This is a genomic window from Ferrimicrobium sp., from assembly GCF_027319265.1.
GTDB lineage: Bacteria > Actinomycetota > Acidimicrobiia > Acidimicrobiales > Acidimicrobiaceae > Ferrimicrobium.
Genome location: NZ_DAHVNP010000050.1, coordinates 1 through 57,671, shown reverse-complemented (window position 1 = coordinate 57,671; position 57,671 = coordinate 1). Strand labels below are relative to the sequence as shown.

Below are 57,671 nucleotides of genomic sequence, written 5' to 3'. Positions count from 1 at the left end.
ATCCCTGTGCGATGAGCGTAGGTCCCGCACAGGCTCCTGGTAAGTGGTAGGTTTGGATGACCGATCCATCGCTTGGATCGATCCGTTGCAGGACAGCAATGATCTGCCTCGAAGCGTTCAATGTGTTGCCAACCAGCCAGAGATTGTCCCCGACGATGGCGCGGGACTGTGGTGTCCCGAGATGGTCGGGAAGCGTCGTTGTCACGTGGCCGGCGGCCAAGTCAACGCGATAGAGCCCGAGCGTCGAAGCGATATAGGCGGTATTCCCACTGATGATCGGCTGAGCGATCTGGTTTGTTGAGCCAACGGCCTTCCGTGGAGCGATGGTGATATGGCCGGTGATGTGAGCAGGTGATCCAGAGACCTTGACGAGCTCGATCGCTGAAGGGGTGGAGACCAGTGTCCAGGTCGCCCCATCTCCTGTCACGGGCGTCCCGTCAACATTCGAAAGTGCTATAGAGGAACCCTGGAGTGATCGGAAGGAGACGAGTTGAGGGACGTCTGCGGTTGATGGCGACTTTGATGGCGACTTTGCTGGTGCGGGTTTTGTCCGTTCGACAGGCACCGGGGGAGTCGTTGGGTGGGAACGAAGCGCATGGTGGGTGATGATCGTGGCGGTAGTTGCCGCGACGAGAGCGACGACGACGATGACGGAGAGCCGCGAGAGGAGGCGTTGGCGCTTGAGCCTGCGCCCACGTCGAACGGTGATGGCGTAGAGGTTTTGACGGTCACTGGGTGCCCAATTTGTCATGATTCTCCTCCTCGGTTTTGGACGCCGAACTCCGTTCGTAAGACCTTCATTCCGCGAGCCAAGTGAGTCTTTGCGGTCTCGGTTCCAATGCCCATGACCTCGGCGATCTCGGCGACGGCAAAGCCGCCAAGGTAATGCATGGCTACCGCCTCGCGTTGGCGCTCGGGTAGCCGTCGCAGTGCCACAACGAGCTCCGCACGATTCGTAGCCAAGTCGCCGGTGGTGTCGAGGATCGCTGCCGCCGATCCCAGCGGGATCTCGGCAAAGGCCGCGTCGATTCCAGGCATGGTCTTGGATCTTTTCTGTCTTCGAAGATGGTCGATGCCCAGGTTGAGGGTTGTCCGAAACACCCATGCCCTGCGATGATCGGTTCCGTTGAGGCGCCTCCAGGCAGCATACGCGCGCGCCAGCGACTCGACGGCGATGTCCTCGGCCTCCTGGGTATTCTGGACAATCGAGAACGCGTACCCGATGATGCGATCCAGGTTCTCATCAAAGAAGGACCGAAACTCCTCCTCGCTTGTCCGGCTCACAGGATCGACGTTCCGATCGTGCACAACACGGACGATCCTGTCGACCATCCTTGTTCATCCACGGTTGTGCAGTCTCGTTGGTAGCTCGAACTCATACCTACTATCACGCTCCGACCACCTTAGTTGGGGGACAGTGGGTGGGTTTTATGAGCCGCTAAGCCTCCAGCGCGAGGGCATGTAGTTGGCATACGGGTTGAGTGGGTTCCATCCGGTGACGCGCTTGTTCACGACGGCGACCTCGTAGTCGCCGACGCTCCACCACAGACCTGCGACCTGTTGGCTTTGATAGTTCTCGACTGCGTACAGGCGGGAGAGTCCCGGAAGGTCATACGCCTCATTGAGCAGGCGTTGCTCGGTCGGGTTGTAGTACCCTCCGCCCCAATAGTTCCCCTTTGCAAACTCGACTCCTGCCGTTGGCACAAGCACGTACTGTCCGAAGTCCTCCTGGGCGCCGTAGAGGGCAATGCCCCAGTTGCATGGTCCAGGAGGGCATACTCCCGCTGTGGAATACATAGTATCCTCGGGCTGCGGGTTGAGTTCAATGGTGATGCCCGCGGCGCGAGCAGCGCTGTCAAAGGCCTGGGCCTGGGCCGTCAGGCTCGCGCTCGGTGTCGCATACATCATCGAGATCACAAGCGGCGCCCCTTTCTTGATGCCAGCACCGCATTGGTTGCTACCAGTCCCCGGGTTGACGCAGGTCGATGGGCCAGAGGTCGAGAGTTGCCATCCATGTGTCGTTAGCAGTAGCCGCGCAGCCGCGATTGAGTAGGGATAGGGATCATGGTGCAGCTGGGGACTCACGTAGTTCGAGCCCGGATAGATCGGCGCTGATCCATAGTCGAGCATGCCGTTCCCATGGAGAGTAGCCTTCAGATAGAGGGGCTCGTCGACCAGGTGTTGAAGCGCCTGTCGGAGGTAGAGCTGGGCGACAAGGTGGCGATAGGGGCCGGTATAGCCTAGTTCCGCAATGTTATCGTAAAAGACTCTCCATGGTTGTACTACATAGCCATGAGACTGGAAGTAGTGGGTCAGCCCGAGATCCGATGTCGGTAGATAGCCAAAATCGATGACACCTCCGCGGAGCGCGTCGAGTTCGGCCGTCGCCGAAGTAAATGAGTAAATTTGATAGCCAGCCAGCTTGGGTTTCCCAGCCCCGGTGTAGCGCGGATTGGCGCGAAACACTGCATGGTAGTTCGTGGGGTTGTAGCTGGTTATCTCCCAGGGACCGTCGATCGTCTTCCAGAGCGGATTAGTGGCATAGGTGCTGAGCTGAGCCGATTCCTTGTAAAGGAAGTCGATGACCTTCGTTGCACCCGCCGGGGTTGAGGCAACGTTGGTGACGTGGCAGGTAGGACAAGTCTTGTCCCAGGTCTGAACCGGGAGTGGGTAGATCCAGGTCAGCTGGTTGCCGGTAAACCAAACTGGGTTGTAGGCGTGGTTGAGATGGAGTGTAAATTGGTAGGGACCCTGATAGGAGATGCTCTTGATGTCAGATGGCATGCGACCAGGTAGGTACGGGGCATAATCGCCATTCTTGGCTCCCGCAGCCTCGAGTTCGAAGAAGAACCTGATGTCCTTTGTTGTGACCGGTTGTCCATCCGACCAGGTGTAGTTGTGGTGGAGATCGATGGTCACCATCGTGTCGCCGTGGGAGTAGACGGGAGCGGTGCCGATCGAGAGTGGATAGTTGATCCCGGTCGTGCCAGCTCCTCCGACATAGTACAACGGACGATAGAGCCCGTTGGAGACGTTGGAGTCATAGTTCTCGTAGTTGGCTTCGTTCTCGAGTGGGAGGATCCAACTGAACTGGTCCCCCGCACCCAGTGCATAGGAGGCAACGCCACCAGACGCACTGGTAGCAGATACTTGGGACTGTTGTGAATTTGTACAGCTCGCGAGCAAAAGTGCCGTCAATGCGATACCGACGGGTGCTGCGATCCCCTTTGGCTTGGGGTGTGAGACCCGATCGTGAGCTGCATGCTTGCCCCAGTGCAAGGCTACACTTCGGCAAAATAGTCGCCGCATAGGCGACACCGACAAAACTGGTTCTTTGGTCATAGCTGACGTCCCTCCGCTAGTACTAACTAGATCAGGTTCAACAGGTCTTTCTCAGCCCGACTTCGTCGAGCACCCTGCGTCACTGGTTCCACTCTACTCGATCATGGTTTCGCTGCTGCAGTGCCAGACCGCAGGCGATCGTGATGAGCACACTGAGCGTCGATCAGCGGTGTGGCGCGTCGGGACGGCAGGCTACCGCGAGATTGATCGTCCGTGAGCCCGGAGATACTGCTCGCGTACGACCTGTGGGATCCGACCCTTGGTGGCGATGTCGATGTGGTGCTCGCTTGCCCATTGGCGGATGCTTGCTGAGGTTGGATTGGGAGGAGGGGGTGTCTCTTGCCTGACAACGGGTGCATTGAGTGCCTGGTGATAGGCAGACGTGAGGTATCGATAGGTCCATTCCTCTGCGAGCTTCCTATTTTCGCAGAAGACGACCGGCACCTCGGGCCAACGCAGAGCGTAATCGGCGACTGCATCGAAGATCAGTGCAGGCCGCATATAAGTGGACTGGAGAATCGCAGAGTAGCGTGCTTCGACGACGATGGCCGCATGCGGGAGAGCGGCGAGTTGACCGATGGCGTAGCGGAGTCGGTTGTCGGAGAGGCTTGAGATGAGGTCCTCGAGTGTCTTGCGCTCGACCGCTGCGTAGAGGTCATCGCCCAGGTAAATGCCATAATCGCCACAGGGCAGCGCACCTCGTTCGGTGCTGACTGATCGATTGCGAAATTGATAGGGGTAGCGCTCCCTGGTGTCCACCGTGATAGGCACATCGACCTCACCATGAGCCCGAGCCCGTGGTACCGTGCCTTTAGGTCTGGCTTGGCGTTGCGTCCGCTGTGATTGCCAGAAGATCATGTCGCGCCCCCGTGCGTGGGTAAAGACCAATTGAGATCGATTTTCTCTTGCTCGGTCCGCGACGATATCGATAGCTGCACCCCGGCGTGCACAGGAGAGGAGGGTGATCTCCTCGACCACCTCAGGCTCCAGCGGCCAGTCGGTGATCGGTATTGGGTGACAGTACAGCGCCTTCTCGCGTGGCCATGTACCGGAGGTCTTGACGACCATGCCGCCATCGATTGGAATCATGATCAAATAGCCAAGCGCGGAGGTGAGATCTGGGTTGCGAGCAATCGTGAGGTAGGAACGATCAGCCATCATTGAGCCAGTCGTGTGATGCGCTATGGCGTTTGCCCACCTGTTCGTGCTGGTTGGGGACCCACAGGGGTCGGAGGCAGGACTGCTGAAGGGATGCTACGAACGCTAGCACGGGAGACCATCGTCAATTGTCAGGATTTGAGTCGTTGGACGTATGCTCCAGCCGCTGAACGCAAAAAGACGACACCAATACCACAGGCAAAGATCGCAGGGATGTAGTGCCAGCTTCCATGCACGTAGAGTCCGATGGCGACTCCACCGACGATCCAAATCGCGGCGATGATACCGAGCACAATTGGGTTTGCGGGCGGACCGGGCTGACGAAAACTCGGGCGTTGTACTCTTCGACTCGGACGATCACCTGCCATACGTCTACTTTAGCATCTGCCTGCTCGCCTCGCACGGTTGGTGGTGGGCGATAGCCGATCGCGACATAGGTCGGTTCCTCACGGCCTAGTTGCGCCAGTTGTTAGCTCGCGCAATGCAGGCTCGTCAACGGGATACTCGTAAAGGTTGTTGAGCTAGCGTACGTCACGAAGTAAAGACTGTGCTCACCAGTGGTCGCTGCACCAACATTCTTTGGGATGATCGTGGTGGGTATGCGGCACCATTGGCGAGAATGAGGAACGAGCAAAGAACTGCCGATTCCGCTCCCGATACTGAGTAGGTCGCCCGACCCTGGGAGGACGAGGGTAGCCTGGCCCCAGCTGGTCTGTCCAAGCGAGGACGTCCCTGGCGGATTTACCCCTGGTGGGGTTGGTATGTCGCTCACTACTCGCCAGTTGACACCGCCATCGGTACTGCGGCGAAGTGGGTAACTGGATTGAGGATCGATGAGATACTCGGTCCCATGGACGGAGAAGAGCTCGTTTGGTCCACAGGCGTTGACTGAACTTGGCCAGCTTGACTGAGTGAAGCTTCTTCCCTCGTTCTTTGACACGAGAACCGGCTCTTGGGCACCGTTCATTGCGCAGTTAGCGAGGTCTGCGATGGGGGAGAACCGAATACATGGTCCGAGACGCGGACAGCGCAGCGATCCCTGCGTCCAGCTACTCCCGTTGTTGGTGGTCTCGGCGATCACGGTGTGATGAGGGACAGCGAAGTAAGCGTGGATACCCGACGCTGAAGCATGAAGGCCAGCAAAGCTCGCGTCAGTGACCCCACTAGGAGAGGGGACCTTGGCCCACGTGGCGCCATCATTGGTAGAGATGACGGGCAAGTAGGCAAAATCTGGAGCCTGATTCGGGATTGCGATAGCATAGGATGCGGCAATCAAGGTCTTGCCTGTCGATGTGTGGAGGGCGGCGAGATCACTACAGGGCTCATTGTCGGCGAGATAGGACGGCGGCACTTCTTTTTGTTCCAAGAGAGTAGCGACGTCTGTGGTGTTGATGACGGTGATATGTCCATTAGATAGCAACCTCATCGCATTGGCTTGATCTCCCGAGCTGCCGCTACAGGTGAGTGCGACTCCGTTGGTTCCACGCTCGGTAACGATCGACGGATCAGCACTCGGTTGGATGTTGGTGGCACCTTTGAGGCTGATGGACTGGTAGGTGAGAGGGGTAGTAACCCGGAACTTCACGGGACCTAGGAGGACAGTGTCAGTGCCAGGCTTCGTCTGGGGAAGCTGATATGCCCCCTTGGCAATTGCCTTGGTGGGGGGCTGGTCGATGACATCGAATTCAAAGACGAAGGGATGGTTGTCACCGATGATGTTGGTGAGGGGGATCGTGCCCTTCACTGGGGTCATCTCACCCGGGAGTACCTTGCTTGCGGCGAGGGTGAGCCGGGGCATGGCAGCCTTCACGGAGTGTGCGAAGGTGAGCGTGGTCGAGCCCTCCGCGTGACCAAGCCCACACGCTTGATGTACTTCGAGACACTGGATAGCAACGGGATAGCTACCTGCCTTCGGCAGCAGGAGCCGAACAGGATAGCGCTCAAGCCAGGGTCCGCTTGGCGTGACGAAGGAGGTTTGAAACGTCGTCGAAGAGATCCAATGGACGGAGGTGCCGTCGTAGTGAAGTCCGTCAACGCAGCCATCAAAGCAGACGTTGGTATGGGCTGGTCGCGGGGAGAGTGGGGTGCTGACCCGGCCGGTAATGGTTACCGTAGCGCCTGGCACAACCGAGGATGGCGACACGGTGAGGCTGACCGTCGGGCCACTGTGGCCAGAGGGCACCGCGATCCCCTCTTTGGCCGCTGCCGCTCCTCGGGGTGAGAGGATGGCCTCTATGCCGAGGTAGTAGGTTCCTGAGGTGAGATTGGGGATGCGGTAACACGACTTTGCGAGGTGGCCACTCATTGTCGCGCCAAGTGCACCGGTCGTGCACCCTGCTTGAGTGGCGCTGGTGGGGATGGTAGCGGGATTGGTTGTGGATCGAGACGGAGTAGACCCTCGACCGGTCGACTTCGTCGCCACGTGTTGTGAAGTTGTGGAGCCGCAGGCTGCAAGGAATAACGCGAGAATTGCCAGTACGATCCACCAGGGTCGCCGTTGATTCGACAAGGTTGTGCCTCCTACAAATACTCCAATAGGACATCTCATTGCCTACTCGGTCAATGCTATATTGCCTACTCGGTCAATGCTAACGCATTTGATTATCAATTTGTCGTGATTGGTAAGCTTGCTCAGCGAACATTCACGCCATCTGTCCTATGCAAATGGCGTGCCTGCCTCGCTGGATATTGGGGCCGTTGGCAAACCGGAGACCGCAGGGGCTGTTGCCTGAAGATGAGAAGACGGATCCGGTCGAAACCGCAGTTGCGAGTGGATGGGTGTTGCTCGGCTAGGGAGTTCGTAGGATCGATACTGCAAAGGTGGCCGCCGGTGACCAAGGACGCAGGTCCCAAGTGGCGAAGCGGTGTTCGAGGATCAGGCCGGCTTCTTGGATGTCGTGATCGAAGGTGGCGAGGTCGTAGCCTCGGTCGAGGCCAAAGCCGACAGCGATCGGGGCATCCCCTTTCAGGTGAATGTTGAGGTTATGTAAAACTCGTGCACCCGTATTGACGGCGAGATAGGTCATGACGTTGCCAGCGACGATCGCGGCGTCGAAGAGTTCCCCCTCTCCAAGTGAGGCGAGATCCATGGTGGCGAGATCGGCGTTGACCCAGACTGGGCCAGGATGGTCCTCGGTTGCTGCGGTGAGCAGAAGAGGGTCGACGTCGACTCCGACCACGCGATGGCCACGCGCGAATAGGGCCGCCGCGACTCTCCCTGGACCACAGCCTGCATCCAGGATACGCGAGTGTCGAGGGATAATGGTGTCGAGGAGGCGCGCTTCACCCTCCAGGTCGGCACCTCGGGCGGCGAGGGTTCGAAAACGTTCGATGTACCAAGCTGAGTGAGCGGCATCGTGGTCGGTTATCCATCGAGGTGGTGAGGGTATCCCCTCGTTCGTGGTCATGCGTGTAGGCTAACCTAACTTTCGAAGCGCCAGGCTATCCGAGACAGCACTATGCGAGTTACTAGTGGACGCGGAGGAGCAGTTGGGGCTCGTGATCTGCTTGGGTGCGGGTTCCTACGCTGGCTCGCCGGGAAAACGAGCAGCAGGGGAGCAATCGCGGCTCAACTACGGTAACCCTAAACCCTCTGGTTGCCTCGCCTACTGCTCACAGTTCCACTAGCGCAGGCTCCTAGGTGGGGATCGGTAAGTGCTTGATTGTGTATGGGTTCGTGCCCAAAGGAGCGCAAAGGTTACGAGGTAGTGGCTCCAAGGCAGTGGTTCTGTTCAAGCTTTCCTCCACGAGCACGATCGGAGATGCAGGGATGCAGATATGTAAGTATTTGCTCTCGCGCTTGTGTATCGATTACCTCCATGTCGATGACTGCTGGAGGGAATACATTCGCACCTAGCCCAGTCGAGCGGGTATCGGAGCTTCGATGATCGGAGGGATACTTGTTCCAACTCCAGCGCGACTCAAAGATTAAGCAACAGGGATCAACCTTTGGCTCAGTGTCGTGGGTAAGGAAGTCCGACGATGTCCGGTTGTCATGCTGGCGAGTCGCGGATGCGGCATGGCGTAGGTGATGTCGTGAGGCGGACCTCTCGGCGAGCGCTCTATCGGTGAACCATAGGTGAGGAGACATCCAATCCGCCCCCACAGCCCCTTTCGGGATGGGATCAAGATGAACGGGCTCGTCAATCTCGGCGGCGATTGTTCACGTCACACCTACCGATCTCCTGCGCGCAGCTCATCAAAATTCGCTCGGCCCACGACTCGGATGGCAGTGACGGTGGCGACGATGAGAGTGCCAAGGAGTACCAAGACGATGGCGATAAGCTCGTTGGCGATTGGAAGCGTGTAAGCAAAGTGGAGATAGTCGAAACCGGAGTCGATCTCAGGGAGTACGGGAAGTGCGAGTCGGGCACTCACCAGTCCGGCAGCGATCCCAGCAATTGCGGCGGCAATGACGAGAATCGTGGCCTCGAACACGTAGGACAGAATGAGTAGGGGCCGACGAAGACCAAGTACCCGCATGGCAGCAAACTCAGGGATCCTCCCTCGACCCTCTACCAAGAGCTCAAAGGCTAGACCCAGGAGTACGACACTAATCCCAGCGACAGCGGCGACTGGGAAGAGTCGAGCAGCAAGTCCCAGGGGTTCGTTGGCATAGGCTAGCGACAGGGTGCGCGCCGAGGTTACGGAGTCGACGGTAACTCCCTCATGACGAAGATATGTCAAGATAGTCGGGGAGGCGCCTTGAGCGAGCCAGATCTCGTTGGCGGCCAAGGAGGTCGATGACTGGGAAAGCTCTGCCTGGGTCAGATCGACAAGGTTGGCGTCGGATCCAACAGAGGGAAGCGCGTGGAGGAAGAGGATGGGACGGATGTTGATTGGGTTGCCATCAAGGCCATCGATCATCTTGGTCCCAATAGCCGTAACGCTAGGGGAGGAAGGGGTGGTGGTAGCAGTTTTGCTCACAATCGCCGGGAGGTACGTGGGGTAGGACGCCGGGATGAGGGCTATGGTGGCCCCACCAGTTGCGGGAAGTGCGCGAAACGAGAGGCGTCCGGGTTGTGATGAAAGCACCGTGGTGGGAGCCTTCAAGGCTTGCTTCCAGGAACTGGTGAGCACACCTGCGCCATCCGGGTTCCTGATGCCCCCGATGTGCTCGATCGCGATCGTGAAGGATGCCGAGGGGTTCACGACGCCGCCATTGGAGATGGCCAGATAACCAAGACCAGACAAGAGACACCCACCCTGTGCGCACGGTATCGATCTCCGCTGAGTGGTCGTAGTGCCGTCGATGGGAATGACGAGAATATCAGGCGTCTCCTGAGCTTGCGCGAACAGCGAGATGGTGAGCTCCACTTGGACACCCTTGGGGACGGTTCCTTGGGTTCTAGCGGTGATAGTCAAGGACGAGGCGTTCGTAGTGAAGGCCTTGTTCCCTAATGGATCAAGACGATGTGCGATCGTGGTAGCTGAGACTGTATCGAGGGCACGTGGCCAGGATGCCGCATGAAAACGGCTTGCTTGTACTGCCAAGGTGGTGTCGTTTTTGGAACGATAGAGTTCAGCCGCCATCGCTGCGTGACCCCCTGGATCCGCACGGTCAACAGCAGCGACCAACCCGAGGTTCTTTGGTAGTGAGACGGTGAGCACTCTGCTATCCCCCACCTCATATTGGGCTACCACACTGCGGTGCCTACTTATGACCGACTGGGCGCCAAAACCAAAGATGACCAAGGCGAGAGCCATCCCAAAGGGGATGATCTGGCGGAGCATGCCTGGGTGATGGAGGAGTTGACGGACACTGAGATACCAGGAGATCGTGCGCCCGCGACGGGTGATGCGACGGGCCACACGAAGACCAAGACGGGTCAGCGACACCACGATGATCGCTAAGCCAGCACCGAGAAGGGCTGGAGCCGCACCCGCCAATGGGTCTACCCCGCTCGATGTTGTTGGGGCAATGACGAGCTGGGCAGTAAACACAGCGGCTACGGCCACAATGAGCACATCGGTGAGGGTTCGAAAACGCCCCTGATCTCTTATCGCTGAACGTGAAGACTCGAAAATACTTCGTTGAAGTGCCCTGATAGCTGCTGCCAAGGTGACGATGAGGGCAGCGACGATGACGATGAGACCAGCGAGGTAGGTCTGTGGTGGGACATAGAGCTGGCTTCCTGGAGTAAAGTAGGCATGACTAAGGACCGAAACCGTGAGGTAGGCACCGAGGTAGCCGAAGGGACTTGCGACCACGAGGATGAACAGTGGTTCTCCAATAACACGCCAGATGATGCTTTTGGCCCGTACCCCTCGCAATTGGGCCAAACGGAACTCCATCATCCGGGATTGCACCATCCGCCAGATGAGGGTTCCAAAGACAACAAGCGCAAGGAGCACTAACTCCACGATGATGATGCCGACCAACGTCGCCATTGAGCTTTGTGTGGCAATGATCGTACGAATCTCCGACGACAGGCCGGACGAAGCCGTGAGGCCATCTTGAGAGGCAACCAGGTCTCGATATCGCCCAATGACTGATGCAGGTTGCCGAAAGTTGTCGATATTGATGACTGTTGGCCGAAGCGACATCTGCAGCTCTCGGTCGACCCCCTCGTAGCTACTCGTACTGACGTTCGTTGTCGCGTCAAAAGTTGCTTTCCCACCAAAGAACCCGGGCATCACAATCATGGGGTCCAGGGATACAGGGTAAAACGACGAGCCAAAGGTGAAGTACTCCTCGTGCCACCAGTAGCGGCTTGCGATATCTGGAATCGCGTAGATACCCACGATGCGGTAGCGTGCACTTGCGGCTGCTCCTGGAGAACCTGGCGCCCTGAGACCGGGGGCGGCAGTGAGGACTGATCCGACCTTGACTCCAAGATATTCCGCCGTTCGTTGTGAGAGGAGCACTTCGGATCTCGTGGTTGGACAGTGTCCAGCGTCAAGCTTGAGGTGAGCGCAGCTATCACTGCGCTCAAGGAAGGCGCTCGCTAGCAAGGTCCCTCGCAGGCTTTCTGGCGGTGTTACCATCGCGGGGACTTCGGCCGAGTAGATCGGATTGTTGAAGAGTGCCCGTCCATCCAAGATGGGGGCTCTTTGTTCGGCTGCGACAAGCTGTGCCTTTGCGAATGCTTGGACGGATAGCACTTTGAGGCCCGTCTTGATCACAGAAGCAGAGCGCAGCTCGCCAATCAAGACCGAATCTTGGGCAGACCCCAAATACATCGGCCCCACGGTCGCACCAAAGATTGTCACTACCGCAGCGATCAAGAGGAAGGTGAGCGCTCCAAGACGAAAGCGCAGTCCCCGTAGAAACAGTCGTATTCTCGTAAAAATCATTCGATCCTGATGCAATGGGGCTACCAGATGTGAATTTCTTCAGTCCGACAAGGCAAGGCGGCCCCGTCACGTTTTCCGAAGGCTCTAATCATCCCTTGTTTCCAAAAGTTCCGGAGCGCATGGAATGGCTGCCTGCAGGCCTCGCATAGCCCAAGACCGGCTTGCGACCACGACATTGCATCGATGGGATCGTCGTACCGCCTTGAACTGCAGAGTCAGCGCAATGAGTCGTTTTGGGGTGTCGTGCAGTGCCCACATCGTTGCTTTGACATCTGAATCTTCGCCCGTACCAGTCGCCATTCTTGCGTGGAAACCAAGCCCCACAGCGCAGAGCGCATCGATGCAGATTGGGAAGTAGGAGGTGGTCTTCGGGCACGCAAAGACTCGTGGACGCGACAGCGTCTTTCGAAGTAAACGACGATAGCTTCGCGCCCTCCCCTCCGCTACTTGTCGCCGCCAGTCCTGGAGGTGTCTTTGCCAAACGGGATTCGCAGGTCACTAAACCGTTTTCAGTCTCCAAGCCAGTACGTCACCGACTGATGGCCACCTCACCTCAGCCGGAGGATGTTGGTTGTCTCTACCATTAGCCCCGCTATGGCCACCACGTTCGCCATGACGATCGTCAAACATAACTACGAACCTAACACATTGTGGCGACGATTACACGATATTGTGCTGAAGTTCCCAAAGTTTATGAGCGCGCAAGTTGTTTGGCAGGCGCTGCCTGGGGGCGCTAGTGCGAGACAAGATGTGCCTTGGGCGGTACTCCTTGTGGTGTGAGTTCCTGACTGAGGACGTGAGCACACTGGTAACACTGTCGCCGTGCTCCTTGGAATGGTTGATCTGATGGAAGTCGGTGTCGCGCGAGAGGAGTGGTGGGCGCATCTCAAGCCGTCCTTGGACCTGGAGCGTTACCCTCGCTCAGCAGGGGATCCAGACGAGCCAACACCAGACGAGCCAACACCAGACGAGCCAACACCAGACGAGCCAACACCAGACGAGCCAACACCAGACGAGCCAACACCAGACGAGCCAACACCAGACGAGCCAACATCGATGAGCATTGGCAACGGGAGCCGAGCTGGTCGGCGCTAGGTGGTGCGACGGCAGCACAGGCTGGCACAGAGCGGTTGTCCAAAGCCACACCACTTTCTGGCACGTACAGCTGCACGCTGTAGCAAGATGCCTGGGGCTGTCCCTGGTCCCGCCACGCGCAAAGACTCGTCGATTCCGGGTTGAAGGGACCAGGCTTATCGTTGGGCTGTGAGCTCGCTGTCCCAAGGCAGGTCTCGTCTTGTGAGTGAGGGCCGGTGGATCCAGATGTGTTCGCTGTGTCGTGAACTCCTGCAGGCACATATTTGAGAAATAGCTGTAGGGTTTCTGTGGTATGGCTGAATTTGTGTCGATCGTCACATTGCGCTACACTACAGATATACGGAGTCGGCAGGGGTGTTTGGGGGACACCTCCGTCGGCTCTTTTGTTTTGACGCGGTGAAGCTAGCGCCGAGCAGGTTCGATGAACGCTCCGCTCGTATGCGGTTAACCGCGAAGTGATGAGGGATCAGTGAGGGTTCGCTTGGAGTTTCGCGATGAGAGCCCGAGCGACGAAGAGTTCCGTGCCCGCTAGGCCCGTTGAGAGGTACAGTTGGAGACCAGGGGGGTCGGCGCTTGCACTCGGAGCTGGCTCGTAGGCAGTCCAGCGTGGTGGGTTAGCTTTGTCGGTGAGTGGTCTGAGATAGCCCAGCGGGACGACCCGACTCGCCGCAATGATTGCCTCCTGGCCCTCTGCTTGCATCTGTGCGACTGAGTCCGAGGTGATGCGTCGGGCTCGAGCGAAGAGAGACTCTGGAAGCTCGCAGGCGTCACGCCGCTTTGGCCCCAAGGTGAAGATGGTGCAGGAGTCACTGATCCATGAATCCTCGATGACCGGTTCCGATGCCCCCGTGGCGATTATCAGAAGGTCGACTTCGTGACACGTGGCTTGGGCGCTCACCAGCGCACGAGTCGTGATTCCGAGTTCACGCTCGACTCTTTGGGCAAAGGCGAGATTGGCTTCCTGGTTGCGACGGTGTGAACGCACTTCCCTGATGGAATGGACCGCGAGAATGGCCCATAGCTGGGCAAAGGCCTGCGCTCCCGCGCCGATGACCCCGACGGTGAGTCCGTCGCCAGCTGGAAGAAGGCGAACGGCGGCTGCCGCCCCAAGCGCTCCGGTGCGTCGTCGTCCGAGTTCGGGGCCCACGACGACCCCGGATAGCCGGCCGGTCTTGTCCCAGACAGCGGTGAGTTGGTCATCGTACTGGTTGGGAAAGGTGTCATAGGCTCGAAAACCGTAACCCTGACGAAAGGCACCGCTGGTGAAGACGAACGAACCCTCCCCGAGCGAGCTCTGCTGTCGGGCAGGAGCGAACAGCGTTCCACTCTGATACTCGCTGAGTGCCTCCTCAATCGCTTGGTAAGCTAATCCCGCATCGAGGTGGGCGGCGACCATGGCATCATCGACGAGGGTAACGGTCAACGGGGCTCGAGTTCTGCTACGTCGATCACAAGCTTCCCGCGCACATGACCCTCCATCGAGGCCGCGAAGGCGGCTTTTGTCTCCGCGAGAGCAAAGCGTTCTTGAATCTCAACGTGGAGTTGACCGGAGTTGACCAGATTACTGAGGGCATCAAGGTCATTTGATGAGGGTTGAACAAATACGTAATGGCCACCGTGGGCAACAATGGATGGGTCGGCGATCGTAGCTATGCGTTCTGCTCCCTTGAGTAGGTTGATACTCTCCTGCAGTGGCTCGCCGCCGTAGAGGTCGAGAACTGCCGTCGGCTTAATGGTCTCGAGTGTCTGGCGGGCGTCGGTGGGATGTGCGACGGGATGTGCGCCAAGCGACGCAAGGTAAGCATGATTGCCAGGGGATCCGGTGGCGTAGACTTCAGTTCCAAGGGACCGGGCGATCTGGATGGCAAAGCCTCCAACGCCCCCAGCTCCTCCGATGACAAGCAAGCGGTCCTCCGCATCGAGATGAAGGCGATGGACGAGTGCTTGGTAGGCGGTCAGGCCAGCTAGGGGGAGTGCGGCCGCCTCTCCGTAGGAGAGCGAGGTGGGACGCTGTGCCAATACCCGCTCTGGGACCGCAGTAAATTCCGCAAACGTCCCATGGTGGACAAAGTCCATGCGGGCGTAGCCAAAAACCTCATCGCCGACGCGTACCTGGGTGACCGATGGGCCGACTTCCTGCACGATGCCAGCGAGATCCCACCCGGGAACGACGGGAAAGACCGAGGTCATCCGCGATCGCAGGCCTCCCGACATCAGCTTCCAGTCCACGGGATTGACTGAGGCAGCAGCGACCTGGACTAAAACACTGTCGGGTCCGAGATCAGGACGGTCAAGTTCACCGTATTCAAGGACATCGAGAGCACCAAACGTGTTGTAGAAGACGGCTTTCATGCTTGAGCACCCCTCTCTGAAGTGACGTACGATCGTATGACCTTTATCGAGTTTATGCGAATTGATCAGAGTCCAGTTGGCGGATGGGTCTGGAGGTGACACCCTAGAGCGATCGAGCGAGTATTCCGCGCTGGCGAGCCAACGGATACCCTCCGATGGCCCTAAGGAAGACGACTATTCTGTCACTTCCAATGGCACTCGGTGTTGCGGTAGGTTCCAAAGCGCCTACACATACGGTCTCCGCGATCGCTACATCCGCCAACCTCTGCGCCGAGCGCGAGCGGATCGAGATCCGTGAGTTGGAGTCTCCCTGGACGTTCGGGCGTTTCAGCCGCCTGAGCGTGCCCTCGGTCAAATCTTCTCCTGCAATGGTGGTTGAGGCGGACTCCGAGGAAGATCTGGTCGAGTCGCGGCTTGGTGGCCGGTGCGAACGACAGATTGAAGTCGCTGTCAAGGTAACTTGACACAACCCTCATGCTTCGATAGGCTGGACGTGCATCTGCGCAATTGCGCGTGAGAGAGGAGGTTGGTGATGGCTGAGGTGTTGGTCGAGGATGGAAAGCTCCACTTTCATTTCACGACGATGGAGCACGTTCTCGGGGTCCATCGCGATCAATCGGTTGCTCTTGCCAGCGTGCAAGAGATCCGCCTGGTGGATGAGCCGATTCAGTCTGTCCATGGCCTTCGTGTTGGGGAGAGAATCCCTGGCCGCGTGGCCGTGGGGAGCTTTACGAGCGACGAACGGATACTCGCCGCGGTCCATTCTCATCAGCACAAGGGTCTGTTTGTCCGGCTTGTCGAGGGCCCGTTCGATGTGTGGGTGGTGGGGCTCGACGACCCACAAGCAACGGTGCGCGCACTCTCTGACGCAGGGCTCTCCGTCAAGCAATGACGGAAGCGCTGGAACCCTCCGAAGATGAGGTGTGCTGATCGCCATCGAACGTAGGTCGTGACGGGAAAACGTGTGGGTCATGCAAAGGTGTGTCGAGGGAGTTGACGAGGTGGCGATCATGATGTTTGGAATAATGGACGCAATCGTTGTACCGTCGGGCCGATGAACAGTTCCGAGGCCAATCCGAACGATCGTGATGTGATGATGAATGATGTGCTGTTTGTTGGGGGGTTGGCAATGGCGGCGGAGGTGACGCTGGCTGGGCTTCGTGGGGAGGCCGAGGTGGACACACTCGACGTGATTGCATCGGCACGAAGTCTTCGTCTACTCACTGACGACGCGATCGCGAAGCTAGTTCGACGAGCTCGTATAGAACACCAGTCATGGGCGGCGATCGGCACGGCGCTCGGAACCTCACGCCAGGCGGCCTTTGAGCGCTATGCTACCGATGCGGAGCGTGAGCCCAGCACCGAAGAGCATGCGGTCCGTCTCCCCGTTGCATCAGCTCGCGGGGTTGCCCGAACGTTTCTCGATGCTTTCTTCACCCGAGAGTTCAAAACATGTCATATGCTGAGCGATCCACAGCTTGCGAGGGGGCTACCCGAGCCCGTTTTGGCAACGCTGCTCGAGTCTATTCGTCAGGATTTAGGGGAGATCTTAGAGGTTCGAGAGTCTCGTATCACCCCCTACGGATCAATGCAGATTGTTGACACTCCCGTCGTGTTGTCGCGAGGAACGCGAATAGTCAGGGTAGTGGTTAACCAGTTAGGTCTCGCCGGTGGCTTCTTCCTGCTTGCCAGCAAGGTCGACCTGCCCGTCGATGAGGGTGATGAGTGACCACGCCGTGCACGACCTTCGACCGGCCTCCTCGAGAATTCCTTGGTCGCAATCGCTCCTCTAGAAGCCGTGCTGGCCTGATTGCCTGAAAGGTTGCTTCGTGCGTTGTTAGGAGGGTGGGGTCGGCAAGCGGAGTGAGGGTCTCACTACGATTGGCGGCCCGGCTACGTGTGATCTCACCGGCGACCAAAGGATAGCCCAAGAGCTGATTCCTTGCGAGGAGATTCTCCACCCAAGGGTCCCTGTTACGAAGGTGATCCACCTCGATATCGACGTGTCGAAGAGAATCACCCGAGACGTCGTCGTCGATGCACTCGATCGCAGCCAAGTGCACTCTCCCCGAGGCTTACCAGACCACGGGCGCTCTCTCGCTCGATCAGTGCACGCAGAGCCTCGCGCACAAGAGCGCTCTTCCCTGGGATACCGTTGAGACGTTGTGCATCAACGATCAAGCTGTCATCGAGTGCAAGCGTGGTTCTCATGATGACGCCATCGCACTGATGCGATCGCGACAGGATGGTTATGCTCGCGCCTTGAGGTCGCCGACGGTTCCGTGTCCATCACGCCGGGACCAGCCGGTCGTGGTATCGTCGCCTGTCGATCGATGGGGAGCGGCTTGTAATCCCTAGCGCTGCGTGTGGCGGTGAATGCGTTGAACCGGTAACAGCTGGTTGGCCGGTGGGCGGACAACGAATGTGGCTATGCTCAGCATATGAGCACACTTGTCGTTATTCTGATCGTCATAGTCCTCGTGATCGTGCTTGCCTTAGCGCTCTCTGTGCGCATCGTCAAACAATACGAGATGGGTGTGGTCTTCCGTCTTGGTCGATTGCTGGGCACTCGTGAACCAGGTCTCCATCTGATCATACCGATCGTGGACAACCTCCGTCATGTGTCGCTGCGTATAGTGACGATGCCAATTCAGTCGCAAGGAATCATTACGCGCGACAATGTCAGCGTTGATGTCTCGGCAGTCGCCTACTTCCGCGTTGGTGATGCAGTGAAGTCGGTTGTTGCTATCGAAAATGTCGCGGTGGCGATTGATCAGATTGCCCAGACGACTCTGCGTAAGGTCGTTGGACAGCACTCGTTGGACGAGACGCTTTCAGAGACAGATCGTATCAACTTGGATATTCGCCAGATTCTCGATGTGGCGACATTGGATTGGGGTGTCGAGGTAACTCTCGTTGAACTCAAGGATATTCAACTCCCGGACAGCATGAAGCGGGCTATGGCGCGTCAGGCAGAGGCAGAACGCGAGAAGCGAGCCAAGATCATCAACGCTGAGGGAGAATCGATGGCGGCAGCGGCACTCGGCGATGCCTCGGACATCATGATGGCGCACCCGCTCGCCCTCCAGCTGCGTAACCTGCAGAGCTTGGTGGATATCGCCGCTGATAAGAACTCAACCGTGATCTTCCCGGCTCCATTGATGACCACCATCGCCGAACTCGGTTCCTTCTTGAGTGGGGAGAAGGCAGCTTCGCTCTTGCCGCTGGCGAGTCTCACCCCAATCGTTGCCACCGGCGATGAAACCAAGACAAAAGAGCCGCTCACTCCTGATGTACCGCTGGTTCCATAGACGTATGGATGATCAGGCGACGATGGGTTCGACTGTAGAGGGTGTGGGGGTTCGCTCCTTTTGGGCCGTGCTGTGGCATGATCGGCTGACCGGTGCGCTGTAGCGAACTGGTCAGACAAGAGTTGATAGGAGAGGTAGGCACAAACTTTGCCGAGGGCACAGCCAGGATGCGATACGAACGGGTCGCGTGGCGTCTTGTCTGTGTGGCCGAAGCGGACCTAGGGCCCCCAAGAGAGCGGTGATGTTAGCGAAGTTCCGCCTCAAGTTTTGCCAGCACCTCGGGGTCCTCGAGCCCGGTGACATCGCCGCTGGTGTGACCGTCTACGACCAATTCTTTGAGTAGACGGCGAACGATTTTTCCAGATCGTGTGCGGGGCATGGTGGAGAGAAGGTAGACGCTTTGTGGTCGTGCGATCGCCCCGATCTCGTCGGTGATCTTTTGTTTGAGCACGTCCTCAGTGATGTCGGTCGCGGAGGCGGATAGGGAGACGAAGGCGACCGGCACCTGTCCCTTTGTCTCGTCATCGACACCGACGACGGCAGCTTCGGCGACACCGGGCACGCTGAGAAGAGCGCTTTCCATCTCCATAGTCGACAGGCGGTGACCAGCGACATTGATCACTCCATCAACCCGCCCGACGACCCAGATGTGCCCATCGCCATCGACGAGAGCCGCGTCAGCAGTGTCGTAGCGGTGAGCGCCAAAGCGGGTGAAGTACTGGGCGCGATAGCGTTCCGGGTCGTTCCAAATGGTACGAAACATCGTTGGAAAGGGCTGGGTCAACAGGAGATATCCGACCTTACCGGGACCGACCGGTTCACCGGATTCATCGACAATCTCAAAGGCATGACCAGGGAGGGCCAGACCGCAGGAGCCTGGCTTGGAGTGAGTGACGCCCACGGCGGAGGAGGTCCAAGCGCTCCCAGTCTCCGATTGGCCATAGGTATTGTTGATCTCGATCTCAGGGGCGCCAACGTTGTCATGAACCCAGTTCCACGTCTTTGCGTCGAGGGGCTCTCCGACCAGGCCAATGAGCTTCAAGCTCGATAGATCATGTGCTTTGGCGAGAGATTCGCCGTTGCGAGCGAGCATCCGGAGGAACGTCGGTGCGGTGAAGATTTTGGTAATATGAAGTTTCTCAATCAGCTCATAGGCCCGGTCTGGCGTTGGGTAGTCGAGGGCTCCCTCAAAGGCCACCATCGTCGCTCCATGGGCGAGGCCACCAACGAGTTCGAAGATCGGGAAGGTGAGCCAGCCTGTGTCTGCCGTGCACCAATAGATATCCTCAGGTCCAAGATCGAGGGACCAGAGCACGTCATGGTACGTTCCCACCAGGAAGCCGGTCCCTGTGTGGACGAGGCCCTTTGGTTTGGCGGTTGTGCCACTCGTGTAGATGATAAAGGCGGGTTCGTTCGCCTCGATTGCGACGGGATCTGCACGGTTGGGAGTCGCGGCGAGGAGTTCGTCGAAGTAGTGGTCCTTGCCGGCTCGCATCGTCACCTTGGCACCTGTTCGGCGTACGACGACGACATGTTCGATGCTTTCGAGGCGATCGAGCACACTGTCAAGGGTGGCTTTCAGCGGTACGGGGCGGCCGCGCCGCATTGACTCATCAGCGGTGATGACGACCTTTGCTGAGGTATCGACGATACGATCGGCGAGTGCGCTTGCCGAGAAGCCGGAGAAGATGATGTTGTAGATGGCGCCGATTCGAAAGCACGCATGGACGGCGGCGAAGGTTTCGAGCAGATTCGGTAGGTATATTGCGACCCGATCACCCTTGGTGACACCGAGATCGGTGAGTGCTTGGGCAAAGCGGGCGGTGGTATCGAGCAGTTCCTCGTAGGTCCATGATCGTTCGGTCCCATCCTCACCAACCCAGTACAGCGCGACTTTAATCGGATTGGCACGAGCGTGACGGTCGATACAGTTCACGCTCACATTCATCGTGGCACCATCGAAGAAACGATATCCGGTTGCAAAGTCACCACCGAGTGCGACACTAGATGGCCAACCGTCCATCCACTCGAAGCTGTTGGCGACCTCCTGCCAGTAGGCACCGAGATCTCGAAGGGATCGCTGATAGAGATCCCAAAACTCAGCCTCGGTCTTGACCGGTAACCGCGATGAAGGGGCGAGGGACGGCGGAACAAGTTGGCTATCACGCACCATTGGCGGTAGATCAGGCAGATTTTCGTTTGAAGTCATCATTCCCCCCTTGATTATGCGACTGATCGCTAACAGACCCAATCTATCGCTTATCGGTGTCACGAGCAACTTTTCTTTGTTGCCCCAACCAGGCGGGGAATGATGACAGAAGCCCGCGGCTTGCGGCCTAAGCTGACTGCTCCTCGTCGTCATCGACGACCACCTCATTGCCGCGATTGATCCAAGCGATGGTGCCTCCTGCTACCGAAACTGACTCGTAGCCAGCACTCCGGAGGGCCTCTGCAGCCCGTAGACTTCTACCGCCTGAGGCACAGATGACGTAGTGGCGAGTATTTGGGATGGCATCAAGGTTATCGGCCAGGGTGGAGAGTGGCACATTGACCGCTCCTGGTACGTGGCCAGCCGCATACTCCCACTCCTCACGGACATCGATGATCTCCATCTCATCGCCGTGGATAGCTTCGAATTCGTGAATTTGAATCTCGAGGTCCAAGGGACTCCTCCTTCGTGTGTTTCATACCTATTGGGGTATATTCATTCTACCGGGCCGAAGTGTGTTGGCGATGAGATGAGTGCCGGTCGTTGGTTGCGGAGTGGCCGACCATTATTTGTAAGCGACCAGTTCATGGGCGATATCGGGAATTCTGTGCGGCTTTGATGTCTCCGGCATTTCGAGATAGAAGAACATCCATATCTGATATCGTGACGGGGTGCGCGTGACAGGATCTTCTCATCGGCGGGTTGCTATCCATAGGTTGGAGGTTGAGAAGGTGTGTGGATGACTGGATAGGGGTTGTCGGGTTCGTGTCGGGGATCGCTAACGCTCCGCGGTCATTGACACAAAGAGGGGCGATGCCATGGGTGGACTCGAGCACCGTGACATGGCCGGAGTAACGATGTTCGCCGCAACCAAGTGGGGGCCGTTGCGCAGTGGTTGTCATTGAGGCTGGCGATAGACCGTATGGCCTGGACCACAGGGGTGATTCGCAGGTTCCGACTACGAAGGGGCTGCTGGTTTGCCAGGAGCGCGAGCTTTGGTGGCTAACTTCATCGTGATCCGTTGGGCGAGATCGGATGGGACGACGGTGTTGGGATCGCGCAAGGATCCAAGTGATGCGGTGACGCCGACCAACGACGTGTACAGGCTTGGACAGGTAGCACAGGAGGCGAGGTGTGCCTCAAGGAGAGAGGCCTGTTCTGCCGGGAGATCACCGTCGATGTAATCAGATACTTGGTAACGCGCATCCGCACAACGCATTACCACATTTCGATTTGCCACTTTTCGTTCTGCTCCTTTGGCGAGACTTGTCACGAGCATCATGCGACCGCGCCTGAGTCGTTGTTTGATGGCGGGTAGTGCAACCTCTAGCATGGTTGCGATTTCGGGTGTGGACCAGCCCTCCGCATCGTGAAGTACGACAACCTCTCGGTATTTGACAGGCAGATGAAAGAGAGCCTCCTGTAGTTCGCCTCTCAGCTCCAGTCGTTCTAGGATCATCTCGGCGTCCACTCGATAACGCTCGTCACTCCAGGTCGACTCCACCTCTTCAACCAAGCTTTCGTGTGATTGGTGCCGGCTGCGATCGATCGCGATATTCCTCAGAATCTGGTGAAGCCAGCTCCGCAGTGGTGTTTGGTTGTGGAACTGGGTTTGACGTTCCAGGGCTCGAAGCAGCGTCTCGCCGACGACATCCTCGGCCTCTGCGGGTCGACCGATTAGCGAGTACGCATAACGATAGAGACCTTGGATCTCCAGTGAGAGAAGGCTCCCAAAATCTGGTTCGGGAGCCTTCTGATCATCGTGTGTAACCATCTAGCAAAGACTACGCCCGATCAACACACTCCTGTGCATTCCGCTCTAGCGGCCCCGGGACATAGTGCCTATCGACCGATGTGGTGCTTCTTGCCGTCATCGCGGGTGCTGATCTTAGCCATGCTATAAAGCGGGCAATAGGACGTCGACCCCGTGACCACCATTACAGCTGCCACGATAAAGAGGACGATCCCCCAGGCGCTACTGGCCCCAACAATGAAAGCAAGGACGATAGCGGCGGCTGCGATTACGATTCGAATGATTCGGTCTGTGGTTCCAACGGTCTTTTTCATGATGTTCTCCTTTTTGAAGTTCTTGCTCTATAGACGGATGAGCCACGAAAAAGGATACAAATGCGTGCGAGATGTGCTTAGAGCTCGACAGCTGGCACTACCTCTGATGAGAACCTGATGGTTTCGATCGGCGAGTTTTGCTGTGGAGGCCGGGGGTGGTCCGGTACTTGCGAAGAGGAAGGATAGCGATATGAGCGCTCAACTGCGAGTGTTCAACTGCGCCTACTCAACCGTGGTTGCGCAGGTCCGATTGGACACGAACGACTGGGTGCTAACGGTCAATCGTAGGGTATCGGCGCGCCTGTGGCCCTACGTAACGATCGAGATTTACGATGACGCATGCACATGGGCACCGGTGGAACTCGCGACGAGCCAGCTCGTCATGGAGGATTTATGAATCACTCTGGTAATCTTGGTCAGCAACCACACGCCGAGCGGCGACAAAACCCAGACAAGAAGACCTCCAAAGATGAGTCCGGCCACGACATCGCCAGGGTAGTGCATCCCCACATAGACCCTGCCAAAGGCCAGGAATACCCCAACAAGGATCGCCAGCAACGTCATGAGCCGATCCCGGCTGAGCCAGAGTCCCACAATGACTGCACCAGCAATCGTTGCGTGTCCACTTGGAAAACTGAAACCATTCGTGCGGGTAAGGAGCACCTCGACATGGGCGAGAGTAAGGTAGGGGCGCCGCTCGGCAATCAATGGTTTCAAAACGTCGTGCGAGATCCCTTCGGCGATGATGGTGCCGCCTGCCGCCCACAACACCCTCGCTACACTTCGTTCTGGATTAGGACGTGAGCGTGCACGCCACCAAGCTACGAGAAGCAGGAGCGCGAGGAGACCAATACCGATCAGGTGAGCGTATCCGGCCATGAATCCATGTGCCCATGGGGTAGCGATAGCAAAGTGGTTTACATCGAGGTAGAGCTGGCGGTTGAGCCTTACGATCTCAGGTATTTTGCCTCCCAACAACACGTTGCTGCCGTTATGATGACGGAAGTTTAGCGATTGGCAACCAAACGTTTACCCTATACGATGTCGTTGGTCGACGCGCCTTAGTACCTCAGCGGACGCTGAGTGTCGTCCGGTAAGAAGGGGAGCGATGATCGGCAGGGAGTCCTCTGTTTCGCGATTTATGGTGCGGGCCGACCTTTGGCGACCTGCCTCGCGGTTCTCCATGAGTCGAAGTCAATGGCAACGACGCGCTCTCCGTTGATGCCATGGGACGAATCGGAGGCAAGAAAGACGATCGGTGGGCCCATAATCTCAGGTGGAAGCGCCTGGTTGCGAAGCTCCTCGGGCGAATCCTCCGGAATCATGCCCGTTACGGTGACGCCTCCGGGTAAGAGCGTGTTCACGGTGACTCCGGTACCATCGAGGTCCTTGGCCATGATCTCGGCAAGTGCTTCAGACCCGGCACGGGAAGGACCGTAGGGCACAAAGCCCTGGCGCACCATTGTCTCACGGTTCATGGAGATCATGATGATCTTGCCGGAGCCACGGGCCACCATTTTCGGAGCAACAGCGCGGGCGACGAGGAAGTACCCGGTGAGGTTCGTAGCGATCACTGCACGAAAACCCTCCACTGGCACTTCCCAGAATGGCAGTGGCGCTTCGAAGAAGCGGGGGTTGACGGTCCGCATCCCGATGCCTGCGTTGTTGACGAGGACATCGAGTTCGCCGAAGTGCTCGTAGACCTTCGCGACCGCTCCGGCGACTGCATCGACATCGCGCACATCCATCTCGATCGGCAAGACGTCAAAGCCTGAGGAGGCGAAGTGTCGAACGGTCGTAGTGAGCCGGGTCCCGCCACGGGCACAGACGGCGACACGGGCTCCCTGCTCGAGCAAGGCTTTAGCCATCGCGGCTCCGATGCCACTCGATGCACCGGTGACCATCGCTGTTCGTCCTCGTAGTGTCTCCATGTAGACGATGCTAGCGCAATGATGTAGACGATGCTAGTTCGAGGAGAGCGATCTTGTCTCGCTCAACTGTTCAAAAAACCGCAGGTCAGTAGCCCCAATCGTGTGCACCGCCGAGCGATCGTGCGCGCAGTTGTGCCTCGCCTGCCTGCGTGAGTCCTACCATCCGCCAGCCACGGTCGATGAATCCGCTGGCTTCGGCGACTCGTGCGGATGCGAGGTTACTTGGGGCGTGAAGGTAGGTAGGAAGCATTCCGCCCTCTAACACGCATTCTGCCGCCTGAGCAACCAACGCTTTGGCCAGGCCACGACCTCGCGCCTCTGGTTCGGTCACGACAGCGAGTTCTCGGGCAAAGCGATCATGGTGCTTGAGCCCAACTCCTGCCACGACACGACCGTCTTGACCGTATGCCACCAACACCTTGCCCCCAAAGGGGTGTAGCCACTCAGGGATTTGACTGCTGTCTGCCGGCACCCAAACGCCAGGTCTTCCCAGGTTTGGTGCATGGAATGCAAAACGAAAGTAGGCCATGAAGCAATGATCCTCTTCGATTGCGAGATGATCCGCAAGATGACCTATGACATCGGAGGGGCTTGCTTGGTGTCCCCCATCGAACTGCGATTGTAGGTGTTCGGTGTTGGGAGAGAATGCTTCGTTCGGCGAACCGTCTTGGGTTGGTTGACGACGATTGCGAGGTCGCCACTGATCTCGGTCGCCTGGTGCCGGGTTGTCGACGATGGGGGCGGTATGGATGAGGGGCTCCATGGAGATGAGAGTCCCGGCGGTGGGGGAGAAGATGCCCAGCAGCGTTCTTATTGAACCATCCCACATCGGTTCTCGGCGACGAAGTGTTGGCACAATCTGGAAATCTTCACTGGGGGGCCACGCCCCGAGGAGTTTGGTAAGGTGCTGGTCGAGGAGATCCCAACCGATGTGGTGAAGGCTGGCTGGTTCCACGGGAAAATCTTGCGCCACGCTTGCCATTCTAGGGCCAACACGATTGGATCTTACATTCCAGCTCTCGACGCCAGAGCGGTGAAACAAGCAACAGACGTGAGCCGGTGGTGGGCTGAGGACCGATCCAAGCGATGCTCGGCGAGGTCGACTAAGGTGGGTGGACGGGCTCATGTCCCATTGGGATTCTCTATGCGAATCAAGGAGTGTCATTGGCTACGGATCAGCCGGTTCCACGTCGGAGGCGTTCTGGTGAAGAACGCTTCGAGAGGCGTCAGGCCCACCGAGGCAGATGGGTGAAGTGGGGGATGCTCGCCTTCGGGGCGGTTCTCATTGTGTCGATTCCACTTGAGCTCCATCAGTTCTCGCAGGCGCAAGCTCTTGGCGCCAAGGAGGTCGTCCTCCGGTCGAGTGAACTGCAGTTTGGTACTGCACCGATCATCGACTTTGGTCCAAATGGTCGTACCGCAGTCGTTCATTTCGGTACGGGATCGTGGATCAAGCCGGCTGCACGGCATCTGTGTAACACGGTGGAGGCCTGGACTGGTGACGTGGAACACATTAGGGTTGGATTTTTGGAGACTAGTCAAGGGGCGACTGCGATTGTTGCGGCGTCGTGTCAGATGACCAGTGGCTTCACTCGTCTTGTCATCGGTCGCTATGCTCCGCCAGGTGTATTGGCTGCCGTCGTCTTGGCGGCCACCAAGAACGTAGCGATGGCGACCGTTATTGCCACACCTCAAACGCTTTATTTAGAGAACCCGGTCTATGGACAAGCCGCTGTTCCGAAGCGATTGACCAAGACGGCGATTGCCACGCTGTAGCGAGCGTTGTCCCTGCGACTCGGTGTGGTCATGGTGATGAGCAACCAACATGTCGAGGTCGACGATGGCTCCATCCGTTCCAATGAGGTTGCGGCGGCAAGTTCGCGCTCGGCGGTTGGTCAGGGGCAACGCGCGCCAGGACGACACTATGCGGAGCTGCCGGACCAGCGCAACGGAACCTAAGAGGGGCGAGGAAGGAGCATCTCAAGCTGCAGATGGCCGACGGGGCAAGTGAGGGTACGCGTTACTCCTTCAATGACCTGAATGCCCTCGACAACCTCGCTACCGATCTCTGGGAGCGTCTCTGCCTGCAGCAACGCGATGATGTCGTACGGCCCGGTGACATCATCAGCGCGGGTGACCAAGGGCAATGACCGTATGGCTGGCAGTACTTTCCCAACCGCTCCGATCTCTGTCTGGATTAAGACGTAGGCCTCCACACTTCTCCTTGCCTGCTCTGGTCCCTGGGACTAGACTACCGTAGTCGGAGGGCGATGCGTGGCGCTCATGGGCAACTTCAGTTCCCATAGCGTTTATGAGTCGGTGGGGGTCGTGGTCGCTCGCCTTCGCGACGGTGGGTTGGTATCAAAAGTGACGGTAGGTAGAAAGTTCTGCAGCTATGGAAGGATCCCGAGATGAGTGGGAGCAAAGGAGACGTTATTTTCCCTCTGAACGTCGCTTCAACTATGATGATCCGCTGGCGCTTCTCAGGCTCGCCCTGCATCGAGACGCCGTCGACGATGGTCTCGAATCCTATCGTGATCCAGCAACCGGTGCTACCGTCCTCTGCTCTACCACCCTATTGGATCAAGGAATCTGCTGCAGTCTTGGCTGTCGACACTGTCCCTATACCGGCGGTCGCCGATTGGTGATCCCTGGAATCGTGGACGAGTGAGGACCGATCGGCCTGCTCGATGGCGTACGGAGGCGATCTCGTTGAGCACGGAGGGGCTCCACGATGCCTGGCCGGTCCTTGGCCCTGAGGAGCGACTCTGTCGGATTGGCGAGCCCATTGATCGTGCGTTGGTCCTCGGTTCATCTACCGCTTCGCATGCTTTTGATATCGAACGTGCCAGGCGGGACGGTCTCACGGTGGTGCGACGCGGCAGTGGTGGTGGGGCGGTCCTGGTCGAACCTGGATCCCAAATCTGGCTCATGCTGTATCTCCGACTCGACGACCCGCTCGTGCCTTGGGACCTTGGCGCCTCTTTTCTTTGGTTAGGAGCTGCAGTCGCTGGCGTTCTTCGCGGTCTTGGACTCAGGGCAGACGTTGTCGAGGAGCGCCAGCCACGCACCGATCTTGGCCGATTGATCTGCTTTGGTGATCTCGGCTTTGGCGAGGTCACTGTTGCGGGTGCCAAGGTGCTTGGATTGGCACAACGGCGTTCCCGCGGGCAAGCGTGTTTCCAACTCTCGCTGTTGTGGTGGGAGCACCAAAGTACGCTCCGCGATCTGCTTGTAGCCGATCAAATGCTGGATCAACCACTTCGAGTGGCTGGGTTATCACCTTTAGTTAGCGTTTCACGGCAAAACCTGCAAGATCAGGTTGTTCGGGCCATCACTGCGCTGTAGTCGTACATCAGTACGTATATAACCGGTTTCGGGTAAGAAATAGTCATGTTTTGACCTTTTCATGCCGAAATTTCGGGTGCCAGTGGGTAATTGTGGGGTAAAGTGGGGCCCATTGGTTGGTAGTGGAGAGGACAGTCCGTTCGGTGTGGCAGACAGGTGAGGTAAAGGCGAAATTTTTCGGTGGCTACACCCACTCTCTTGATCTCAAGGGTCGTTTGACATTGCCTGCTCGCTTCCGCACTAGCTTCTCTGATCGATGTTATGCGACACCGTCGCAATACGGGGACTCATGCATCGTCATCTGGACGGTCGAAGACTTTGATAGCTTCGTGAATGCGGTACCACCACAGAGTTGGGATGAGTCTCTTGAGCGTCGTCGGCTACGTGATTGGAGCCGTCAAGCCTTTGATATTGAGATTGATCGCCTCGGCCGCATTGGTCTGCCGCAACCGTTACGGACGCTCGCGGGCCTCGATCACGAGGTTCTGGTCAATGGGGCATTTGGAACCGTTGAACTCTGGGATCCGATCCGGTGGAACGAGTACCAAGGAAGCACTCTCAGTGAGTAGCGAACCCAAGGCAGCGGAGCCCTTCGATGGGTCACCCGGCCAGGCCGGCGATGCAACTACGGAGCTGCGAGGGAACCCCTTCGTGCACGCCCCAGTGCTAGTGGACCGTGTCGTTGAGGGATTTAGCGAGCGTGTGAGTGCCTCTGTCACGATTGTCGACGCGACCGTTGGCCTCGGCGGTCATACACAACGAATGCTTGATGATCTCAGCTGGACCCATGTGGTCGGCGTTGACCGTGATCGGCAAGCGTTGGCTCGCTCGCGAGAGCGGTTGGCACCCTATGGTGATCGCGTTCGACTTGTCCATGGACGGTTTGGCGACCTAACGGCCGTGACGGCGCCGCTCACTCGTGCTGCAGGTGTCTTGGCTGACCTCGGAGTGTCGTCGATGCAACTCGATGACCCAAACCGTGGGTTTTCCTTTCGATTTGATGCACCACTCGACATGCGGATGGACCAAGACGGCGGCTCGATGACGGTGGCACAGTATTTAACCACGGTAGCACCCAAGGATCTCGTCGCTGTGTTACGAGCGAACGGTGTTGGATCCCTGGCGAGGCGATACGCCGATGCGCTCAAGGGTCAGCTGCCCGTCACCACCGGTCAATTAGCCGAGGTGATTGCGACGGCAACGCCGGCGCGGCTCCGAGGTGGTCGTCTTCATCCAGCCACCAAGGTCTTTCAGGCGCTACGCATCCGTGCGAACCAGGAGGAGGAGGAGCTTGTCCACTTCCTACCGGCCGCATTTTCCCTACTCGATTGCGGCGGTGTGCTGCAGGTAATCAGCTATCACTCGGGTGAGGACCGTTTGGTTAAGCGCTTTGCGCGTCTTGTTGAGACAGGGGGTTGTCTCTGTCCACCGCGAGTCGGTTGTACCTGTGGGGCTCGGCCAGTTGGCACCCGCCTCACCCGACACGCAATCGTCCCCTCTGAGGAGGAGCTCACCCATAATCCCCGTTCGCGCAGTGCCCGTCTGCGGGTGCTGCGACGTAGTGATGACGACATCACTGAGGCGATCAAACGATACTGGGAGCAGGTCCCCTTGTGGCACGGGTAGTTGCACTTCCACAGAGTCCGCCGAGGGAACGACCACGTCGCCAACGCCCTGAGCTGGTACTAGTTGAGCCGACCCGGCGAGTCGCCAAGTCGCATACGCTACGCAACATCGTGATCTACCTGATCGCCATTGCGTTGATGGGGATGGTGGTGCTCGCACGCATCGCGATCGAGTTAGAGGAGTCGTCGGTTGGACAGCTCCAGACAGAGATTACCCACGCCCAGCGTACGCAGAGTGATCTCCAACTCGAAGTAGCGCAACTCTCGTCACCAGAGCGCATCATGAGCTATGCGAGCGCCCATCTCCATCTGACACTACCTAACTCCGTTGAGGTCGTTTCCGGTACGAGCACCAAGAACGCGGTCCCCCTGCCTCAGTCGGAGGCGACGAACCCAAGCCTTCCACTCCCATCGGGGCAGGTACTCAGTGGCAACTAAAAGGAGAACGCGACGTACTCGCGTAACGTTGTTGGTGTGCGCGATCGTGACGCTTGCGTTGGTGGTGCAGCTGTTGCGTGTGACCTTGCTCGCCTCGCCGAGCTATACGAACCTCGCCGTGCAAGAGGCAGAGACCACGGTGACACTTCCCGGTCTTCGTGGGTCGATCCTTGGGCGCAATGGCGAGGTACTGGCGATGTCGGAGCTGCGCGATACCGTCATCGCTGACCCGCTCTTGATCAAAGATCCTGCTCCTGAAGCTGCGACGTTGGCCAAACTCCTGGCGCTGCCGGTGACCCAGGTTGAGGGTGCGCTTACCGTGAAGGGGGGATACTCTGTGGTAGCCCAGTTGGTGACCCAATCGGTTGGTGCAACCATAGAGTCAATGGCACTCAATGGAGAGCTCCCGGGGATTAACGTCACACCAGGTCAGGCTCGCTACTATCCAACGGGCTCGCTCGCGGAGCCAGTCATCGGAAGGGTTGGGGCTAATGACAATGGTCTCTTTGGTCTGGAGTACCAGTATCAGAACCTTCTCGCTGGTAAAAATGGCTATGAGGTCGAACGGACGGCGGCTGGCAATCTTCCACTACCGGATGCCCTCGTTAAGCGGCAGGCGCCAGTACAAGGCAAGAACCTGGAGCTGACGATCGACCCCAGACTGCAGGCATACGCAGAGCAGGCTGTTGCGGGAGAGATCCAAAAGACGAACGCCATCGGCGGGACCGCGGTCGTGATGGATGTCGCTACTGGGCAGATCTTAGCCATGGTCTCTCTCACGGCCCCACCGCTACCCGGAGCCCAACCGTTAGCCAACGGAGCCCAACCAGTTGATGTCACCCGTGCCCTCCCGACCCAAAGTTGGATCAATCAAGCGGTGGCCTACGCGTACGAACCCGGATCAGTGGCCAAGATCGCGACCTTCACCGCCGCTCTCCAGGACCACCTGATCACCCCAACCTCTACTGAGGTGGTGCCGGGCCAACTCAACATCGATGGCTCTATCTTTCATGATGCAGAGCCTCACCCCACTGAGGTGCTCTCGATGCGCCAGATCCTAGCGCAAAGCTCGAACGTCGGCACGATCGAGATTGCTCGGCGCCTGGGCCCCACTCGTCTCTTGGCCTCCTTTGAACGCTTTGGTTGGGGAGAGCCAACTGGACTTGCGTTCCCGGGGGAGACGCAGGGTTATCTGAAACCGGTGAGTCAGTGGTCACCGACTGCCATTGGTTCGACCCCGATTGGGCAGGACCAGTTGGTGACGCCGCTGCAGGTCCTTGACTCGTATAATGCCATCGCCAACGGTGGCGTCATGGTGACACCAAAGCTCGTGCTCGGCACCGTGAGTGCCAACGGTCATCTCCTTCCGATGTCCTCACCGAATCCGCGTCGAATCGTCCCAAAGACGATCGATGAGGAGATGATCCATCTCTTGTCTGGAGTGACGGGGGCCAATGCGACAGCACCGGACGCAAACATCCCCGGGTATGTGGTGGCTGGCAAAACTGGAACCTCACAGAAGCCGTTGCATACCCAGGCGGGCTATCAGATGGGTGCATACTGGGGTACGTTCGTCGGAATGGTGCCAGCCCAGCACCCTGTTTTGAGTGCGGTGGTCATGTTGGACCAACCGGTTCCGATCTATGGTGGCATGACGGCTGCACCAGTCTTTAGCCAGATTATGCGCTACGCACTCGCCCGTTATGGTGTCACTCCTACGGGTGGGGTTGACTCTGCATTACTACCCAAGCTACCGAAGTCTTCTTCCTCAAGGTCGCGCGAGTGACTATTACCAGCACCCGATGCCTATACCATAGTTATGTTCATGGTCCGGGTTGGGGTGGAGGAGTGGGTGAGACGAGGCATGTCGCGATGACGTTGGGCGAATTGACTCGTCAGCTTCATGCACAGCTGATAGGACAGGGTCGAGAGGGTGCGACGGCCATCGGCATCGCCATGGATCACCGACTTGTGAACGCTGGAGATATCTTCGCCGTGGTGCCGGGTGCCCACGTAGACCCACGCATCTTTGTGGGCGAGGCTGAACGCAAGGGTGCCATGGCGCTACTGGTGACCCAGCCTGTGGCGGAGACGACGCTACCACAGATTGTCGTCGATCCTGCTCGTGTGCGCGACTGTGTCGCCCTGGCGAGTCAGCTTGTCTATGGGGAGCCCTCAAAGCGACTCAAGGTAGTCGGTGTGACCGGCACCAACGGTAAGACCACCACAGTCTCGCTCGTCTCAGAGATGCTCAGTCTTCTCGGCTATGGGGTAGGCACGATGGGGACATTGTGGGGGCGTCTTACAACACCGGAGGCTCCGGAGATCGCCCGTCGGCTCGCCACCTTCGTCGCTGAGGGGAGAAGCTACGCGGCGATGGAGATCTCCTCGATTGCGCTCTCCATGGATCGGGTCCGGTACCTTAACGTCGAGGTCGCCATGTTTACCAACTTGAGCCAAGACCATCTTGACTTTCACCCATCGATGGAGGAGTACTTCGCGGCCAAGGCTTCGCTATTTCATCCAAGCTATGCCAAACTTGGGGTGATCAATGCCGATGACACGTGGGGACAACGTCTATTGGAGAGGGCCCAGATACCGGTCGTCGGTGTCTCCGATGCCGAGCTGAGCCAGATCACCCTTGGTCCTTATGGCTTGAGCTTCGATCTACGCGGCCATCGCTTTGCCGCACCGCTAATCGGGCACCATAACCTCGTGAATCTGCACATGGCGTTGATCGCCTTAGAGACCCTCGGGTTCGAGCTCCATGATTTGGTGGAGGTGGCTCGAGAGGTTCAGGCACCTCGGGGCCGGCTCGAGCGTGTCCCCAGTCGGCATGGATCGATCTTTATCGACTACGCCCACTCGCCAGGGGCGCTAGAACAGGTGTTGACGGCGGCACGGCTGTCGCTTGGCCGTGCCGGTAGGCTCATGGTGGTGTTCGGTGCCGGCGGGGAGCGCGACCACGGGAAAAGACCACTCATGGGCGCGACCGCGGAACGTCTTGCTGACGTCGTGATTATCACGAGCGATAACCCTCGCTCAGAGGACCCCCAGACCATCGCTGACGATATCGCGGCGGGATGGGTCGCTACCACAAGGCCGCGGATCATTCTCGATCGTCGGTTGGCGATTCGTACCGCGGTGGATGAGCTCTGTGATGAGGACGTCTTGGTCATCGCTGGTAAGGGACATGAGCGTAGCCAACGCATTGGATTGGCGAGTTATGACTTTGATGACTACGATGAGGCGTTGCGGGCGGTGCTTGAGTTGCGGGATGACCAACGTTGATCCCTATCCTTACCGGCAGCGGACTCGCGCTCATCATCGCTATCTTTGTCACCCCAATCCTGATCGATCGGCAGCGTTCGCGCGGCGTTGGCCAGCAGATCCGCGAGGATGGACCGAGTCGACATCTCGTGAAGGCAGGTACGCCGACGATGGGTGGCATCGCTATTCTCATCGCCATCGTGCTGAGCTATCTGCTTGTGCACATCCATCTCGGAGTGAGTTTTTCTCGCTCTGGAGTCCTTGTCGTCGGCGTCACCATCTTCTCCGGGATTATTGGGTTGATCGATGACCTACTCAAGGTTCGCAATCGCCGTAGCCTTGGCCTGACCAAGACGGCGAAGTTTGGTAGCCAAGTGCTGGTTGCTATTGCCTTTGCGCTGCTGGCGCACTTCTGGGCCCATGTCCCGACGGCTATCTCGTTTGTGCGGCTGGGGAGTCTCAGTATCGGTCTCGGCACGGTGGGGTGGTGTATCTTTGCCGTCCTGGTCATTGTGGGTACCTCCAACGCCGTTAATTTAACGGATGGTCTCGATGGTCTTGCTTCGGGAGCGAGTATCTTCGCCTTTGCTGCCCTCGCGCTGATCTCCTACTGGATGTTCCGCCATGTCGCCGCCTATGGGGTTCATGATGCGCTTGACTTAGCAGTCTTGGCGATGTGTTTTGTCGGGGCAATTCTCGGTTTTCTCTGGTGGAATGCGCCGCCGGCCAAGATCTTCATGGGTGATGTAGGCTCACTCGCTATCGGCAGCGGTCTTGGAGCCTTTGCACTCGTGCTACGGCTTGATCTGTTGCTCTTACTCCTCGGTGGTCTCTTTGTTGTCGAGACGCTCAGCGTCATCGCGCAGGTCTTCTCCTTCCGCGTTTTTCATCGGCGAATCCTCAAGATGGCCCCGATCCATCACCACTTTGAGCTCTACGGCTGGCCGGAGACCACCGTTCTGATTCGGCTGTGGATCTTTGCTGGTGTGGTTACGGCGATCGCGGTTGGGGCTTTCTATGCCGACTTTCTCTCGCTTGGAAGTTTTGGACGATGAACCTAGCTGGGGCTCGGGTACTGATCGTTGGCTTTGGGATCAGCGGGCTCGGCGCCGCAGAGGCTCTTGCGGATCGAGGAGCGCAGCTTTCGTTGGCTGAGGATAAGGCGAGACTCAGAGAAGCTGCATCACATGGGGAACAGAGGTTCGAACGCAGTGGGACGATCGCTGAGTTGCGCAGTGAGGCCTGGGACCTCGTGGTGGTGAGTCCTGGAATCTCACCGGAGCGGCTCGGAATGGAACCCCTTGCGAACCGGGTGATCGGCGAACTTGAACTCGGTTGGCTGCTTGCGGATGCACCGGTTTGTGCCATCACCGGTACCAACGGCAAGACGACGGTGGCGACCTTGACGCAGATGATGCTCGGGTCCGAGGCAACACTTTGCGGGAACGCTGGAGTCTCCTTCGCAGCGGTGGCACGCTCAGGTGCGACACGATACGTGGTCGAGGCGAGCTCGTTCCAGCTCACCTGGGCACCGACGTTCGCGCCAGCGTCCGCTACGTGGACGAACTTCACTCCTGATCATCTTGATTGGCACGGCACACTCGAGGCTTATCGGCTCGCCAAGGCGAAGCTCTTTGCACAGCTCCCTCGCACAGGAGTGGCGATTCTCAACGCTGATGACCCGGTGGTTGCGGCGACCCTGCTTCCCGAGGGCGTAGCACGCAGAACCTTCTCGCTGGAGGGAGCAGCGGATTATCGCGTCGCCAAGGGCAACCTGGTTGGTCCAGATGGGGTGGTGATGACCTCGCTCGCTTCACTCGGGCGAGGTGGCCCGATCAGTGTCGCCAATGCCTTGGCGGCATGGGCTACCGCCGATGCGGCGGGTGCTGATCCCGAGCGAGTGCGCGCGGTGTTAGAGGAGTTCCGGGGGCTCGAACACCGACAAGAACTCGTTGGTGAGTGGAACGGTATTCTCTGGGTCAATGACTCCAAGGCCACCACGCCGGTCGCGGCTGCGGCTGGCATCAGCTCCTTTGCTCACGTCATTCTCATCGCCGGAGGACGGGGCAAGGGCCTCTCCTTCGAGCCGATGGCCGCAGTGGCGGACCGGGTGGGTCACTGCATCACCATCGGCGAATGTGGGCCCGAGATCGGTGAGCTTTTTCGCGCCCACGATGTCCCCACAACCATGGCATCCTCGATGCGCGAGGCGGTTGCCTTGGCGATCACCAAGGCGCATACAGGAGATGTAGTGTTGCTGGCACCGGGTGCTGCCTCCTTCGATTGGTATGACAGCTACGTCGTACGCGGGCTCGACTTCAAGGCAGTGGTAAGAGAGTTGGCGCCTGGGACGACTCCGTCGACTGGGGTGTCGGCGTGATGGGTCGTGGGGAGGGGTCTTGTGTCCAAGGCCCCGGCAAGGAGTCAGGCCAACGAGGGGAGAGGGGAAAGCGATGACGACGTACCTACGCAGTGCTGTCGACAAGATTCGACTTCGGGCAGCGTTTTACTGGCTTGTGCTCATCCTGTTGACAGTAGGGGCCATCCTCGAGGTGGCCGCAGCCTATGTCGCCACTATCGCTGCGCATGCCTCCGTGACCTCGTTAGTCGCCCATGAGCTCCTTTGGCTGGTGATCGGAGGATTGGCCTTTGTCATCATGGCGGCGGTGCCGTTGCGGGTCTGGTTGAAGTTGGCGCCACTCATCTTGTTGGGTGCGGCCGCGATGTTGTTAGCGGTGATGCTTCCTGGCGTAGGCCGTAGCGTGGGGGGTGCGGATCGATGGTTTCAGTTTGGTCCGATTCAGGTGCAGCCGTCAGAGTTTGCCAAGCTCGCCCTCGTACTCTTTCTGGCTCGTCTTGTCACCAGCCGTCGTCCTACCCAGCTGGTTGGGCCGGTCATCGTCGTCACGGCGCTGATGGCGGGGGTGATCTTTCTCGAGCCGGACATGGGCACCGCGATGATCGTCTTCTCTCTTGGTCTTGGAGCGCTCTATGTCGGCGGCGTACGGGGTCGCGCCTTGACGGTCGTGACGGGTGGCTCGGTCCTTATCGGGATCATTGGCGCCTTTTCGAGCACCTATCGTCGGTTGCGGCTGCTCTCCTTCTTGCACCCGTGGAGGTATCGAGCGAGTTACTCCTACCAAGAGGTCCAGGCCCTCAACTCGTTCGCGTCGGGCCATCTCCTTGGAACCGGATTAGGTACAGGCTTAGCGAACTGGGGGTATGTGCCCAATGCCCAAACTGACTTTATCTTTGCGGTAGTGGGCCAGGATTTTGGGCTCCTGGGTTCGGTGGTCATCCTGTTGTGCATTGTTGCCTTGGTGATCGTGATGTTCCAACTGTCTGAGCATGTCACAGATCCTGCTGAGCGCGCGGTCATCTTCTTGATCGCTGTCTGGTTGATGGTACAGACGACACTCAACATCGGGGCAGTGATCGGTTTGTTGCCGGTAACGGGCGTTCCTCTCCCACTGATCTCTGCTGGAGGCTCCTCGACGGTGGTGACGCTCGCGGCCTTGGGCATCGTCAGTGGAGTCCTGCGTCGAAGGAAGATCGCGTGAGTCGAGTGGTTTGGGTGGTGGCTGGTGGAACCGCTGGCCATATCCATGCCGGCCTCTCCATGATCGAGGCCTTCGATGACGACGTGCAACCGATCCTTATCACCACGGATCGCAAAGTCGACTATGAGGTGACGGCTGGTCTTGACATCGCTATCGTGCGGGTCAGCGGGACTGGGTTGCCCCGAGGGCTTCGCCAAACCGTTGCGGCGCTGATGACGAATGCCAAGGCCATCTCGGCAAACCTCTCACTGCTTCGTTCCTTGCCTCGACCGGAGATAGTGATCAGTTTTGGTGGTTTCCATACGCCACTGGTCTCGCTCCTCGCGCGCACGCGCGGCGCCCGATCCTATCTACTCGAACAGAATGCTGCACTGACGAGGTCGAACCGTCTCGTTGGCCTCTGGTCAGCCGGCATCTTTCTGGCCTGGCCGGTACCGTTGCCAAAAGCGTGGCTGCGGCGAGCTGCGGTGGTGGGTAACCCTCCTCGTCGTGAGGTTGCCGACCTCAACGATAGAGAGGATGTGCGCGCCTCCTTGGGCTTTGGGGTCGACGATCTGGTGGTGGTGGTCACCTCTGGATCTCTGGGAGCGCGAAGCGTCAATATCGCGGCGGTGGCGGCCGCGGAAGAACTCGTAGACCTGAGCCGTGTTAAGGTGGTGCATAGCATGGGTGCGAAGAATGGACTGAGTCAAGCTGAATCGCGCGTTCGCAACCCCCGCTACCACGCGCTTGGATGGGACCCTGGGTTGTATCGCTATCTGATGGCAGCTGACCTTGTCGTCGCTCGAGCGGGGGCGAGTACGCTGACCGAGGTCGCTCTGTTCGGGTGCGCTTCGATCTTGGTGCCATTACCGAACTCGCCCAATGATCATCAACGGCTCAATGCCGCTGTCTTCGCCCGTGCAGGTGCCTCCATAATCATCGAGGATGATGAGTTAACGGGATCGAAGTTGGCCAAGGCGATTCGGGGGCTTGTCGAGGATGAACCACGGCGACTTCGTATGGCTACGGCCGCTAAGACGCTCGCTCATCCGGAGGCTGCACGGCTGATGTGGGAGGAGATGGTGAGGCAATGAGTCTCCTTGATGGCGTACAACGGGTCCATATCGTGGGTATTGGTGGAGCTGGCATGAGTGCACTTGCCTCGTTGCTGCTCGAGGCCGGCTACTCCGTGACCGGTTCGGATCTCAAGGAGTCAGCGGTCATGGAACGGCTCCGCCTACTCGGCGCCACGGTGTTCCTTGGCCATGACGGCGTACATGTCCAGGGTGCGCAACTCGTCGCCTACTCAAGTGCCATCGCTAGTAGTAATGTCGAGCTCGCTATGAGCGTGGCACTTGGCATACCGATAGCTTCCCGAGCGGAGCTGCTCGTAGCGCTCACGGAAGGGCGAGAGGTGATTGCGATCTCTGGAACCCATGGCAAGACCACTACCACCTCCATGATTGGCCTCTCCCTAGCCCAAGCCGGGTACAGCCCGAGCTATGTGATCGGTGCTGAACTCAACGAGGCTGGGGCCTCAGGACACTATGGTTCTTCTCCGTTGATGGTGGTAGAGGCTGACGAGAGTGATGGCACCTTCTTAAAGCTCGATCCGGCTTTGAGTGTGATCACCAATGTTGAGCCCGATCACTTAGAGTTTTATGGCGACTTCGATCACCTGCAGGAGGCGTTCGTCCGTTTCGCTCGCCGATCGCATCTCCCTCCGGTGCTCTGTGTGGAGGATCCATTTTTGGCTGCCCTTGCTGCACAGATGGAGTGTCGCAGTTATGGATTTTCGGAGTCGGCGATGTACCAGATCAAGAACGTCTCGATGTCTCCGATGTCAACTGCCTTCGAGGTCTTCGAACATAAGCGACGGCTCGGCAGTGTCGAGCTCTCGGTCCTGGGGCTGCACAACATCTTGAATGCCACCGCGGCGATCGCGGCCGTCGCGGCCATGGGTGTCACACTGGCCGAGATCGCCCCTTCCCTCAGTCGGTACCTCGGTGTTTCGCGTCGTTTCCAACACCGTCGTATCCTCGACTCCGTGCGGATTATCGATGACTATGCGCATCTGCCGAGTGAGTTGGTCTCGACGCTCGCAGCGGCCCGACAGCTCGGAGCACGGCGGGTGGTGGCTGTCTTCCAACCGCACCGGTATTCACGGACGCAGGCCATGGCTGAGGAGCTCGGTGAGGCGTTGGCGGGAGCCGATATCGTCGTGGTCACCGATGTCTATGCCGCAGGGGAGGACCCAATCCCAGGTGTCAGTGGTGAGGCGGTCTATGAGGCGGCCCGCCGGGTACTTGGAGATCGAGCCCATTACTGCTCCTCTCGGCACGAGCTCGCCCTAGTCGTGCGTGGTCTGCTCGAACCGGATGACGTCTGTTTGACCCTGGGTGCTGGTGATATCACTATGCTCGATACCGAACTCGCGGACGTGTGGTAGCACGGTGGCCGAAGGGCTCGCACGGATGATCGATCAGCTGAGGGCTGGTGGATTTTTTGTTCTTGAACAAGCCCCTTTCGGGGCGAGAACGACCTATCGGGTCGGCGGCGCGGCCGCTGCTGGCGTGGAGGTCGCCTCAGTTGAAGAGCTTGAGCGTCTCCGTGATATCCTGTCGCAGGGTGTGGCGAAGATTCCTCTCTTTGTGCTCGGCCGTGGTTCGAATGTTCTCGTCGCTGACGGAGGCTTTCCTGGTTTGCTCATTACATTAGGGGCCGGGTTCTCCTGGTTGCAACAGCATGATAGCCAGGTCGAGCTCGGCGGCGCCTCCCCGCTTCCTGTCATGGCGCGCAGGATCGCCAAGCTTGGGCTCGATGGATTCACCTGGGCGGTTGGTGTGCCAGGTAGCGTCGGTGGTGCGGTGCGAATGAATGCTGGTGGACATGGCCATGTTCTTGCGGAAACGTTGCAGTCGGCGCTCCTTGTCGATCTTGAGGCCGATGCGCCCCCCACGTGGCAGTCCGCCGCAGCCCTGGAGCTGGAGTATCGTTCCTCGGCAGTGGGTGCGAGCCAGGTCGTCATCGCCGCACGGTTTGCCTTCGAAGCCGGTGACCCCCACGAACTTGCCACCCAGTTGAGTGACATCGTCGCCTGGCGTCGTGCCCATCAACCAGGAGGGCAGAACGCTGGCTCGGTCTTTGTGAACCCAGAACGCTTCCCGGCGGCGCTTCTGATTGAGGAGAGTGGTCTAAAGGGTCATCGATATCGGAGTGCGGCGGTGTCGGCTAAACACGCAAACTTTATTCAAGCTGATCCGCAAGGATCGGCTGATGATGTCTTCCATCTGATGCAAGTGGTTCGTGAGCACGTGGCACGCAGAACTGGGATTGAGTTGCGCTCAGAGGTCAGACTCGTCGGTTTCTCATAGGATCCAAAGGGGACGACACGGCATGAGACAGTGCCCGCAGAGACAATCAGGTCAAGCGAGAGGCTCGATTGCACGTGTCAAGCCACGTTCACGTCGCAGATCGCGGTGGATGTCACCAACGACGTGGATTGGCACCACAGCCGACCCGGCCCGCGGGGTGGCAAGTGCGGCCATGCCGAAACCTCGCAATGTTCACCGCCCAGCGCGGCCCTGGAAATTAACGGCAGTGGCGGTCGTGGTAGTCGTAGCCATAGTGGGCGTTGGCTGGCTCTACGCAGGACCGGTTCTACGGATCCGTTCGGTGACCGTTCTGGGTGGTACCGAGACCGAACGCACGGCGGTGATTGCACAACTAAGCGAACGATTAGTGGGCCACCATGTCTGGTCGGTATCGGCCCACAGTGTCGATGCTGTCCTCATGCTCCAAAACAGCCTCCGTGGAGAGGTCCGTCTCCACGCATGGGCCATTCGCTGGCCATCCTCCCTGGAGGTGGAGCTCTCCAGTCGGCCTTCCGAGGGTTATCTCCGAGGTGGGTATGGGTTGACCAGTGCGGGTATCGTCATCGCTGCGCGCTCCCCACGACCGGGACGGTTAATCTCTCTCTGTCCGCTCGTGCTGCGCACCGTTACGATGGGCTGTCCGTGGAGGCCCCAAGTAGGTGATGAGATACCGGTACGGTTGGCTACAGTGGTAGCGGCTATGGAGTCCGAGGGCCTCTCCTCCTTGGGTGGCCAACCGGCTACGGTTTTTGTGCTGCGTGGGTCCGGAATTGTGTTGCGGATGGGTGATGCAGGCGAATGCTTGCTGGGGGGTGGGGTTCGTGCGCACGCGGAGGTGAGCGCTTGCAGGCACTTCGTCGCACCGGGGGCAGTTGTCGACGCGATTAACCCAAATAGTCCAGCGGTTCTCTTCAACGATCGTGTAGGCTAGTCAAATTCAGAGGTAGCGCAGAGGATCATCCGACGAGCTGCCCGAATTTTATGTAATTGGAGGCCGTGTGGTGGTTCGAGCCAAGGTGCAGCGGAGGTGGGACGCGAGATGAATGACGCGCAGAATTACATCGCCGTGATCAAGGTCGTCGGTGTCGGTGGTGGCGGTGGCAATGCCGTGAATCGGATGATTGAGGCTGGCCTTAAGGGCGTTGAGTTCATCGCGATCAACACCGACGCGCAGGCATTGTTGATGAGCGACGCTGATATCCGACTCGATATTGGACGCCAGCTCACCCGTGGGCTCGGTGCAGGTTCGAACCCTGATATTGGGCGCTCTGCAGCTCAGGAGCATAAGGATGAGATCCAGGAGGCACTCACCGGTGCGGACATGGTCTTTATCACCGCTGGCGAGGGTGGTGGCACGGGGACTGGTGGTGCCCCGGTCGTCGCGGAGATCGCTAGAGGGATTGGTGCGCTCACGATCGGTGTGGTCACACGGCCCTTCGGCTTCGAGGGAAAGCGTCGAGCGACCCAGGCCGACGAGGGTATCGAGCGTCTGCGTGAGCATGTCGACACGCTGATTGTGATACCGAATGATCGGCTCTTGACGATCGCAAATGAGAAGACCTCAATGATCGCGGCGTTCCGAATGGCTGATGATATCTTGTTGTCAGGTGTGAAGGGGATTACCGATCTCATCACGACTCCGGGCGTCATTAACACCGACTTTGCCGATGTGCGGGCCATCATGGCCTCTGCGGGTACCGCTATCATGGGTATCGGTATCGCCAGTGGTGAAAACCGCGCGACGACGGCCGCTCGCAATGCGATCACCTCGCCGCTCTTTGAGACCTCGATCGATGGTGCACAAGGTATCCTGCTGAACGTCGCTGGCGGCACTGATCTCGGTATTTTCGAGTTGAATGAGGCCGCCAACATTATCCAAAATGCTGCCTCGAGCGACGCCCTCATTATCGTCGGTAGTGTGATCGATGAGTCCATGGAGGACGAGGTCAAAGTGACGGTCATCGCTGCTGGCTTCGACGTCTGGGGGGAGGATACGCCAAAGCTTCGGGTTACGCCTCCACCTCCCAGTGAAGAGCTTGATTTTGGCGTACCGGTGGTGCCCCAAGAGCCAGTGCCGACTGAAGTCAACACGGATCCGGAGGATCCAGACGACGGCGACGTACCCTTCTTTCTCCGCTGATGATCGCGCTCTCGCTCCGTGAGAGTGGCGTGAGAGTGGCGTTCACCGATCGCACGGATGTCGCCGCTGAGACCGCCGCGATGATCGGTGGTGGTGGGCCATTGGCCCAACTACAGCAGGTTCACAGTGCAAGAGTGGTGGCTATCGACGACACCCTTGGCGAACCTGGGGCCGTTGAGGCGGATGGAATCTATGTTCCTGCCGGACACCATGGTGTAGCCGCTATCCGGACAGCAGACTGCCTCCCACTGGTGGTGGCCAACCGTAAGGGTGATGCCGTTGCACTCCATGTTGGGTGGAGGGGGTTGACCGCTGGCGTAGTCGAGGCGGGCCTGGCGCACCTTGGCGGTGATGGCCTCGTAGCGGTCATCGGTCCGCACATTCGATCCTGCTGTTACGAATTTCTAGGACCGGAGCGTTACGTCGTTGCGCACCGTTTTGGGGAGGCGAGTTTCGTAGGCGATAATCTCTCGCTCGAAGCAGCCCTGTCGGGTCTCCTTATGCATCAGCGTGTTCGAGAGGTCCTTTCGGTCGGTCACTGTACCTTCTGTAACGATGCGTACCACTCCTATCGTCGCGATGGTACCCTCGAGCGTCAGCTGACACTCGTGAGCGCTGGTGACCGCTGATGCCCGCCTATGAGGAGGTTGGGCGGCGCTTGGCTGTGGTGAGAGACGAGATACGGCGCCACGGCGGTTCGGATATGGTTCGCATCGTTGCGGTGACCAAGACCCATCCGGTCGATGCGGTAGCGAGTGCGCTTAGTGCTGGCCTGACCGATGTGGGCGAAAATTACGCCGAGGAGTTGGCGGCGAAGGCGGTTGAAGCTGAGCGCCTTGGCCTTCGCCCCCGCTGGCATTATCTGGGCGCTATTCAGCGCAGGCGCCTCAAGCTCATTTGCCAATACGCATCGGTGATCGAGACGATTTCGCGACCCTCCGAGCTTGAGGGGTTGGCCAAACTCGATTATCGCGGTGACGTACTCATCCAGGTCGCGCCTCCAGGGCACCCCGAAGGGCGCAATGGTGCCCAGGTTGACGAGGTCGCATCGTTGCTGGCGCTCGGTCGCGATCTAGAGGTTCGTGTGATCGGTTTGATGGGCATGGCACTCCCCGGCACTGAGGAACAGACTCGCCAATACTTCGAGAGCGTCCGTCGTCTCGGGGAAGATTTGGGAATTCGGGAATATTCTATGGGAATGTCAGCCGATTACCAGGTGGCGGTCGCTCAGGGTGCTACTATGGTGCGGTTAGGTAGTGTTTTATTCGGGGCACGTGGTCAATAACGTGCTACGATAGAGCGTTAACGAATGGGGTAGGAGGACAAATGCCGGGATTGAAGCGTGCGCTTGCGTGGCTAGGGATAACTGAGGACGATGAGATGGACGGAGAGGTTACTGATCTGGAAGGGTCGGTTCCACCAGTCTATGAACGGCGCGATCAGGCTCCCCGTGTTCAGGTGGTCTCTGGCGGTGCTTCCAACGTGGCTGAGCAGCCTCGAGAGGATCCCCAAGAACACCGTGCCGCCGTGCTTCGTCCCTTTAATCCGCAGCCAGAGCGGGCGAAGATCCACCTCGTGCTCCCCACGAAGTACGCCGACGTGCAGGAGATTGGCGATCGGATGAAATCTGATCAACCGGTGATTATTAATCTCGAGGGTGTGGATCGCGACCTGCGCCGCCGAATTATCGACTTCTCCTCAGGGCTTACCTACGCATTGGGTGGTAAAGTGAAGGAGATAAGTACGAGTGTGTATCTGCTCTCGCCGGCTCGTGTTGAGGTGGCCGATGAGGAGATGTTTCGCATGCGTCAGCGTACGGTAGCGAAGGGAGTTGGCCTGCATGGGTCTTAATGGGATCATCGTCGAACTACTAGAGCTCTATGTCATTGTTATTGTGCTCTATGTGGTCATGACGTGGTTCCCGGTGACGAACCCGGGTGGGCCGATGGATCGTTTCCGTTTTTTGCTCACCCGCCTATCGGAGCCGGTATTAAATCCGATTCGTAGGTTGATTCCGTCGGTGGGTGGTAGCTCGATTCGTTTCGACTTTGCGCCACTCATCGTCATTTTGCTGATCGAATTGATTTTGATTCCAATCGTCAGCCGGATCTAAGGTCGGAGCTGACTTCAATCGATAGAAGACCTAGCTGCCACTGATTCGTTCCGATGGTGAGCGGTGGTGTGAGTACTCGTAAGGGAGGGGTGCTGTGGACGCAAGTGCAGTCGATGCTCAAAAGATTCGCGAGGTAGAGTTTCGCGAGCGCATGAGAGGCTACCACCAAGAGGATGTGGACGAGTTTCTTGAGCAGGTAGCCAAGGGTGTTGAGGTGCTTGAGGGCCAACTCAGCCAGGCGCGAGAGGAGCTCGCACGACTCAAGGCGAATCCTCCTGTGGTCACGAGTGGTGCACCAGCCGCTGGAGAGTTTGGCGATGATGTCATTCAAAGGACGCTGATTGTGGCGCAGAAGGCAGCCGACCAGCTTCGCAGTGATGCAGAAAATGAGGCGCGCGAGATTCGCGCAGAGGCGCAGCGCCAGGCAGAGCGCATTTTAGGCGAGGCGAGGACCACATCGAGACTCATCGAAGAGGAGCGACGGAAGAACTTGCTGGAGGAGCTCACGCAGTTGGAGGGCGAGTTTGCTCGACGACAGGAGCAGCTAGCCAATATCGTCAGCCGGGACCGAGCCGTTCGCCAGAGGATCACTGACGAGATCGGCGGTTTGCTATCGTTGGTACGGGCTGCTGAGGTTCCCACTGGTGAGTCGCTTGCCACCACGCCAGCGCTAGGCGGCGTTCCTCCACGTGAGTTCAATGATGCTGAAGTTGGGGAACCGGTAACGGTCGCAGAGGTGCGCAATGTTGCGGACGTCCAAAATAGCGCAGATGACACGCGGCATCAGCTTGCCGACGTGGTGCCTTCCCAGCCGGAGGAGCAGCGCCCGGTTCAAGAGTTTGTGTTCGGCCATGACTTGAGTGGTGATGCTGGCGACGAAGAACCCTTCATGCTCTGGCGCCAAGACGATTAATTCGGAGCAATGGATCGGGTCGTCGTGGGCCATCTCTCTGCTGTCCTTTGGTAGCGCTAATGCCGACAGTTGAGCATGCCACTTGATCTGGTTATTGCCCGGTGCGAGGTGGTTTCGGCCCCCAGTTTGGTGTCGAGGTTCGACAGAGGGAGACGGTTGTAGACCTCGTTGAGTCGGCGCCGGCACCGGTGGCGGTATCGAGATGGCCGAAGAGGTCTTGTGGGTACCCGAGTGTTGGCAGATGGTGATCGAGGTGTTCTTCGACCAGCAGTAACATAGTGCTGACCAGCAGCATCATGCTGACCGGCAGCATAGTGCTGATCAGCGCTGTTGGTTGGATCAGTCGCCCCGCAGTGCGGATTGTGTGGTCGCGTGAATGCGATAGAGCAGATGCGCAAGTCGGCGCGATTCGGCAAGGTTCCATGAGGGCTCGTGTCCGTTGGAGAAGGATGCAAAGACCTCGTCGACCATCGCTTGGTAAGGGTCAGCGCTGGCGATGTCATGCTTTGTTATTCCATGTTTGGTCGTAACCGTCCAGGTTGTATCCTCGAGTCGAGGAGTGCAGACATGGTCCATCTCGATGGTTGCCTCACGGGTGAGAACGCGCAAGGCTTGTGACTCCCCGGCGATAAAGGAGGTGGTGAAGGTTGCAGCCACGCCACCGTCATAGGCCAACAGGGCTTCGAGCGTGAGGTCAACTGGGTGTTCCTGCTCGGATGGCATCACGGTTGTCCAGATGTGGCTGGGCTCGGAACCCAGCAGCGAGACGATAGGGTGGATGGCGTAGATGCCAACATCGAAGAGGGAACCACCGCCACGCGTCGGGTCAAGACGATAGCCCGACAGTGGCGTTAAGGTGCCGGTAAACGTTGTTTGTACGTTGATGACGGGACCGTAGCTACCGGAGGTGACCGAGCTGAGTACGGCACGGAGTCTCGGGTGGTAGGAGCTCATGAAGGCTTCGGCCACTAGCAGTCCGGTATCATTGAGCAAGTTATCGAGGCGTGTGTAGTCGTTCTCGGTCAAGAACAACGGTTTTTCGCAGAGTACGTGCTTGCCTGCTTCCACGGCGCGTTGGATGTAGGTGAAATGGAGATCGTTAGGGAGCGGGAGGTAGATCGCTTCTACTGCAGGGTCAGCGAGCATGGTCGTATAGTCCTGATAGTGCGTTTCGTTGGCTGTGAGCACCTGCGATGCGGTAGACGGAGACCGCGTGGTCCCTCCAAGAAATCGTGTCCATGGGGAGTGTCGAAGAGCAGGTATCACTCCAGCCTGGGCGACATAACTGCCGAGACCGCAGACGGCGACGTTCAACGTGGTGTGAGAGTCTGGATACTGCCGAGCGCACTTGAGCGATGCGCAAGTTCAAGGACGCCGACGACCTCGCGTACCTGGCCTGCCTGGACGGCTAGTGGTGTGCCGACGAGGAGGTGGTCGGCCAAGTCGCGGTGAAAGCCAAAAGTATCGGGTGGCAGTAACTCTGGCTGATAGTGACTGAGCCTTCCGGGCCCTTCGTAGAGGGCGACTTGGAGAGCAACAGGCGCCTCCGCGTAGTGATAACGATCCACCTGATAACCGGTCACTGGTGCCACTCGCGGCTGTTCAAATGGTACGTAGTTACCAACAATGGTACCCTCGGTGCCTTGTACGTAGAACTTGGGCCGTCGGAAACCGTCGAGTTCGCTTTGGAAGAACGTAGCCTCTCGTCCGCCGACGAACTGCAGATGGATGCGCAGTTGGTCAAGATTTGTCATCTCGTGCCAACGGCGTTTGTGTCCGAAAGCGAAGACGCGCTCAGGTGCGGTCCCGTAGAGTTGGTGAATCCAGTCGATATGATGTGCGCCCCAATCGTAGGCGAGGCCGCCAGAGACGGTGGTATCGGAGTGCCAGGCGCGACAGGGGTGGTCAAAGCCGCCAACCGAGGTTTCGATGTTGAACACGTCTCCAATGACTTCGGTATCAAGAAGCTGCATGAGGGTACGGTAGTCCTGGTCCCAGCGGCGGTTTTGATGGACGGTGAGGACTCGGGCGTTGCTTTCGGCGACGTCGATGAGCTTGTCGGCTTCATCGGTGGTGAGGCAGAGAGGTTTTTCGACCACCACGTGCTTGCCACCCTCAAGTGCTTGCAGGGCCAATTCGAAGTGGGTGTTAGGTGGAGTAGCGATGATGGCGATGTCGGTGATGGAGTCACGGAACAGTTCGGCGGCGCTGTGGTAACCGATCAGCTGCGGGAAGTCCTGTTGTGCCTGGGTAAGCCGAGAAGGGTTGGCATCAACTGCCGTGACGAGCTGGAGTCCAGGAGTCTCCTGGGCGCCGGTACCGTGATAGAGCCCCATGCCGCCATAGGGTCCATAACCGATCACTCCAATGCCGAGCGTGTCATGCGTGCGCGATGGAGGCGTTGCGATCAGCAGTTCCATAGTGCGTGCGAGCCAGGAATGGCCGGTGGTAAGGGCGTCGAGGTCGACTCCAATGATCGTCAATTGACCCTTGCCGAGCGTTTGCTGACTTGCGACTACACGTTCACTGAGCGCAATGTTGACCGTCAACAACGTGGTGGCATCGTTGGGTGGGGTGAAGGTGGTGATGGCGCTTCGAATAGGGAACTCATCGGGGGTACGCGTTAACGGGCTGAACGCGTGATCGGGTGTGACCATCCACTCACCCCATGGGTAGGCCTCCTGATACCGATAGTTGGGCAGTGATTGGAGTAGCTTCGCGCCGTGATGTTGGTTGATAAGAACGAACACCCTTGCGCCTTCTTGGATGGCACGCAATGCCGATGGTGTCAGCGTCTCAGGCTCAATGAGTACAGCAGGCTGGCTTAAGGAGAGGGGAGCATCTGGGGAGTCAAGGACCTGGACACCTTTTCGCCAGCTTGCTCGTTCCAGTTGGGCCGTGGTTGATCGTTGGTTTGCTGGTACCGTCATGGGATTATCCTCTCAAGGGTTGCTCTAGCATTCAGGGTTATCAACGTCGGTGATGGCCAAAGGCTTCCCGAGGCTGCCAGGTAGGTTCTACCATGCTGCGCTCGGTTGAAGCTACACCGAGGCGAGTTTGCTCGTGATCACGATTGTGAGTCCGTCTAATTCGAGGGTGGTGGATCCAGTCGAGGTCACCTCGTCGCGGACGACCTCAAGCGTAGCAGCAAGGGTTTGGGCGGTGATATCGGCCGCGTGCGCCCCAAGTGCCTTGCTGAGCCGGTGGTTCGGATCTGCTAGGCCGATAAGGAGGTCGATTCGGTCACTGACATCATAGCCTGAGTCCTTGCGGTGTTGTTGGATCGCACGGATGAGATCGCGAGCGAGACCCTCGAGCTCAAGCGACTCGTCGGTGACGAGATCCAGTGCGACGACCGTCGCTCGGTCGTCGAGGACGCGCATGGAGCGAGGATCGGTTGGTTCGAGGGTGAGCGAATACTCGCCTGGCGCGAGGCGGACGCCAGCCACGACCGGATTCTCATTGTCCATGACGTAGTCTCCCTCCCGGATGGCCCGGATCACCTGTTGGGTGACGGCACCGATGCGTGGACCTAAGAGGGCTGGGTTGACAGTGAGCCGTTGGTGAGCAAAACGATCGAAGTCGTTGGTGACGTGTACCGCTTTCACATTGGTCTCTGCTTTGATGAGGTCGACGTAGGGCGCTAGATCCCGGTCGACCAAGCTGGCGACGGTGATAGAGCGCAGTGGAAGGCGGGCTCGATGGCCGGTTGCTTTGCGGATGCTGTGGACCTGCGAGCAGATCTCCCGCACCAACTCCATCTCCTCTACAAGCTGAGGATTGCTCGCTCCAAGCGAGGTGGCTGAGGGCCAGTCGGCGAGATGTACGCTGCGTTCCCCTGTGAGCGAGCGATAGAGGTGTTCGCTCAGCATCGGGAGTAGCGGTGCGGTCAGAGTGGCGAGGTTCTCCAACACGGTGTGGAGGGTATTGTAGGCCTGTTGCTTGCTGACATCGATCTCTGGTGCGCTGCCTTTAGCGGCCCAGAAACGATCACGGCTACGTCGAATGTACCAGTTGTTGAGGGCATCGAGGAACTCCTCGATGCGGCTGGTAGCTCGAGAGAGGTCAAAACGATCAAGGGCATCCGTCACCTCGGTGGTGAGCTGATAACTCTTTGCGAGGATATAGCGGTCGAGCAGGTGATCTGAGGTGATCGCGAAGTGTCCTCGGGTCCCATCTGCATCGGCGTACAGCGTCAAAAAGGAGAAGGCATTCCAGATCGGGTTGATGACACGCTTGACGGTATCAAACATGGCCTGACGCTCCAGTATCATCTCCTGCCCACGAAGGACCGATGACGAGAGCAAAAACCATCGCATGGCATCGGCGCCGATCTCTTCAAAGACCTCCCATGGGTCTGGGAAGTTTTTGAGGCGCTTGGAGAGCTTGCGTCCGTCGTTCCCAAGGAGAATGCCGTGCGCCATGCAGTGCTTAAAGGGCGGCGAATCAAAGAGTCCGACGGAGAGCACGTGCAAGGTATAGAACCAGCCCCGCGTCTGCCCGATGAACTCGACGATAAAGTCGGCCGGAAAGTTCTCTTCGAACTCCTGGCGATGTTCGTAGGGGTAGTGAAGTTGCGCAAAAGGCATCGATCCCGACTCGAACCAGCAATCAAGGACATCGGGTACGCGCCGCATCATGGAGCGACCCGAGGGATCGTCAGGGTTTGGACGCACAAGTTCATCAATACCGGGCCGATGCAGATCCCCAGGACGGACGCCGAAGTCCGCCTCGAGCTCATCGAGCGATCCATAGACGTCGATCCGTGGATAGTTGGGATCGTCGCTCTTCCATACTGGAATGGGCGAACCCCAGTAGCGATTGCGAGTGATAGACCAATCGCGCGCACCCTCAAGCCACTTCCCAAAGGCCCCGTTCTTCACGTGCTCAGGAACCCATTCGATCTCTTGGTTGAGCTCGAGCAGACGAGATTTGATGGCGGTGACATCGACGAACCAGGAACTCACCGCCTTGTAGATCAACGGAGTGTCGGTCCGCCAGCAGTGAGGATAGCTATGTTCATAGGCCTTTGCCTCAATGAGAACATGCTGGTCGTTCAGGTAGGTCTTGATCGCCTCGTTGGCTTCAAAGACTTGCGTCCCTTCATACCAACTGACTTCGCGGGTATAGCGGCCCTTTTCGTCGACTGGGCAGACCACGTCGATCGAGGCAACGGCACAGGCCTGCTGGTCTTCTTCGCCAAAGCCCGGCGCCATTTGTACGATTCCCGTCCCCTCGTCGATCGTGACGAAGGCGCCTTCGATGACGCGAAAGGCATTCTTCGCATCGGCGAAAAAGGGGAAGAGAGGGACGAAGGAGCGGCCCAAGAGCTGTTCTCCCGTGACGGTGGTGAGCACCTCTGGATCTGCGAAGCGGTCCCGGTAGGCAGTGAGACGATCGGAGGCCATCACAAAGACGCGGGGGTCAGTACCATCGCGAAATAGCACGTACTCGAAGTCTGGGCGTACGGCAAGGGCAAGATTTGAGGGCAGCGTCCAGGGGGTGGTTGTCCATGCGAGGAGGTACAGCTCACCCGCGAGGAGAGGTGTATCCTCTGCGTCGCTCTCGGTGCTGGCTGGGAGGCGGAAGGCTACTGTGATAGCCGGGTCGATGCGAGGACGATAGGAGTCGTCTTGACGTGTTTCGAAGTTTGATAGTGGTGTCTCGCACTCCCAACAGTAGGGGAGTACGCGGTAGTTCTCATAGACGAGACCCTTCTCATGTAGCCGCTTGAAGGCCCAGATCACCGATTCCATGAAACTCACGTCCATCGTCTTATAGGAATCGATGAAGTCGACCCAACGAGCCTGCCGTGTCACATAACGGAACCAGTCATCGGTGGTGCGCTGAACCAGTGATCGGCAGTGGTCGTTGAAACGATCGATGCCGAGCTGTTCGACCTCGTCACGACCACTCACGCCGAGCTCTTTTTCTGCTGCCATCTCAGCGGGAAGGCCATGACAGTCCCAACCAAAGCGTCGTTCCACGACCTTCCCCCTCATGGTCTGGTAACGGGGGATCGCATCTTTCACGAAGCCAGTGAGGAGGTGACCATAGTGGGGAGACCCGTTGGCAAAAGGAGGGCCGTCATAGAAGACAAAAGCCTTGCCACCACTGGCTCGCCGTTGGGCAATCGAAGCCCGAAAGGTGTCGTCTCGCTCCCAAAAGGCGAGAATTTCATGCTCTAGCGCTGGCAAGTTGAGGGCACCAGGCTGATGTGGATAAGAGTTCTTTTCTTCGTGGTCGCTCATGCATTTACGCTAGTCGGCGTAGGGAAGTGCTCTGTTCGCGATCCGGGTCTGCACGACGTGACGCAGCTGCTGAGGGGATAATTGCTATGATCGGCGGCTATGCTTGGCTCACCTCTGCCGCTCGTGCGTTGATGGCGGCTAGAGTAGAGCGATTCAAATGGGCAGTACGGTGGTTCGTGCCGCCGTGCTCCGTAATAGATTGGAATGACGATGGCGAAGACGACGCAAGAGCAGAGCAATCCTATTGATCCCGTCGAGGCATACCTCAATTTGGATGATGAGACGATCGAAGCCCTTAGCGACGAAGACTTCGTTGCTCAGCAGCGCCTCCTCCTCGAAACAGAACGAGCTCACTACCTCGAGCAGGCAGCGCAGCTGCGGGCAGAAGCGGACAGCATGGTGCAAAATAATGAGCCTGCTGAAGTTCAGTTTGATGAGGAGTCTGGTGAAGGAGGAACGACCGCCATCGATCGGGAACGAGACCTTGCCTTGGCAGGTTCGGCCCTCGCAGCGATCGAAGAGGTTGATTTGGCGCTCAGAAAGATGGAGCGTGGCGTCTATGGACTCTGCGAGAGCTGTAAGCAACCGATTCCTCGGGCGCGGCTTCGAGCACTTCCTTTCGCTCGGCTCTGCGTCCGGTGCAAGGAGGGTGGTTTACCGCGAAGTCGATGACAAGCCTTCGGCCACGAGCGTTGACCGTTGGTGCGGTCGTGGTGTTGGTGATCTTGGTCGATCAGGCCACCAAGACGTGGGCAGAGAATGCCCTCAGGGGCGGGCCAATCGACATTCTTGGCCCGATCAAGTTCGAGCTCACCTTTAACTCGGGGTTCTCATTCTCCATCGGTCAGGGGCACCCACTGCTGATTACCGTTGCCGCCGTGGTGCTAGCCGTCGCCGTTGGTGGCTACGCCCTGATGACGCCATCCCTTCTCAAACGGATTGCGGCTTCTCTTGTCACGGGTGGGGCGCTTGGCAACCTATCGGATAGGCTCTTTCGGCATAACCATGGAGCGGTGATTGACTTCATCCGCTTCCCACACTGGCCTATCTTCAACCTCGCTGATTCCGCGATCACGGTGGGTGTTGTTCTTCTTCTGATCGCTGGAGTAATCGATGGACGGCATGAACGTTCTCAACGTTGAGGTAGGGGACACGCTCACCCAAGAACGTCTTGATCGTGCGGTCTCGGTCGTCGCCGACGTCTCGCGGTCGATGGCGGGAAGGATGATCGACCAGGGGTTGATCTCGGTCAACGCTCGAGTACTGCGTGATAAGTCGCACCGGCTCGATCACGGTGATCACCTAACGATCGACCTTGCTCCAACTGTGCAGCAAGATCGTCTCCGCATCCCGTTGCCACTCCTCTACTTTGACGAGGCGATGTTTGTGGTAGATAAGCCAGCAGGCCTCATTGTGCATGCGACGACGCTCGCTGATGCCACTCCGACCCTAGCGAGCGCGGTGGTGGCGTTGGATCCGGCGGTGACCGGTGTGGGTGACGAACCATCGCTGCGACCGGGAATCTATCAACGCCTCGATAAGTCGACGTCAGGGGTCATGGGCGTTGCACGGACCGATTCCGCCTTCCGAGTGCTCAAGGAGCAAGTCGCCACCCACGCAATGCGTAGGACCTACCGAGCGCTCGTCGAGGGAGAGCTTGCGGAGGAGGAGGGCGTTATCGATGCCCCACTTGGTCGCGACCAGAGAAGTCGCACACGGATCGCTGTCATCGCTGAAGGGCGACGTGCGGTGACACGGTTTCGGGTTATCGAGCGGTTCCAGGGGTATACCTATGTAGAGCTCAGCCTAGAGACAGGCCGTACGCATCAGATTCGCGTGCATATGAGCGCAATTGGGCATCCCTTGGTCGGGGATCAAACCTATGGAGGCGAGACCAGACTCCTGCGGGACCGTGTCTTTTTGCACTCCTCAGTGCTTGCCCTTGCCCATCCCTCTACTGGTCTTCCCCTTGCGATCCAGTCAGCACTCCCGCCCGAGCTAGTCAAGGTTTTAGCTAAAGTCCGGTCGCCGATAGAGCAGCCGGAGTCGCGCCCCGATCTGTCGAGAGAGATGACTTCGTAAGGTCGCAATCCGGTCATCGAGAGCTCCTGTGGTGATCGGGCTCCATGGGTGGCATCGTTTGGGCCGTTGGCAGGACTCGCGCGGTCGCTCCGCGTGTGTAGTCGCCTGATAGTCTGGCCGGGGGTTGGATCTCCACAAACAGACGAACTCAGAGGCCCGGTCGGGTACCCGACCGGGCCTTACAGATCCGTTGAGAAGATATTGTTGAACCGCACAATCACACGGTCGCGTTACCCCGGCAGCGGTCAGGCTGCAGATGTCTTCAGAGCAGGGTGATCCGCTAGGCGACTGAGTGCGGAAGCTTCAAGCCTACGGGCCCTTCGCGGTCCAATACCAAGCATCCTGGCCGTAGCCTCAAGGGAGGCAGGCCGATCGCCGTTGAGGCCAAAACGGAGGGTGACCACGTCTCGCTCAAGTTGGTCGAGCTCTTGGACTGCCTTGCGTAGCATCTCGCGGGAGATGGAGTCATCGATGTCGTCTTCAAAGGAGGTATCCGGCCCGACGACTAGATCGCCGAGACTGGTCTCTCCTTCAGGCCCTACGGCTTGATCGAGGCTTGCGACGACACGCGCCGCATGACGGACATCCGCCAATTGGGAGTGCGAAAGGTTCGACGCCACCGCAATCTCGTCCTCGGTCGGGGGGCGACCGAGGTCGGCAGCCAGCTCACGGGAGACGTTATCGACTCGACGTGAACGTTCCGCAGCCTCCATCGGGAGTCGTATGGCCTGTCCATGGTTGTGCACTGCCCTCTGTAATGACTGGCGAACCCACCATGTCGCGTAGGTGGAGAACTTGAACCCACGGCGCCAATCGAACTTCTCGACGGCACGGATGAGCCCAAAGGTGCCCTCTTGGATGAGATCAGAGAGCTCCACCCCTCGATCCTGGTAGCGGCGAGCCCAGTGAACAACCAACCGTAAGTTCGCTGCCACCATCTCCACCTTGGCTTCTTCATCGCCATCGCGCACACGTTTGGCCAACTCCACCTGTTCGGCAGAGGAGGGGAGTGGGTGCTTTGCGAGATCGTCGAGGAAGAGGCGAATGGAGTCGGCACCGAGTCCAGCCGCTGCCAAGGCCGTATCGACCTCGGCTTGCGCTGAACGGCGACGCCCCTTTGCCTCACTCGTCACTGCTGTCGTTTGCTTGTTCGCCATCGCTATCTCTTCTCATTCATATGTACGTTTGGAAACTCCTCAGTATGCCAACAACCACTGCATGCCCTACAACCACTGGAAGTGTGGCCACCATATGGCAACGCACACCACAAAACTATCGTATCAAAAATTTGCCGGATATTCAAGGTCGTGCTGAAAAATTGGCACAAAGTTCTATCGGCACGCATGAGGCCGTGGGTTGAGTGGTGAGTCCAACATCCTTGGCATTCAAGTATAGTCAGCGGAACCCGACTATCCCACCTGTTGAGGGTATCCAACGTCGAGCGCAACCGCGGTGATCGATGTGCCCGACGACGCCACTGGAATATCGCTCCTTCAGGTGGTGTTAAGACAAATATCAGGTAAACCAGTTAGGGTGTAGTCAACGCAGCTACATGGACGTCTGCTAGCTTCCGGCAAATAAAGGGTCGCGGGTAGCCAGACTTCTTAGGTGTTGCGATCTGCTAGAATGAGGATAACTTGTCGAGTGTTAGTGGCGCTTGTTTGAGGGAATTCGTAGCTGGAGCGCTTTGGCTAGGAGTGTACTGACGTACTGGTGGCCATGGTTGGGTCAGATGTTGGTTACAGAAGGAGAGAGTAGTGGCACGTTGGAAGTATCGATTTGGAATTCCGCTCGTTGGTGCCGCGGTGGCGCTAGGGGCGGCATCGCTCACGCCAGCGCTTACTAATGCACAAACTCCGCTGTTACAGCCAATGTCAGCGTCCCAGCTGATCGCCGCGGTCATCGGTGCTGCACCGGTGCAGTACTCGGGACAACTGCAAATCACCTCCAATATATTGGGCTCAGATGCCTCCCTGCTTTCGAGTGTCGGTCAGGGCGTCGCACTGCCTGAGGGTACCTCCCAGGTGATGGTCTATCGGGGCGCGGGGGCAGATCTGCGCCTTCAGGAGATCAACGCCCAGTCGGAGCGCGATCTCTATGTCAACAGCGCCGGGGCGTGGTCGTGGAACTCAGCGAATACCTCTGCCGAACATGTTGCGTTCGGATCCTCGACGCAGCAAAGCTCTTCGATGCAGCAGATGAATCCGACGGAGATGGCTGATGCGCTTGTTGGGCGACTTGCGCCAACATCTGACGTCACCGTCGGCGCTAACACCTATGTCGCCGGTCATGCCGCGTATACGCTATCGCTCGCTCCGCTGCAGTCAGGATCGACCATCTCTTCGATACGAGTCTTTGTGGATGCCAAGAACTATCACGTGCTAGCGGTGTCGGTGAACTCTGTGTATTCTTCCAGCCCGGTACTACAGATGGGTTATCAATCGATCTCATTCTCGAACCCGAGTACTTCGAACTTTAACTTCACCCCCCCAACAGGTGCGACGGTGAAGACGGTGACGACCACCCAGCTCCAGGCGATGTTTGATCCAATGAGTACCTCCACCAAGCCGGTGACCCTAGGGACGAGTTGGCAGACGGTGGATGAGCTTCCTGCGACGCTGCTGGGTCAACTTTCAAGTTCGATTGGGGCAAAGGGTCTTACGGAGCTTGAAACCCCGGTGACATTGGCCAATGGCGAGACGGCGGAGTCTATTCATACTGCGCTGTTTAATCTGTTGGTCTTGCCCAACAATGGTCCCATTTTGGCTGGCGCAGTGCGCGGTTCAGTACTTGAGAGTGATGCTGGGGCGCTTGGATACTAACGGCATACCGGTCATCGCCTAGTGTCCGTAGTCAAAGTTTCGCTGTGAAACAGGAATTTTCAAGATTCGGCCCCTGTTGAACCCATTGTTCACCTACTCTTTTGGAGGAAAAGGCAATGACAATGGCTAAGCAGATATCCAAAGCAACCCAAGCGGCAAAAGATTCACAAGGGACCAAGAAGCGCACCGGTCGTAGACCAACCTACGTCGTCACGTTGAGCGATGAGGACAAAGAGTTTCTCACTTCGGTCATCGCCAAACGTAGCGCTCCGGCTGTTCAAGTCACCAGAGCAAAGATAGCTCTGTTGGCCAATGAACACGTCAGGCTAAGAGATATCGCTGATGAGCTGGACATTTCCAACTTCACGGTCTCAAAGTGGGTAAGAAGATTTGCCCTCTATGGCGTGAAGTCGCTCGGTGATGCACCAAGACCTGGAGTTCCAAGAACCCACGGGGATGACAAGATCGCCGAGATCATCAAACTCACTACCACGACCACTCCACCCGACACATCAACCCATTGGTCGACCAACACCATGGCAGCCCTAGCTGGTGTGTCGCCTTCCACTGTGGGGAGGATCTGGCGAACCTTTGGACTCAAACCTCACATGGTCGAGAGCTTTACCATCTCCAATGACCCAGAGTTCACTGAGAAGGTCAGAGACGTTGCCGGGATCTATCTCAACCCACCTGAGGCAGCTATCGTCCTCTGTGTCGACGAGAAGACACAGATCCAGGCACTGAACCGCACCCAACCCATGCTCCCTATGGTGCCAGGGGTGCCTCTGCGTCGAACGACCGAGTACAAGCGCAACGGTATTAGTAATCTCTATGCTGCCCTTGATGTCGCTTCCGGCAAGGTTATCACCAAGATGACGGTAGCCCACAGGGCGATAGAGTTCATTGAGTTCCTCGAGCTCATCGACCGACAAGTACCCAAGGAGCTGGGAGTTCACGTCGTTTTAGACAACTACGCAGCCCACAAGACCGAG

The 57,671-nt window shown here is 58.2% G+C and carries 55 protein-coding genes and 1 riboswitch (1 of these 56 running past the window's edge); of the genes, 31 read left to right on the top strand and 24 right to left on the bottom strand.

Annotated features, from left to right (window positions below; genetic code table 11):
* From M7439_RS07920 to M7439_RS07870, 11 genes are all read right to left on the bottom strand, one after another.
* A protein-coding gene (locus M7439_RS07920; protein WP_298341670.1) for a hypothetical protein crosses the window boundary here: on the bottom strand, positions 1-751 show its 5' portion. It extends 446 nt beyond the left edge of the window; the window shows 751 of its 1,197 coding nt (coding positions 1-751); it begins with the start codon at positions 749-751; the stop codon falls past the left edge of the window.
* Entirely contained in the window at positions 748-1,332 is a 585-nt protein-coding gene (locus M7439_RS07915; protein WP_298341673.1) for an RNA polymerase sigma factor, read from the bottom strand. Before M7439_RS07915 ends, M7439_RS07920 begins: the two co-directional genes overlap by 4 nt.
* A gap of 96 nt (positions 1,333-1,428) precedes the next feature.
* Entirely contained in the window at positions 1,429-3,342 is a 1,914-nt protein-coding gene (locus M7439_RS07910; protein WP_298341676.1) for an ABC transporter substrate-binding protein, read from the bottom strand.
* Positions 3,334-3,429, bottom strand: a riboswitch (TPP riboswitch). (Overlaps the previous gene by 9 nt.)
* 105 nt (positions 3,430-3,534) lie before the next feature.
* On the bottom strand, positions 3,535-4,503 hold the full coding sequence (locus M7439_RS07905; protein WP_308464449.1) for an ERCC4 domain-containing protein: 969 nt from the start codon (positions 4,501-4,503) through the stop codon (positions 3,535-3,537).
* A 128-nt stretch (positions 4,504-4,631) separates the two neighbouring features.
* Positions 4,632-4,868 (bottom strand): hypothetical protein, encoded by a 237-nt coding sequence (locus M7439_RS07900; RefSeq protein ID WP_298341681.1) that lies wholly within the window; start codon positions 4,866-4,868, stop codon positions 4,632-4,634.
* A gap of 101 nt (positions 4,869-4,969) precedes the next feature.
* Positions 4,970-6,805 (bottom strand): hypothetical protein, encoded by a 1,836-nt coding sequence (locus M7439_RS07895; RefSeq protein ID WP_298341684.1) that lies wholly within the window; start codon positions 6,803-6,805, stop codon positions 4,970-4,972.
* Between the two features lie 484 nt (positions 6,806-7,289).
* A complete protein-coding gene (locus M7439_RS07890) occupies positions 7,290-7,889 on the bottom strand; it encodes a class I SAM-dependent methyltransferase (RefSeq protein ID WP_366525244.1) in 600 nt (199 codons plus the stop codon).
* A gap of 784 nt (positions 7,890-8,673) precedes the next feature.
* Positions 8,674-11,796 carry an FtsX-like permease family protein gene (locus M7439_RS07885; protein ID WP_298341692.1) on the bottom strand — a complete coding sequence of 1,041 codons (3,123 nt, stop codon included), beginning with the start codon at positions 11,794-11,796 and terminating at the stop codon, positions 8,674-8,676.
* An 886-nt stretch (positions 11,797-12,682) separates the two neighbouring features.
* A complete protein-coding gene (locus M7439_RS07880) occupies positions 12,683-12,934 on the bottom strand; it encodes a hypothetical protein (RefSeq protein ID WP_308464448.1) in 252 nt (83 codons plus the stop codon).
* Positions 12,935-13,357: 423 nt separating this feature from the next.
* On the bottom strand, positions 13,358-14,314 hold the full coding sequence (locus tag M7439_RS07875; protein ID WP_298341695.1) for a hypothetical protein: 957 nt from the start codon (positions 14,312-14,314) through the stop codon (positions 13,358-13,360).
* Positions 14,311-15,243 (bottom strand): NADP-dependent oxidoreductase, encoded by a 933-nt coding sequence (locus M7439_RS07870; RefSeq protein WP_298341698.1) that lies wholly within the window; start codon positions 15,241-15,243, stop codon positions 14,311-14,313. Before M7439_RS07870 ends, M7439_RS07875 begins: the two co-directional genes overlap by 4 nt.
* A 155-nt stretch (positions 15,244-15,398) precedes the next feature.
* Here M7439_RS07870 and M7439_RS07865 point away from each other — a divergent pair, with 155 nt between their 5' ends.
* The 3 genes from M7439_RS07865 to M7439_RS07855 all read left to right on the top strand — a co-directional run bounded on the left by M7439_RS07865 (position 15,399) and on the right by M7439_RS07855 (position 16,972).
* On the top strand, positions 15,399-15,707 hold the full coding sequence (locus tag M7439_RS07865) for a hypothetical protein (protein ID WP_298341700.1): 309 nt from the start codon (positions 15,399-15,401) through the stop codon (positions 15,705-15,707).
* A 68-nt stretch (positions 15,708-15,775) separates the two neighbouring features.
* The gene (locus M7439_RS07860) at positions 15,776-16,135 is read left to right on the top strand and encodes a hypothetical protein (RefSeq protein ID WP_298341702.1); all 360 of its coding nucleotides are present in this window, start codon (positions 15,776-15,778) and stop codon (positions 16,133-16,135) included.
* A gap of 198 nt (positions 16,136-16,333) precedes the next feature.
* Positions 16,334-16,972 carry a hypothetical protein gene (locus M7439_RS07855; RefSeq protein WP_308464447.1) on the top strand — a complete coding sequence of 213 codons (639 nt, stop codon included), beginning with the start codon at positions 16,334-16,336 and terminating at the stop codon, positions 16,970-16,972.
* A gap of 287 nt (positions 16,973-17,259) precedes the next feature.
* Here M7439_RS07855 and M7439_RS07850 read toward each other — a convergent pair whose 3' ends face one another.
* Positions 17,260-17,454: a type II toxin-antitoxin system VapB family antitoxin gene (locus M7439_RS07850; RefSeq protein ID WP_298341707.1), complete on the bottom strand. Its 195-nt coding sequence runs from the start codon at positions 17,452-17,454 to the stop codon at positions 17,260-17,262.
* 230 nt (positions 17,455-17,684) lie between these two features.
* Between M7439_RS07850 and M7439_RS07845 the strand changes: the two genes are divergently transcribed.
* Positions 17,685-18,554 (top strand): slipin family protein, encoded by an 870-nt coding sequence (locus M7439_RS07845; protein WP_298341710.1) that lies wholly within the window; start codon positions 17,685-17,687, stop codon positions 18,552-18,554.
* 244 nt (positions 18,555-18,798) lie between these two features.
* On the opposite strand, the gene M7439_RS07840 is transcribed toward M7439_RS07845, so the two are convergent.
* From M7439_RS07840 to M7439_RS07810, 7 genes are all read right to left on the bottom strand, one after another.
* On the bottom strand, positions 18,799-20,766 hold the full coding sequence (locus M7439_RS07840) for an acetate--CoA ligase (protein ID WP_308464446.1): 1,968 nt from the start codon (positions 20,764-20,766) through the stop codon (positions 18,799-18,801).
* A 124-nt stretch (positions 20,767-20,890) separates the two neighbouring features.
* A complete protein-coding gene (locus M7439_RS07835) occupies positions 20,891-21,217 on the bottom strand; it encodes a rhodanese-like domain-containing protein (protein ID WP_298341716.1) in 327 nt (108 codons plus the stop codon).
* Positions 21,218-21,721: 504 nt separating this feature from the next.
* The gene (locus M7439_RS07830) at positions 21,722-22,537 is read right to left on the bottom strand and encodes a sigma-70 family RNA polymerase sigma factor (protein ID WP_298341719.1); all 816 of its coding nucleotides are present in this window, start codon (positions 22,535-22,537) and stop codon (positions 21,722-21,724) included.
* 68 nt (positions 22,538-22,605) lie between these two features.
* Positions 22,606-22,830 carry a DUF2892 domain-containing protein gene (locus M7439_RS07825; RefSeq protein WP_298341723.1) on the bottom strand — a complete coding sequence of 75 codons (225 nt, stop codon included), beginning with the start codon at positions 22,828-22,830 and terminating at the stop codon, positions 22,606-22,608.
* A gap of 327 nt (positions 22,831-23,157) precedes the next feature.
* Positions 23,158-23,811 carry a phosphatase PAP2 family protein gene (locus M7439_RS07820; protein ID WP_298349670.1) on the bottom strand — a complete coding sequence of 218 codons (654 nt, stop codon included), beginning with the start codon at positions 23,809-23,811 and terminating at the stop codon, positions 23,158-23,160.
* A gap of 158 nt (positions 23,812-23,969) precedes the next feature.
* Positions 23,970-24,761 (bottom strand): SDR family NAD(P)-dependent oxidoreductase, encoded by a 792-nt coding sequence (locus M7439_RS07815; protein WP_298341730.1) that lies wholly within the window; start codon positions 24,759-24,761, stop codon positions 23,970-23,972.
* Positions 24,762-24,846: 85 nt separating this feature from the next.
* Positions 24,847-25,716: a GNAT family N-acetyltransferase gene (locus M7439_RS07810; RefSeq protein WP_308464445.1), complete on the bottom strand. Its 870-nt coding sequence runs from the start codon at positions 25,714-25,716 to the stop codon at positions 24,847-24,849.
* Between the two features lie 209 nt (positions 25,717-25,925).
* On the opposite strand from M7439_RS07810, the gene M7439_RS07805 reads away from it, so the two are divergent.
* Positions 25,926-26,537: a hypothetical protein gene (locus tag M7439_RS07805; RefSeq protein WP_298341736.1), complete on the top strand. Its 612-nt coding sequence runs from the start codon at positions 25,926-25,928 to the stop codon at positions 26,535-26,537.
* Between the two features lie 36 nt (positions 26,538-26,573).
* Entirely contained in the window at positions 26,574-26,720 is a 147-nt protein-coding gene (locus tag M7439_RS07800; protein WP_298341738.1) for a hypothetical protein, read from the top strand.
* On the opposite strand, the gene M7439_RS07795 is transcribed toward M7439_RS07800, so the two are convergent.
* Entirely contained in the window at positions 26,717-26,977 is a 261-nt protein-coding gene (locus M7439_RS07795; RefSeq protein WP_298337045.1) for an Lrp/AsnC family transcriptional regulator, read from the bottom strand. The two genes, M7439_RS07800 and M7439_RS07795, sit on opposite strands and share 4 nt — an antisense overlap.
* A 179-nt stretch (positions 26,978-27,156) precedes the next feature.
* On the opposite strand from M7439_RS07795, the gene M7439_RS07790 reads away from it, so the two are divergent.
* The 20 genes from M7439_RS07790 (at position 27,157) to M7439_RS07695 (ending at position 45,524) form a co-directional block, all read left to right on the top strand.
* A complete protein-coding gene (locus M7439_RS07790) occupies positions 27,157-27,432 on the top strand; it encodes a DUF5522 domain-containing protein (RefSeq protein ID WP_298341741.1) in 276 nt (91 codons plus the stop codon).
* A 41-nt stretch (positions 27,433-27,473) separates the two neighbouring features.
* Positions 27,474-28,109 (top strand): hypothetical protein, encoded by a 636-nt coding sequence (locus tag M7439_RS07785; RefSeq protein ID WP_298341744.1) that lies wholly within the window; start codon positions 27,474-27,476, stop codon positions 28,107-28,109.
* 122 nt (positions 28,110-28,231) lie between these two features.
* Positions 28,232-28,678, top strand: coding sequence for a division/cell wall cluster transcriptional repressor MraZ (locus tag M7439_RS07780; RefSeq protein WP_298341747.1), 447 nt, complete (start codon positions 28,232-28,234; stop codon positions 28,676-28,678).
* A complete protein-coding gene (rsmH, locus tag M7439_RS07775; protein WP_298341750.1) occupies positions 28,671-29,735 on the top strand; it encodes a 16S rRNA (cytosine(1402)-N(4))-methyltransferase RsmH in 1,065 nt (354 codons plus the stop codon). The genes M7439_RS07780 and rsmH overlap by 8 nt, the downstream gene beginning before the upstream one ends.
* On the top strand, positions 29,723-30,172 hold the full coding sequence (gene ftsL / locus M7439_RS07770; protein WP_298341753.1) for a cell division protein FtsL: 450 nt from the start codon (positions 29,723-29,725) through the stop codon (positions 30,170-30,172). Before rsmH ends, ftsL begins: the two co-directional genes overlap by 13 nt.
* A 46-nt stretch (positions 30,173-30,218) precedes the next feature.
* Positions 30,219-31,958 (top strand): penicillin-binding protein 2, encoded by a 1,740-nt coding sequence (locus tag M7439_RS07765; RefSeq protein ID WP_298341756.1) that lies wholly within the window; start codon positions 30,219-30,221, stop codon positions 31,956-31,958.
* 62 nt (positions 31,959-32,020) lie between these two features.
* Positions 32,021-33,463: a UDP-N-acetylmuramoyl-L-alanyl-D-glutamate--2,6-diaminopimelate ligase gene (locus tag M7439_RS07760; RefSeq protein WP_298341759.1), complete on the top strand. Its 1,443-nt coding sequence runs from the start codon at positions 32,021-32,023 to the stop codon at positions 33,461-33,463.
* A complete protein-coding gene (mraY, locus tag M7439_RS07755) occupies positions 33,460-34,497 on the top strand; it encodes a phospho-N-acetylmuramoyl-pentapeptide-transferase (protein ID WP_298341762.1) in 1,038 nt (345 codons plus the stop codon). Before M7439_RS07760 ends, mraY begins: the two co-directional genes overlap by 4 nt.
* On the top strand, positions 34,494-35,822 hold the full coding sequence (murD, locus tag M7439_RS07750) for a UDP-N-acetylmuramoyl-L-alanine--D-glutamate ligase (RefSeq protein WP_298341765.1): 1,329 nt from the start codon (positions 34,494-34,496) through the stop codon (positions 35,820-35,822). Before mraY ends, murD begins: the two co-directional genes overlap by 4 nt.
* Before the next feature lie 73 nt (positions 35,823-35,895).
* Positions 35,896-37,002, top strand: coding sequence for an FtsW/RodA/SpoVE family cell cycle protein (locus M7439_RS07745; protein ID WP_298341768.1), 1,107 nt, complete (start codon positions 35,896-35,898; stop codon positions 37,000-37,002).
* A complete protein-coding gene (locus M7439_RS07740; protein ID WP_298341771.1) occupies positions 36,999-38,078 on the top strand; it encodes a UDP-N-acetylglucosamine--N-acetylmuramyl-(pentapeptide) pyrophosphoryl-undecaprenol N-acetylglucosamine transferase in 1,080 nt (359 codons plus the stop codon). Before M7439_RS07745 ends, M7439_RS07740 begins: the two co-directional genes overlap by 4 nt.
* Positions 38,075-39,433 carry a UDP-N-acetylmuramate--L-alanine ligase gene (gene murC / locus M7439_RS07735; RefSeq protein ID WP_298341774.1) on the top strand — a complete coding sequence of 453 codons (1,359 nt, stop codon included), beginning with the start codon at positions 38,075-38,077 and terminating at the stop codon, positions 39,431-39,433. The genes M7439_RS07740 and murC overlap by 4 nt, the downstream gene beginning before the upstream one ends.
* A gap of 4 nt (positions 39,434-39,437) precedes the next feature.
* Positions 39,438-40,358 carry a UDP-N-acetylmuramate dehydrogenase gene (gene murB, locus M7439_RS07730; RefSeq protein ID WP_298341777.1) on the top strand — a complete coding sequence of 307 codons (921 nt, stop codon included), beginning with the start codon at positions 39,438-39,440 and terminating at the stop codon, positions 40,356-40,358.
* Between the two features lie 172 nt (positions 40,359-40,530).
* The gene (locus M7439_RS07725; RefSeq protein WP_308464444.1) at positions 40,531-41,289 is read left to right on the top strand and encodes a hypothetical protein; all 759 of its coding nucleotides are present in this window, start codon (positions 40,531-40,533) and stop codon (positions 41,287-41,289) included.
* Between the two features lie 108 nt (positions 41,290-41,397).
* Positions 41,398-42,498 (top strand): cell division protein FtsZ, encoded by a 1,101-nt coding sequence (gene ftsZ, locus M7439_RS07720; RefSeq protein WP_298341783.1) that lies wholly within the window; start codon positions 41,398-41,400, stop codon positions 42,496-42,498.
* A 35-nt stretch (positions 42,499-42,533) separates the two neighbouring features.
* Entirely contained in the window at positions 42,534-43,127 is a 594-nt protein-coding gene (locus M7439_RS07715) for a polyphenol oxidase family protein (protein ID WP_298341785.1), read from the top strand.
* Between the two features lie 35 nt (positions 43,128-43,162).
* On the top strand, positions 43,163-43,783 hold the full coding sequence (locus M7439_RS07710; RefSeq protein WP_308464450.1) for an alanine racemase: 621 nt from the start codon (positions 43,163-43,165) through the stop codon (positions 43,781-43,783).
* A gap of 41 nt (positions 43,784-43,824) precedes the next feature.
* The gene (locus M7439_RS07705) at positions 43,825-44,349 is read left to right on the top strand and encodes a cell division protein SepF (protein ID WP_298341790.1); all 525 of its coding nucleotides are present in this window, start codon (positions 43,825-43,827) and stop codon (positions 44,347-44,349) included.
* Positions 44,339-44,611, top strand: coding sequence for a YggT family protein (locus tag M7439_RS07700; RefSeq protein WP_298337083.1), 273 nt, complete (start codon positions 44,339-44,341; stop codon positions 44,609-44,611). Before M7439_RS07705 ends, M7439_RS07700 begins: the two co-directional genes overlap by 11 nt.
* A gap of 94 nt (positions 44,612-44,705) precedes the next feature.
* Positions 44,706-45,524, top strand: a complete 819-nt coding sequence (locus tag M7439_RS07695; RefSeq protein ID WP_298341793.1) for a DivIVA domain-containing protein — start codon at positions 44,706-44,708, stop codon at positions 45,522-45,524.
* Between the two features lie 339 nt (positions 45,525-45,863).
* Here M7439_RS07695 and M7439_RS07690 read toward each other — a convergent pair whose 3' ends face one another.
* The 3 genes from M7439_RS07690 to ileS form a co-directional block, all read right to left on the bottom strand.
* A complete protein-coding gene (locus M7439_RS07690; RefSeq protein ID WP_298341796.1) occupies positions 45,864-46,838 on the bottom strand; it encodes a Gfo/Idh/MocA family protein in 975 nt (324 codons plus the stop codon).
* Positions 46,835-48,454 (bottom strand): Gfo/Idh/MocA family protein, encoded by a 1,620-nt coding sequence (locus M7439_RS07685; RefSeq protein ID WP_298341799.1) that lies wholly within the window; start codon positions 48,452-48,454, stop codon positions 46,835-46,837. Before M7439_RS07685 ends, M7439_RS07690 begins: the two co-directional genes overlap by 4 nt.
* 111 nt (positions 48,455-48,565) lie before the next feature.
* Positions 48,566-51,775 carry an isoleucine--tRNA ligase gene (gene ileS / locus M7439_RS07680; RefSeq protein ID WP_298341802.1) on the bottom strand — a complete coding sequence of 1,070 codons (3,210 nt, stop codon included), beginning with the start codon at positions 51,773-51,775 and terminating at the stop codon, positions 48,566-48,568.
* Between the two features lie 210 nt (positions 51,776-51,985).
* On the opposite strand from ileS, the gene M7439_RS07675 reads away from it, so the two are divergent.
* From M7439_RS07675 to M7439_RS07665, 3 genes are read left to right on the top strand one after another with little or no spacing between them, the layout of a single operon-like run.
* Positions 51,986-52,447 carry a TraR/DksA C4-type zinc finger protein gene (locus tag M7439_RS07675; protein WP_298341805.1) on the top strand — a complete coding sequence of 154 codons (462 nt, stop codon included), beginning with the start codon at positions 51,986-51,988 and terminating at the stop codon, positions 52,445-52,447.
* A complete protein-coding gene (lspA, locus tag M7439_RS07670) occupies positions 52,444-52,917 on the top strand; it encodes a signal peptidase II (protein WP_298341808.1) in 474 nt (157 codons plus the stop codon). Before M7439_RS07675 ends, lspA begins: the two co-directional genes overlap by 4 nt.
* Positions 52,898-53,857, top strand: a complete 960-nt coding sequence (locus M7439_RS07665; RefSeq protein WP_298341810.1) for an RluA family pseudouridine synthase — start codon at positions 52,898-52,900, stop codon at positions 53,855-53,857. The genes lspA and M7439_RS07665 overlap by 20 nt, the downstream gene beginning before the upstream one ends.
* Positions 53,858-54,102: 245 nt before the next feature.
* Here the strand turns inward: M7439_RS07665 and M7439_RS07660 are convergent, their stop codons facing one another.
* Complete coding sequence (locus M7439_RS07660) at positions 54,103-55,014, bottom strand: RNA polymerase sigma factor RpoD/SigA (protein WP_298337100.1); 912 nt, start codon at positions 55,012-55,014, stop codon at positions 54,103-54,105.
* A 600-nt stretch (positions 55,015-55,614) separates the two neighbouring features.
* On the opposite strand from M7439_RS07660, the gene M7439_RS07655 reads away from it, so the two are divergent.
* Positions 55,615-56,679, top strand: coding sequence for a hypothetical protein (locus tag M7439_RS07655; RefSeq protein ID WP_298341812.1), 1,065 nt, complete (start codon positions 55,615-55,617; stop codon positions 56,677-56,679).
* A 122-nt stretch (positions 56,680-56,801) separates the two neighbouring features.
* Positions 56,802-57,671, top strand: an 870-nt coding sequence (locus M7439_RS07650) for an IS630 family transposase (RefSeq protein ID WP_298349675.1), incomplete at its 3' end; no start/stop codon positions are given.

Excerpts from the sequence above, each read along its gene's own strand:
- M7439_RS07675 (WP_298341805.1), top strand. The coding sequence starts at position 51,986 with ATGGCGAAGACGACGCAAGAGCAGAGCAATCCTATTGATCCCGTCGAG.
- murC (WP_298341774.1), top strand. The coding sequence starts at position 38,075 with ATGAGTCTCCTTGATGGCGTACAACGGGTCCATATCGTGGGTATTGGT.
- M7439_RS07860 (WP_298341702.1), top strand. The coding sequence starts at position 15,776 with ATGGCTGAGGTGTTGGTCGAGGATGGAAAGCTCCACTTTCATTTCACG.
- M7439_RS07885 (WP_298341692.1), bottom strand. The coding sequence starts at position 11,796 with ATGATTTTTACGAGAATACGACTGTTTCTACGGGGACTGCGCTTTCGT.
- M7439_RS07815 (WP_298341730.1), bottom strand. The coding sequence starts at position 24,761 with ATGGAGACACTACGAGGACGAACAGCGATGGTCACCGGTGCATCGAGT.
- M7439_RS07905 (WP_308464449.1), bottom strand. The coding sequence starts at position 4,503 with ATGATGGCTGATCGTTCCTACCTCACGATTGCTCGCAACCCAGATCTC.
- M7439_RS07840 (WP_308464446.1), bottom strand. The coding sequence starts at position 20,766 with ATGATGACTTCAAACGAAAATCTGCCTGATCTACCGCCAATGGTGCGT.
- M7439_RS07845 (WP_298341710.1), top strand. The coding sequence starts at position 17,685 with ATGAGCACACTTGTCGTTATTCTGATCGTCATAGTCCTCGTGATCGTG.
- M7439_RS07660 (WP_298337100.1), bottom strand. The coding sequence starts at position 55,014 with ATGGCGAACAAGCAAACGACAGCAGTGACGAGTGAGGCAAAGGGGCGT.
- M7439_RS07910 (WP_298341676.1), bottom strand. The coding sequence starts at position 3,342 with ATGACCAAAGAACCAGTTTTGTCGGTGTCGCCTATGCGGCGACTATTT.
- M7439_RS07850 (WP_298341707.1), bottom strand. The coding sequence starts at position 17,454 with ATGAGAACCACGCTTGCACTCGATGACAGCTTGATCGTTGATGCACAA.
- M7439_RS07685 (WP_298341799.1), bottom strand. The coding sequence starts at position 48,454 with ATGACGGTACCAGCAAACCAACGATCAACCACGGCCCAACTGGAACGA.
- M7439_RS07825 (WP_298341723.1), bottom strand. The coding sequence starts at position 22,830 with ATGAAAAAGACCGTTGGAACCACAGACCGAATCATTCGAATCGTAATC.
- M7439_RS07900 (WP_298341681.1), bottom strand. The coding sequence starts at position 4,868 with ATGGCAGGTGATCGTCCGAGTCGAAGAGTACAACGCCCGAGTTTTCGT.
- M7439_RS07725 (WP_308464444.1), top strand. The coding sequence starts at position 40,531 with ATGCCGAAACCTCGCAATGTTCACCGCCCAGCGCGGCCCTGGAAATTA.
- M7439_RS07745 (WP_298341768.1), top strand. The coding sequence starts at position 35,896 with ATGACGACGTACCTACGCAGTGCTGTCGACAAGATTCGACTTCGGGCA.
- M7439_RS07915 (WP_298341673.1), bottom strand. The coding sequence starts at position 1,332 with ATGGTCGACAGGATCGTCCGTGTTGTGCACGATCGGAACGTCGATCCT.
- ileS (WP_298341802.1), bottom strand. The coding sequence starts at position 51,775 with ATGAGCGACCACGAAGAAAAGAACTCTTATCCACATCAGCCTGGTGCC.
- lspA (WP_298341808.1), top strand. The coding sequence starts at position 52,444 with ATGACAAGCCTTCGGCCACGAGCGTTGACCGTTGGTGCGGTCGTGGTG.
- M7439_RS07895 (WP_298341684.1), bottom strand. The coding sequence starts at position 6,805 with ATGAGTGGCCACCTCGCAAAGTCGTGTTACCGCATCCCCAATCTCACC.
- M7439_RS07870 (WP_298341698.1), bottom strand. The coding sequence starts at position 15,243 with ATGAAAGCCGTCTTCTACAACACGTTTGGTGCTCTCGATGTCCTTGAA.
- murD (WP_298341765.1), top strand. The coding sequence starts at position 34,494 with ATGAACCTAGCTGGGGCTCGGGTACTGATCGTTGGCTTTGGGATCAGC.
- M7439_RS07830 (WP_298341719.1), bottom strand. The coding sequence starts at position 22,537 with ATGGTTACACACGATGATCAGAAGGCTCCCGAACCAGATTTTGGGAGC.
- M7439_RS07705 (WP_298341790.1), top strand. The coding sequence starts at position 43,825 with ATGCCGGGATTGAAGCGTGCGCTTGCGTGGCTAGGGATAACTGAGGAC.
- M7439_RS07700 (WP_298337083.1), top strand. The coding sequence starts at position 44,339 with ATGGGTCTTAATGGGATCATCGTCGAACTACTAGAGCTCTATGTCATT.
- M7439_RS07665 (WP_298341810.1), top strand. The coding sequence starts at position 52,898 with ATGAACGTTCTCAACGTTGAGGTAGGGGACACGCTCACCCAAGAACGT.
- ftsZ (WP_298341783.1), top strand. The coding sequence starts at position 41,398 with ATGAATGACGCGCAGAATTACATCGCCGTGATCAAGGTCGTCGGTGTC.
- M7439_RS07865 (WP_298341700.1), top strand. The coding sequence starts at position 15,399 with ATGGCCCTAAGGAAGACGACTATTCTGTCACTTCCAATGGCACTCGGT.
- M7439_RS07790 (WP_298341741.1), top strand. The coding sequence starts at position 27,157 with ATGGAAGGATCCCGAGATGAGTGGGAGCAAAGGAGACGTTATTTTCCC.
- M7439_RS07800 (WP_298341738.1), top strand. The coding sequence starts at position 26,574 with ATGAGCAACCAACATGTCGAGGTCGACGATGGCTCCATCCGTTCCAAT.